The organism is Bradyrhizobium sp. 215_C5_N1_1 (assembly GCF_052075935.1).
GTDB lineage: Bacteria > Pseudomonadota > Alphaproteobacteria > Rhizobiales > Xanthobacteraceae > Bradyrhizobium > Bradyrhizobium barranii.
The window spans coordinates 6170788-6226310 of sequence record NZ_CP197228.1 but is presented as its reverse complement, the minus strand read 5'-3'; the positions used below and the strand labels follow the sequence as shown (position 1 = coordinate 6226310).

Below are 55523 nucleotides of genomic sequence, written 5' to 3'. Positions count from 1 at the left end.
GCGCGCAGCCGCTCAAGCAGTCCGTACCGTCGCGGCAGCGGGGATATTGGACCAACCGGCTTAGCGGCTACTATCTGCTGTTTTTAGGCGCCGGCGGCGACTCGCAGGACATGCTTGCATTTCATAGCGGTCCCATTGAGTCAGTTCTGCAACTCTATCTGCACGATCAGCCGGTCAGTACAATCCCGGCTCTTACACATGACGCGGTTTGCGTGGTGCAGCAGGTTGGCGCCGATGCGTTTCTGAACTGCGTAACTGTGCAGGCCTTCTATGGATACGACACGCAGAACGTTAACGGGATTATAAACGCCTCAAACACGAGCGGCGTTTGGACGTCTGATTTTGCAGGCAAAGGAATTGCCTGCCTGGCAATGTATTGCCAGAGCCAAGTTGATCCATCCGTTTTTACCAAGCGTTATCCGCAAGGGTTGCCGCTGCCGTCGGTGCTCGCGAAATGCGCGCCGGTTTGGGACCCGCGCGATCCAGCGCAGTCGCGGGACAATCGGTCGACCTGGCGCGCCTCGCCAAATCCGGTTTTGCAATTGATCGATTACCTGACCGAGCCTGACGGCGGCATGGGACTCGAGATCGACGACATCCTGCCGCCGGCGACGCTCGCGCAATGGATGGATGAGGCGGATCTTTGCGACGGCAGATATTATTCGGCTGGGTTCTATCGTTTCGACAACTCGCCGGAATCAGTGATCAACAAGATCCTGGCGAGCTGCGACGGCTGGCTGTGCGAGGCCGGCGACGGCACGCTGTCGTTGACGGTCGGCGTCTATCGTGAGCCGATCGATGCGCCGCTGACCGCAAAGCACATTCTCGGATGGAGCATCAACCGCGGCATCGCTTATGAGGAGCTGGTCAATCAGCTCGATGTTACCTTCACCAACCCGGCGGCAGGCTACGTCGCCGACCAGATCGATTCGGTGCGCGATGAAGATCTGATCTCGCGGATCGGCGAGGTGCGGGCCAAGCCGCTGGACCTCTCCTGGGTTCAGGATGCCTGGCAGGCGAATTTACTGGCCGAACGGGCAATGTTGCGCCTCAATGCCAGCGGCGGAACGTTCGTGACCGATCTTTACGGGCTGCGCTATCTCGGCCGGCGCTGGATCCCCGTGCAGTTTCCCGACGTCGCCGGCCTCGAGGATTGCGTCGTCGAAATCCAGGACAGGGCCAAGGTCGATCTTTTGGCCGGGCAAGTCACGTTCAATTGGAAACTGGTCGATCGGGAAGCGCTGGCCGCGCTCGGCGCGGCGACGCCGGCGCTGATCCGCCAGGACGGCACCTACTACCGGCGGCACGACGACACCGTTCTCGTGCGGCACAATTAGGGGGCATTGCATGGCAGGTCACATCTGGGACGATCCCGACAGGGCTGTCGACGGCACCGAAAAGGTTGCCGCGCAGACAGCGACGGGTGATTTCGGCATCCTGATCTCGTCGATCGCGTCCTACATCGCCGCGGCGACGATGACGCTGATAGGAAAGACGATCGACGCTGCGTCGAACACGATCAGTAACCTGACCACCGCGATGTTTGCGGCCAACGTCATCGATACCGACACGACGCTAGCGGCGAACAGCGACACGCGCATCGCCAGCCAGAAGGCCGTCAAAGCCTACGCCGACGCGCGGATCGCGGCGCAGGACGCGATGGTGTTCAAGGGCGTTACCGACTGTTCCGGCAATCCCAACTATCCGGCGGCCGATCGCGGCCATACCTACCGAGTATCAGTCGCCGGAAAGATCGGCGGCGCGTCGGGGGCGGTGGTCGAAGCCGGCGACATGTTCATTTGTCTGACGGACGGCACAGCCTCGGGCAACCAAGCGACTGTCGGCGCGCAATGGAGCATTATTCAGACCAACATCGACGGCGCGGTGACCGGGCCGGCGTCGTCAACGTCCGGCAACATCGCGACATTCAACGGCTCGACCGGAAAGGTGGTGCAGGATAGCGGTTTGCCGGTGTCGACGCTCACGGGCGCGTGGACCGTATCGACACCGACGGTTACCGCGTCAAGCAATACGTTCACCACCGTATCTTGCTCGTTGCGATACAAGTTGATCGGAAAAACGGCGATCTTTACCGCAACGGTCACCATTACAAACGCCGGGACTGCCGCCGGAAACATCCTGTTCGATCTGCCATTCACGCCAACCACGACGCATGCTGGCGGCGGCAAAGAAGTCGCCTCTCTTGGTCATCAGTGCAACTGGCAAACCATCGGATCGCAGGTGGCAATCGCCAAATACGACAACACGACCATCATTGCGACTGGCCGGACCGTTGTCATCACCGGAACGATTGAAACGACCTAACTTGTCGAGGGGCAACCTATGACCATTCTCAGCGCGGCCGAAATCTGGCGCGATTACGAAACCGATGGCGTTCCGTCGAGCGGGACTCATAAGCCTGTGAAGCGCGATGCGAAGCTGTGGGGTTTGATGCTGGAATCGATGCTCGCGCAGCTCGGTCTCGGCTATGCGACAAAGGCGGCGCTCGACGCCGACCTGCTGCACTCGGCGAACACCCTGGCGATGGTCTACAACGACGCGACCGCGGCCAACAACGGCGTCTACGTCAAGTCGGGCGCGTCCGGATCGGGCGCCTGGTCGCGCGTCGGCGACCTGCCAGATACTGTCATTCCGCTGACGGTGACGGGTGGCACCGGCAATGCGATCGTTGCGACCGCGCCCTCGACGCCAATGGCGCCGGGCCGGCACCTCTATCTGTTGACGCCAACGGCCAATAATACCGGGGCGACGACCATCGTCGTCAACGGTGGCTCTCCCGTCGCGATCAAGAACGCGCTGAACGCGACGCTCGCTTCTGGCTCGCTGATCATGGGCAATGGCGCGCTGATGTATTGGTCGACGGACCATTATCAGTTGCTGGTCGCCGCCGCGATCGACGGCAACGCTATTCTGGCCGATGCACAGGCGGCGGCGGTGTCAGCTGCAGCGAGTGCGTCCGCGGCGGCTAGTTCGGCGACCGCTGCCGCGGCGGCCGTCAACTACGGCATGAACTTCGCTACCCGCGCGGCCGCGATGGCGGCAACGATCCCCGGTACGGTGACGCATATCAACACGGCCGGCTACGCGGCGGTCGGTGACGGCGGCGGTAGCATTGCGACCAATGCCATTTACAAGCGCGTCGGAAGTCTGCCGGGCCATGCCGGCTATATCCAGTCGGCGGATGGCGCCTATTGGGAGCTGACTGGGGCGCGCGTCAGCGTGCGGCAGTTCGGCGCTGTGGCGGCCGTGTCCAATCTCGACACCGATCCGGACGCCGCAGCCGCCATCAATCTCTGCATGGCCTATTGCAATCTCAAGCAGGCCAACATGCGAATTCCAGCGGGGCAATGGCCGCTCGACTCTGCGATCACGTCGCCGACCTTCATCATCGAAATCAGCGGCGAGCAAGGCGGCGGTCAGCCTACCGTTCTCTACAAGCGCTATACCGAAGCGAACGCCAACAGGGGAATCATTTCACTCGGTGCTTGGGGCGCAACGATTTCCGACATTCAGATGGCGGCAAAGACCGGCTCGTCAGGTGGCTCCGGCTTGTCCGCCATCTTGCCCAACAACGCGGCGAACATCGGCATTCTCCGCATCCGCAATCTCTATGTTTCGTGCGGTGATGGGGTCAATGCATCGCTTCACATCAATGGAACCGTTAACACAGGCGGCGTGGGCGGGACTGGCGGCAAGAGCTACCGCAGCGTGTTCCTCGAAAACTGCCACTTCTTCGGCGCCGCTCAGTACACGGTGTTGCTGCTGAGTGTGCAGCACTGTTACGCAAGCAATAGTTTTGCCGATACCACGGGCGGAACGACCTCCTCCGGTGTGTGTATCAATTGCGCAGGAAACAGCACGGCACCAAATGATGATATTTTCTGGACCGGTATCAGCGGCACACTTTCTTTGGATTGGTTGACGCGCGCTGTCTTCAACTGCGTCGTCGGAGGAAATCTTTCGAACACCGCCAACGTCAACAACGTCACGGTTATGCGCGTTTACGGAACGATTGGCTCAAGCTGGGTCAGCTCGCGCGTGATCAACTAGTCAAAGCACGCCCGTGCCGCGAGCGGCCAGACTGCGCTCGACTCGCGATCAATCAGGTGGTCGGAGTTGGCAAAAGCGCTATCGTCAAACCCCCGAGGCAGCGCACTGAAATCGACGTGTCGAAGCATGTAGCGATGCGCAATACCACTGATATAAGCGTCGAATGCGCCGAAGCGGCTATCCGGTATCGATCGCGTCATCTTCAGATAGTCCTGGGTGACGGGTGTCCGGAACAGGCAAACGGTCGCCCCTCTCGAGACGAGACGCGATATGGCGTCCTCGAACGCGGCGGCCGCGGCGCTACTGGCAAAATCCGGGAGGGGATTTTGCTCGAGGACGCGAACCTCGGTCAGGTCGGCGCGCTCTTCCGGAGTGATCGACGTCCAATTGAAGTCCGGCCGGGCGAACAGTTCGACCCATTTTTTCTCCGCGGTCGCCGCTCTCGTGCGCAGGGGAGACGCTTCCTGCGCCGAGGCCGCGGAGATGACCTGGTTGGCGACATCGTAACCGGAGGCGATGAGGTTGGGGCGCAGCGTCTCCCAGTAATAGGCTGAGGAAAGAACGCTGGGAAATCGCCGGCTGATAAGGTTCCGGGCCGTGACAAATTTCTCTCGGTTCACATGATATTGGCCAAACCATTGCGGGTCGGCCTGCAGGATGATCTTGCCGGGTTTCGTCGCATCGTAGAAGTAGTGCACGAGCGTGTTGAGCTCTTCGGGCTGCTCGCCGGCCCAGCCGTAGAAGGAGAACCCCGGGATGCGCGAGGTGGCCATCACGTGGGAGTCGCCAAACACGGCGTTGGTGGGATCCGAAAAGGCTGCGTTCTTCAGGAAGTAGTAGGTCGTCGCCGCGTATCGGCTTGAGAGGTGGCAGTAAGCCTCGATGCCCAGCACGCAGGCTGGGAGTGTCAGGATCAGAACGGCGAGCCTGGCCAGGCTAGAACTGGAAATAAATGAAGGCATTTGGCGTGCCCGATACCATGATGACGAGCGAGAAGAACAGCAGGGTGCCGCCGAGCGCGATGAGCCCGAGCCTTGCCGCAGGGATTTGCCGAAGGTAGTCGCTCTCTCTGCCTTTGAGAAGGAAGGTGAAGCGAAACAGCTGCGCGGTGTTGGGGCAGGCGACGATCAACACCCAGCAGAAGGCGAGGAGGTGGATCGACCTTGGTTCGACCGTGCTCGTCGTCCAGGGCGTGAAAAGCGACGAGATCATGTTGCGTGAGGTCGCAAGGTCGACGGCCCTGAAGAACACCCAGCCGAACAGGACGGTGACCATCGTGGCAGCCCATCCAGCGAGCGACATCAGGCGAGACTTGGCCAATGCGGCGGGACGGACCGCGTTCCACGCGTGATTGAGGATCAAGGCCGCGCCGTGAAGTGCGCCCCAAATGATGAAGGCGAAGCCGGCGCCGTGCCACAGTCCACCCAGCGTCATGACGAGGAAAAGATTGACGTAGGTCCGCGAGGTCCCGCCGCGGTTTCCGCCGAGGGGAATATACAGGTAGTCGCGCAGGAAGCGGGACAGCGTGATGTGCCAGCGCCGCCAGAACTCGATGATGGATGTCGCCTTGTAGGGCGAAAAGAAATTGATCGGCAGCGTCAACCCGAGCATGCAGGCCAGACCGATGGCCATGTCGGAGTAGCCGGAGAAATCGAAATAGATCTGTGCGGCGTAGGCGGCGATTGCGAGTGCGGCATCCGCTCCAGACACGAGTTGCCCACTCGCAAGGCCGAAGATGCGATCGGCCGATGGCGAGAGCTGGTCGGCGAAGGCGACCTTCTTGAACAGCCCGACTGCGAAGATGCAGAGGCCCGTAATCATCAAGTCCAGGCTAGGCCGCTTCCCGGCGCGAAACTGGGGCAGCATCTCGGTGTACCGGATGATCGGACCGGCGATGAGCTTGGGGAAAAAACTGATGAAGGCGGCGTAGCGTAATGGAGAGCCGCGTTCGACGCGACCCGCATGCACGTCGGACAGGAATGCGATCTGTTCGAAGGTGATGAACGAGATCGCAAGGGGCAGGATGATATTCGAGGGCGTGAACGGCAGGCCCAGAACGCGATCGATATTGCGGACGGCGAAGTCCCAATATTTGAAATAGCCGAGCGGCACCAGATTGAAGGCGATGGCGGCGAGGTACAGCCAGCGGCGGCGTCCTTTCTCGATCAGCATCGCGACCGCGTAGTTCACAGCCGCCGAGAGGCCCAGCAGCCAAAGATAGGCGGGGACGTGGGCCGCGTAGAAATAGGCTGAGGCGCCGGTGAGGGTCAGCAAAAACAGCCAGTAAGGCCCGAAACTGGTGAGCCAGCTGGCTGCGAGCGCCCTCGGCAGGAAGCTGAAGAGAAAAGCAGTCGTTGAGAACAGCATGTAATCCCCGCGCGGCCGCAACCTACTGGGGCGTGCCGGTCGCGACAAGTTGCAGGGCGGGTGTTCCGCTCACTTTCCACCCTGAAAAGCCAAGTTCCCACATTCATCCGGAGACCTTGAAACATGCTCGACTTGCATGGCATTTCGCGTGCCGCGTTCGATCTCGTCGTCGCCGAGGAGGTGACGAGCCGGGAGTGGTACGAAAAGAAGTACCGCCACGTGCTGGAATATCCGGGCCAGCAGTCCGGGCCGACCGGCGGCATCGGTTACGATTTCGGCACGCAGACCAAGGCGCAGATCCGAGCCGACTGGAGCGACAAGGTCGATGCCGGCATGCTCCGGATCATGCTGGCCGCGTCCGGCGTGCGCGGCGATGCGGCGGCGGCCTATTCGCGCCAGACGCGGGGGCAGGTCGATATCCCCTGGGACGTCGCGCTCGATGTCTTCAGCAATCATGACCTGCCGCGCTACCTCGGCATCCTGGACCACTACTGCCCCGGCGCGGACCGGCTGGGTCCGGACTGCCGGGGTGTGTTGTTCTCGATCGCGCAGAACCGTGACGCCGCGGGCTTCGTCAAGGCCGGGGCGCGCTATGCCGAGATGCGCGAGATCCGCGCCTGCGTGGCGAGCGGCGATCTCGCCCGCATTCCCGGCCTGATCCGCTCGATGAAGCGGCTGTGGTCTCCGACCAATGGCGTCTACAAGCGGCGCGAGCATGAGGCCGTGCTGTTCGAGCGCGGCCTCGCCGAACATCATCCGGAGCAGCACGCAAGACTCGAGGTGACGCCGCCGGCGCCGGACCCTGACCTGGTCGTCCATGTGCAGACGCGGCTGCGCGAGCTTGGCTATTACGACACCGGCGCCGTCGACGGCCAGCTGGTGCCGAAGGGGCGGACCGAGGCTGCCATTCTCGCGTTTCGCCATGAGCATGATCTGCCGCTCGTCCCCGGCATCGACGACGATCTTCTCGCCGCGATGGCACGAGCCGAGCCGCGGCGGGTCTCGGAGATCCGCAGCAATGCGACCGCGACCGATTTGCGCGAGCAGGGCTCGGAGACGATCGCCATCACCGACCAGGTCAAGGGCTGGGGCGGCAAGCTGTTCGGCGGGTCCTCGACGCTCGGCGTCGGCGGCCTGCTCGCCTGGATCACCGACAAGGCGACGGCCTTCTCCGGCGCCAAGGACGCGGTCGGCGGCCTCGGCATTCCGCCGGCGGCGATCGCCTGGCTGCTCGCGGCCGTCGTGGTGCTCATCGTCGTCGCCGGCCTCGGCGTGCTGATCTGGTTCGTGGCGCACAAGGTCGAGGTCAAGCGCGTCGTCGACTATCGCGCGGGCAAAAACACATGAGCGGCGCCGTCATCGCCGCGATCGTGCGGCTCGCCGGGCTCGCCGGCGTCAAGCTGTCGCCATTCTGGGCCGGCGCGGCGCTCGCCGGCGCGCTCGCGCTGATCGTCGGCTGCGCGGCCACGGCCGCCGGCGTCCACCTCTACAACGCCGGTTATGCGGCAGCGGACGGCGCCTGGCGCGAGAAGGCGCTCGACGCGCAGCTCGCGGCCGCGCGCAAGGATCTCCTCGAGGCCAACCGTGCCGCGGGCGACGCCGCGCTCCGGGTGAAGGCGATGGAGCAAAAGGCAGAGCGGGAAAAAGCGGGGACTGATGCCTATGTCGACGAACTACGGAAACAGAACAGTGCGCTGGCCGCGGCCGGCAAGCCGAATGCTTGCGGTCTCACTTGCGATGATCTGCGCGGGATGCGCATCAAATCCGCTGCCTGCCCCGCTCCGGCGGGATCTGCCGGCGGCGTCGGCGCAGATCTTCGCGCCCGTGCGCGATCCCTCCGCAACCCTCAATAGCGACGCGCGCGAGCGCCTGGCGCGCACGCGCGACGCGCTGAAGGAAGCGAACGACCGGCTCGAGCAGGGGCGAGCCTGGTACGACGGCGTGCGGCAGTCCTATGGCGAGGGTGCGAAGTGAACGGTGATGTTGTCACGTGGGGTGCCGTTGCGGTCGCGATCGGCGCTGTCATCTCGATCGTCACGTTCTGGACGCGCTATTCCGATCGGCTGACGTCGGCCAAAGCGAAGGCCGACCAGGCGACCAAGGAAGCCGATGAAGCCAAGCAGGCGGCCGCGGCCGCCAGCGCGAAAGCCGACGCGCTGTCGTCCAAGCTCTACCAGATCGAGATCTGGGCGCGCGACGAGTTCGTCCGCAAGTCGAGTTTCGAGACAGTGGTTGCGCGGGTCGAGCGCGGCTTCGTCGATCTCAAGACCGAGATCTCGAACCGGCTCGACAAGATGTCAGACAAGATCGACCACATGGGGCCACGGTCATGAAAATCGAACCGCAGATCCTGCGCCACGGCCTCGACCAGGCCGTGTTTGGCGTCGCCTCGATCAAGCTGCTGGTCTCGCTCGCCATCGTCATCGCGCTGCTGTCGCTATTCGCAGCGATCGCCGAGGTGCGCCGGCAGCGCTCGACCTCGGCCGCGGGCTGGCTCGCCGGCGTTGCGCTCGTGGCGGCGATCGTGGCGGCCATCCTGGTCGGTAGCGTGACGCCGACCTACGCCTAGAGATCGACGATTGAATTCGTCCGCAGCTTCCTCCCGCGGGCGACGGTGGCCGGCTGACGGTTTTCTGAGGTGCCCACGGTATAATACGCCGGACCCCACAAGGGCAGACGCCACGGACCTATCAAAACTGCCTATGGCGTGTGCCCTTGTTGTGCTAGCTTTGGCCCGGGGGTACGCGCTGGCCAGCGAGTACCTCCCTCTTAACCTTAGATCCCGTCTCTTTGGTTCTTCCTTGGAGGCGGGATATTTTTCCGCCAGCAAACGAGGGGCCACCACGCTCTTAGTGCTCAAGACCCGCCAGCTCATGATTGTGTTTGCGAGAAATTTCGAGAGTGGCAGGGGAACACCATCTCGGCGCTCTCGTTACCGCCTCTAACGCTCTAACGAGGAGGCCAAAATGAAGCTTGCCACATTTCTGGTTCTCGGTTCCCTCGCCATTGGCTCAGCAGCGAGAGCAGACCAGCCCGGACCTGACTGGATGCCGATGGAGCAAGTGAAGGCTAAGGTCATGGAGTCGGGCTATTCGCAGGTCACTAAGCTTGAAGCCGACGACGGCCAATGGGAGGGCGAAGGCATCAAGAACGGACAGAGGATGGAATTCCATGCCGACCCTAAGACCGGCGTGATCGTGCGCGAAAAGCCAGACCACTAGCCTTGAGAAGATGCAAGGTGGGTTGCCAGTTGTGCTTCGCATTCTGAGCCGCCTCTTGGGGGTGGAGTCATTGACGCATCAGCATCTGGCCCGAAACGACGATCGGGATCGCACTGAAAATGCGCACCAAGGATGTCACCAAGGCCGCCGCGCTCTACATGCTCAAGAATGGTCTTGCGAGCTATAAGGAAGTCGCCGAGCTTTCCGGTCGATCACGGCAACTCATTCGCATTTGGGGCGGGAAAGTTGGTGCACCGGAAGCCCGAAAACGATATCTGAAGAAGGTCTGGACCCGCGCTAAACGGTCGCGCAGTTGACCGCTGGGTTCGAGGCGCAGTTGCGAGCGCGTGATCTACTTCGGAAACAACTTGTCCCGGATGTAGCGCGACGTGGGCGTGAGTCTGATGCCGCGCGGCTTGCGCCAAGCCGCTTTGTCGATCTCGTTCTTGTCGCCGATCCTCAGGGGACCGGACGCCTTCTTGGCCACAAAGATCGCGTCGCTCATCTGTCGTCCGGATTGACGGTTTTTTCCCTTTACCTCTTTCCAGAGCTTCACCGGCCCAAGTTTTAGCTTCGGCAGTTCTTCGGTGATCTCGCGGCGAAGACACTTCCTCTCACTTTCACCCGCACGCTTACGGCCGCCCGGGAACGCCCAGCGCTTATCGCGCCGTCGTCGGACCAGAAGTACTCGCCCATTCTTCGCGGCGACAAGTTTCGAGGATTTAGCCATCTTCCTGCGAATCGATTTTACAATCCGGCATCAGTTTACAGCGGAGTTCCTCCCGCAGTGAAGAGCATGGTTCCCCCATTATTACGGAGCAATCGGTTTACGTCCAATTCATCGGCGTGTCCCCATGCCGCCTGGGGCGGCGGTGATGTGTGCGCGGTGCGGGTAGCTCTCGGCCGGTTTCCAACTGTCGAATGTGGTCCCGCAGACGCAGCGCATCAGGGGGCTCCGGATCTCGCTGTCGAGCTTCTCGCCCCGAGCCCGCTTGGCCGCAACCTCGGCCCGCCAGTCGTGATCGCGGCGCCATTCGGCGAAGGCATTGTCAGGGATGCTAGGCCGTAGCTCCGACCATACGGTTTCGAAAGCCTCGCGCGCGGCTTGGAAGGTGGCGGCTATCCCACTCCGCCATGTGCCTGGCTCCATGCCGGGATAGAAGCCGATTGACCAACCCCAGTGATCGGCGTGCACAGGTACGCCGGCGCGCGCACCGATGGTCCCGATGCGGACGTCGCCGGAATAGATGTGCCAAATCTCCTCGTGCGGATTGTCGGAGCGGCGGCGGGTGAGGGCGGTCATGGCCGAATTATGTAAGCGAACGTAGCGAGCAAATGCTCTTCAAAACTGTGTATCAGAGTGTGTAACAGCCTTTTAGGCCGTCAGTTAGAGACTGATTTTGTGGATGGATTTTGGCGCACTTGGCGCGGTGGCGCTTCCTAGCGGCGCCGTGCTGCCAACGGGAAGAAATTGGGGGGAGCGCTATCATCCTGGGAGGCTTGCGCTCCCCAGGATGGTCTTCTTTGAAGCCGAAACGCTACTTCGCCGCTGGAACGTGCGGATATGCGCGCCCAAACTTTATGTCGGCAATGCGGCCTTGGTTAAGGCGGTAATCGGCGGCGATTTCCGAGTATTTTTCGCCGTCGTTGATGCGCTTTTTTATTATAGCGACTTGCTCTTCGGTCAGTTCACCAAGCGTTGTCATTGTCGCTCAACGACCGCTCTTGTGCTTCGTCGGATCGACCAGCTTGTATCCCATTCCGGGCTTCGGAGTTGGCGGGAGCGGTTCCCCTCGAGTTACAGTTCGCTCTTGGCCGCTCTCGCCGCCGCGGACTCCTACGATCTCATATTGCCCGGATCGGGGAGCTGTTTCGCCTGGCTTGAAGACTTTCGACATTACTGGACCTTTCTCGCGGACTTGAGAATTAGGCCCTTTGGCGCTATCAACCATTTGCGGACGGGTGCTTAGCGGTCTTCGCGCTTCGCGGCGCCGCTGGCCGGAAAGCACCAAGACAAAAGGGCAGCACGAACCATTCGTGCTGCCCTTATTTATTTGATCCGCAATCGCCATCGCAAGATGGCACACGATCCCAAGCGAGATATTAGCGACGTCAACGGAATTAGCAATGGGGACGCGTTGCCACCATTCAACCCCAGTTAGCAACGTGTTGCTGATGCAACACGTTGCTAACTGGGGTTGAGCGACATGTCAAGAATGCAACCCCTTGAAATACCTAGCTCCAATATTGTATGAACAGAAATCCGGTGTTGCAAAAAAGGTAAGTGCAACATGAGCTCAACCGACTCCGACAACGTGCTCGAGCGCAGATTGCTGCTCGAACTAAAAGAGATTGAGACCAAAATTGGTCTGCTGACGCAGGAAAAGGCGACGTTGGAGCGTCTTCTGCTGACGGTGCGACGAAGAAACCCGCTCACGATGCGCACGGACGTGACTAGGAAGAACAGTGTCCGGCGAGTACTGGTTGAAAGCGTTGTCGTCGAGAATTTGAGAAATTCGAAGAGCGGCTCGCGAAAGACGCACGAGTTGCTCAGAGAGATGCAGATTGTCGACCCTCAAATGAATCCGAGCACCTTCAGATCGACCCTCCACCGCATGAAAGCTCGCGGCATCGTAGCCAATCCAAGAGACGGGGCGTGGGAACTGACTAGGGCGCAATCCTGATGATCTCGAAGGAAGAAGCGTTGCCAATCGAGATGGAAAACATAATAAATTCAGTCGGGGGATAATCCACCCGTTGCCAAAAAACTCATACAAGAACAACGATGGGCGCATGCTTGGGAGACTAGGGCCGGAGATTCAAATCCCGTCCTGTGATCCACTTCTCAGCTTGGCACCCGCGTCCTTCAAGCTGCCCTCGAGCGCCGCTTTGGCCGGGTGAACCTAGCCGACGAGACGAAGCCTCGGCCGCTTAGCAGAGGACGTTTCGCCGAATGTCTTTTTCCGCGGAAGTAAATAACTTACCCAGGCTTCGAGCACTTCGCGTCGGCGATCCAGCATCTCGCTCGTCCAATAGGACAGCTCGGCCTCGTCGCCGATGCGGTGGGAGAGACAGAACTCCAGCACCTCGCGGCGGAAGTTGTGCTCGCGATTGTCGGCGCCCCAGTTGCGGAACGTGGTTCGCATTCCGTGCATGGTTGCATTGAAGCCTGCGCGCTTGATTGCGCCGACCAGCGCGTTCGCGCGGAAGGCCTTGTGATCAGCAGCATGGTCAGAGGGGAATACATAGCGCCCGACGCGCGGCATCGACTGAATGATGGCGATGGCCTGGTCGGTGAGGGGCACAAGGTGTGGCTTACCCAATTCACCCTTTACCTTCATTTTCTGCGCGGGGATCAGCCACGTCCGCTTCACGAAGTCGAGCTCCTCCCATTCCATCCAGCGGATCTCCTGGCTGCGAGAGCAGCAGAGGATGCCGACCTCGACGCACCGCGCGACGGGATAGGGATCGTAAGCCAGCGCTGCCATCAGCGCCGGCGCGCTCTCGTATTTCAGCGATGGGTGGCCCTTCTTGCGGTTCAGCTTCCTGGGAGACGGCAGAAGGTGTTTGAGATTGTCTCGCCACGCTGCCGGGTTTTCACCGGTACGATATTTCTCGACCTTGGCGGCGCTGAGAACCCTCTCCAAGCGCTCGCGCGTGCGACCGGCGCTTACCGGCTTCTCCCACCAGATCGTCTTGAGGGCCTCGACAACGTGCGTGGTGTCGATCTCGTGGAGCTTCTTCTGATGGAGCTTGGAAAGGTCGCGTAGCGATCGCGCCCAAGCCTGAACCTCCTCGTCCTGCTCGGTGCGGCCGCGCAACCATTCTGCCGTCTTTGCTCTCCAATATTCATGGAAGGCCATGTCGCCTTTCGCGGCGAGCTGCTTCTTGTGACGTGGATCGATGCTGTCTTTTTTCAATGCCAGCCGATACTCGCGTGCCTGGTCGCGCGCCTCGGTGAGGGACAGCTCACCGGGCTTGTCGCCGACAGAGGCAAATTCCATCAGGGCGCGCTTGCCGTCCGGTGCGGTAAAGCGGAAGGCCCAGGCGCGCTCTCCGCTCTCTCGGACAATCAGATAGAGCCCGCCGCCGTCGGCATACGCTCCAGGTTGCTTGGATTTAACTTGGCTGGAGTTCAGCGCCATTTTAGGTTCCTTACGGTACCACCTCCGTCACGGATCACTTGGCGGGAGAAAGACAATCGCTTACCTCTTTTTGACCGATGCTCTACCGCGCTAGGCGATAGCGGGTGATATCAGGCGGTGGCTGATACTTGCAACGGTTGAGGTTAAATGCAAATCTGGTGGTAGACGATGCTCAGCGATACCCCGCGATACACTCAGATTGGGTACCGGATCCGTGACGGCATTCGGTAAACTCGTCCGCACCACGGCATTCCGGCTGACGCTGGTCTACCTGTTCCTGTTTGCGATTTTCGCGGCCTCGCTGCTCGGCTATTTCGCCTGGAATACGCGGCGGCTGATCACCGAGGAAATCACGCAGACGGTCAATGCCGAGACCTCGGAGATCAACGAGATCTACGGCCGTCGCGGCCTGCGCGGCCTCGTGCTCGCGATCGAGTACCGGGCGCTGCGGCCGGGCGCCAACCTCTATCTCGTGACCACGCCGACCGGGCAGGCGATCGCCGGCAATGTCGGCTCGCTGGCGCCGGGCGTAATGGCGACGCGCGGCTGGTCGGAGACGGCCTACAAGCGGATCGAGGACGCCGACGAGCGCGACCATCGCGCGCTGGTGCGCGTCACCGAGCTCGAAAACGGTTTCCGCCTCCTGATCGGCCGCGACCTCGACGAGCGGCGGCGCCTGTTCGGGATCGTCGCCAAGGCCGCGCAATGGTCGATCCTGATCGTGGTCGTGCTGGGCCTCGGCGGCGGCATCTTCGTCGCGCGCCGCGTCCTCACGCGCATCGATGCGATGACCGGCACCGCGCAGCGCATCATGACCGGCGATCTCAGCGGGCGCCTGCCGGTGGGGCGCAGCGGCGACGAGCTCGATCGTCTTGCGGAAAACCTCAATGCGATGCTGGAGCGGATCGAGGCGCTGATGGCGGGGCTGAAGGAAGTCTCCGACAACATCGCCCACGACCTCAAGACGCCACTGACGCGTCTGCGCAACCGCGCCGAGGAGGCGCTGGCGAAATCGGGCAGCGAGACCGATTACCGAGCGGCGCTGGAGCGGACCATCGAGGAATCCGACGGCTTGATCCGCACCTTCAATGCGCTCTTGATGATCGCGCGCGCCGAGTCCGGCCAGGCGCGCGGCAACATGGATGATTTCGACGCCGCCGAAGTCGCGGGCGGCATCCACGAGCTCTACGAGCCGCTGGCCGAGGACGATGGCATGACCTTGAAGGTCAAGGCCGAGCCGACGCCGGTTCACGCCAACCGCGAATTGATCAGCCAGGCGCTCGCCAACCTGGTCGAGAACGCGATCAAGTACGGCAAGCCGGTCGCGCAGACCGGTGGAACCGTGGTCAGCATGGACTCCAGGCAGATCATCATCGAGGCGAAGCGCGAGGGCGACCAGGTGCTGCTCAGCGTCACCGATCGCGGCCCTGGTATCCCCGAAGCCGACCGCAAGCATGTCGTCGAGCGATTCGTGCGGCTTGAAGCCAGCCGCACGCTGCCGGGCTCCGGCCTCGGTCTCAGCCTTGCCGCCGCGGTTGCGACGTTGCATGGCGGAGAATTGCGGCTGGGTGATGCCCAGCCCGGCCTCGTCGCCACGCTGGTGCTCCCGGCGCGCGCCGGCGACAGGGTTGCTCCGCCAATGCAGGATGTGCCACAGAAGGTGGCATGAACCACTCCGCGCCGGGAAACGCGGACAAGACTGGTGAGAGCCTCGCCGCGCGCTTTGCGGAGGCTCCCCATATTGCCGCTTCCACCACCGACGAACGACGTCTTGAAAGCTGGCTGGCCGAGCTCGAGCCGGCGCAATCGGCCCGTCTTGGCGTGTCGCTGGCTCATCCCTTCGCGCGGGATATTCTGGCCGGCATCGCAGAATTCTCGCTCTATTTGTTCGATCTGGTGCGCACTGACCCGCTGCGGCTGATCCGGTTGCTGGAATGCGATCCGGATGCGCATCTCGCCCTGCTGATCGCGGAGGCGAGGGACGCGGTGCTCGCGGCAGGCGACGAAGCCGAGGTGATGCGGCTGCTTCGCAGGATGAAGGCCGAAGCGGCGCTTCTCACTGCGCTGTGCGATATCGGTGGCGTCTGGCCGGTGATGCGGGTGACGGCGGCGCTGACCGATGTCGCGGTATCCTCGGTGCAGGCGGCGCTCCAGTACCAGCTGCGGCAGGAAGCCGCACGTGGAAAGATCCTGCCGCCCAATCCCGAAGCTCCGGAAGAGGGCTGCGGCCTGATCGTGCTCGCGATGGGCAAGATGGGGGCGGGCGAGCTGAACTATTCCAGCGACATCGACCTCATCGTGTTCTTCGATCCCGATGCCACGACGCTCGCGCCCGACATCGAGCCGCAGCCGTTCTTCGTGCGGGTGACGCAGGGCGTGGCGCGCATTCTCCAGCAGCGTACCTATGACGGCTACGTCTTCCGCGTCGACCTGCGCCTGCGTCCCGATCCGTCCTCGACGCAAGTGGCGATTTCGCGAGACGCCGCGCTGAACTATTACGAGCGGGAAGGGCGCACCTGGGAGCGTGCTGCGATGATCAAGGCGCGTGCCTGCGCCGGCGATGCCAAAGCGGGCGAGGCGCTGCTCGCCGAAATCGCGCCCTTCGTCTGGCGCAAGCATCTCGACTTCGCCGCGCTTGCCGACGTCCACGACATGAAGCGGCAGATGCAGACCTATCGCGGCCAGAGCGAGATCGCGGTCGAGGGGCACAACGTCAAGGTCGGCCGCGGCGGCATTCGCGAGATCGAATTTTTCGCGCAAACGCAGCAGCTGATCGCCGGCGGTCGCCATCCGGAGTTGCGGGTGCGGCCGACGCTCGCCGCGCTCGATATTCTCGCCACCAGCAACTGGATCACCTTTGCCGCGCGTGACGAGCTGACCATTGCGTATGAATTCCTGCGCCGTGTCGAGCACCGCCTCCAGATGATCGCCGACGAGCAGACCCATGCGTTGCCCGACGACAAGGAGGCGGTCGAGCGCTTTGCGCGCTTCTTCGGCTATCCGGATCGCGAAGCCTTTGCGCGCGACCTGTTGCGGCAGCTCCAGATCGTGCAAGGACACTACGAAAAACTGTTCGAGGGCGATGACCCGACCGGCACAGCAAAGCTGCCGGCGCTCGACTACAGTGCAGGTCCTGACGATCCGCGCCTGCTGCAATATTTGACGACGCTCGGCTTCAAGAAGCCGGCCGCGCTCGCGCAGACCATACGTGACTGGATCACCGGCGACTACCGCGTGTTCCGCAACGACCAGACGCGAAGCGCTTTCGTCGAGTTCGTGCCGGCCCTGATCGACGGCCTCGCGCGGGCCGAGGAGCCGGATCGCGCCGTCGTGGCGTTCGATCAGTTCCTCCAGGCACTCCAGCTTGGCGGGCGGCTGATCACGCTGCTCGGCCAGAACCGCGATCTCGTCGCGCTCGTGGCGCTGGTGCTCGGCGCGGCGCCGCGGCTCGGCGAGATGCTGGCGCGGAAGCCGCAGCTCATGGATGGCCTGATCGATCCCAGATTCTTCGGCGCGATGCCGGACAAGCAGGAATTGTCGGCGCGATTGGCCGCGACGGTGCGCGACGCCGACTCCTATGAGGAGTTTCTCGACCGTCTCCGCCTGTTCGGGCAGGAGAGCCTGTTCCTGATCGGCACGCGCATTCTCTCCGGTACGGTCTCGGCGCAGCAGGCCAGCACGGCTTTCGCCGATGTCGCCGAAGGCATCGTCCACACCGTGCACGATCTTGTCGCCGAACGCTTCGCCGCCCAACACGGACGTATCAAGGATCAGGAGACCGCGATCATCGCGATGGGCCGGCTCGGCAGCCGCGAGATGACGGCATCGTCCGATCTCGACCTGATCCTGCTGTACGATTTCGACGGCGACAATCCGGACTCCGACGGGGCCAAATCGCTTCAGGGCGCCCACTACTTCGCGCGCTTCACCCAGCGCCTGATCAGTGCCTTCACCACACGCACCAATTACGGTGTGCTGTACGAGATCGACATGCGGCTGCGCCCGTCGGGACGCGCCGGTCCGGTGGCGTCGAGCCTCGTCTCATTCGCGGACTACCAGGCCAACGAGGCCTGGACCTGGGAGCACATGGCCCTGACCCGCGCCCGCGTGGTATCGGCCTCGGATGAATTCCGTGAGCGGATCGAGCGTATCATCCGCGATGTCCTGACCCGCCGCCGCGATCGGGCGACCATCGCCAACGACGTCGCCGACATGCGGCGCGCCATCGCGCAGGAGAAGGGCGAAAGCGACCATTGGGATCTCAAATACGCCGCAGGCGGCATGGTCGATATCGACTTCATCGCGCAATATCTCCAGCTCGTGCACGCCCATGACAAGCCTGAAATTCTCGACGTCAGCACCCTTCAGGTTCTGGACAACGCCGCCAAGCTCAACGTGCTCCCGCAATCGGAGGCGGAGATCCTTCGCGCGGCGGCGCGGCTCTATCACGACCTGACGCAGATCCTGCGTCTCTGCGTCAGCGACGGCTTCAAGCCCGAGACCGCCGGCACCGACCTTCAGCGCGTGATGGCGCGCGCCGGCGATGCGCCCGACTTCTCGTCGCTGGAGGCGCGCGTGAAGGAAACGCAGAGCGAGGTGAGGCGCGTATTTACGGCGCTGCTGGAAGGGACGTCGTCTGCTTCAGCGAGGTGAGAGCCTCGCGCACGTTCGGCTCCAGGCCGGCGCCGCCCGCGTCGAGATGGGCGAAGATCGCGCGCTTCATCCGGGGATCCCAGAACTTCTTGATGTGGTCGGCGATCCCCGGCACGGCCTTGTCGTGGCCCTGGCTCTTGAAGAAGGTACCGATCTGGTTGGCCATGTAGACGAGGCGGTCAGGCGACGACATCGATAATCTCCTGAGCACGATGAGCCGTAACGCGACTCTGGTGCGTGAATACTTCAAACCCATCGCTGCGGGCAATCGCGATCAACGTGATGCCGGCGGCCTCCGCGGTGCGAACCGCGAGCGCGGTGGGCGCCGAGACGGCGACCAGCACCGGGGCGCCGATTGCGGCCGTCTTCTGCACCATCTCGACCGAGACACGGCTCGTCAGCAGCACCATGCCCACGCTAGCGTCCGTCCGGCTGCGCGCCAGCGAACCTGCGAGCTTGTCTAGCGCGTTATGGCGGCCGACGTCCTCGCGCAGGGCCACAATGCCATTCGATGGCGACCAGAAGGCTGCAGCGTGGACCGCGCGCGTCTGCATGTTGATCGATTGCAGGGGCGCGATCGCCTGCATCGCCGTCATGATCTGTTGCGGCGTGAAGCTGGACCCTGGTGGGACGACGGCCGCGGGCCGCACGGCCTCGGCGATTGAATCGATGCCGCAAATGCCGCAGCCGGTCGGGCCGGCAATGTGCCGCCGCCGCTCGCTGATGCGCGCGGCATCTTCCGACGCCAGCCACATGCGCAGCTCGATGCCGTCGTCGAGGCGGACCACTTCGAGCGACTTGATGTCGTCGACCGACCTGATGATGCCTTCGTCCAGGCTGAAGCCGACCGCAAAATCCTCGAGGTTCTGTGGAGTCCCCATCATGACGGCATAGCTGCCGCCGTTATAGGTCAGCGCCAGCGGCGTCTCCTCCGGGATCAGGCGCGCGCCTTCGGACGCGACTCCGTCGCGCCAGATCTCGCGGTCGATGGCCTGGACCGGCACGTGCATGCCGTTACTCCGCTGCCTCGGCCGGCGCGATGCGGCGGGAGTGCTGCGCCTGCGCGTCATAGGCCTTCTGCCAGTCGGACGGGCCGTTCGACGGCGAGATCTGCACCGCGGTGACCTTGTATTCGGGGCAGTTGGTGGCCCAATCCGAATAGTCGGTGGTGATGACGTTGGCCTGCGTGTCCGGGTGATGGAAGGTGGTGTAGACGACGCCCGGTGAGACGCGGTCGGTGATCTCCGCGCGCAGCGTGGTTTCGCCCGCACGGCTCGCGAGCCGCACCCAGTCGCCGTCACGCACACCGCGCTGCTCGGCGTCGTGCGGATGAATCTCGAGCCGGTCCTCGGCATGCCAGACCACGTTCTCGGTGCGCCTTGTCTGCGCGCCGACATTGTACTGGCTGAGGATGCGGCCCGTGGTGAGCAGCAGCGGGAAGCGGGGGCCGGTACGCTCGTCGGTCGCGACATATTCGGTGACGATGAACTTGCCCTTGCCGCGGACGAAGCCGCCGATATGCATCACCGGGGTGCCCTCCGGCGCTTTCTCGTTGCAGGGCCACTGCACCGAGCCGAGTTCGTCGAGCTTGGCGTAGGAGACGCCGGTAAACGTCGGCGTCAGTGCCGCGATCTCGTCCATGATCTCGGACGGATGGCTGTAGTTCATCTCGAAACCCATGGCCTTGGCGAGGGCGATGGTGACCTCCCAGTCGGCCATGCCGTTCTTCGGCGTCATCACCTTGCGGACGCGCTGGATGCGGCGCTCGGCGTTGGTGAAGGTGCCGTCCTTCTCGAGGAAGCTCGAGCCGGGCAGGAAGACATGGGCGTAGTTTGCGGTCTCGTTCAGGAAGAGGTCGTGAACGATGACGCATTCCATCGACGACAGCGCCGCCACGACGTGCTTGGTGTTGGGATCGGACTGGAGGATGTCCTCGCCCTGCACGTAGATGCCCATGAACGTGCCTTCGATCGCGGCGTCGAACATATTGGGAATGCGCAGGCCCGGCTCCGGGTTGAGCTTGACGTTCCACAGCGCTTCGAACTGGTCGCGCACGGCGTCGCCCGAGATGTGGCGATAGCCGGGCAGCTCGTGCGGGAACGAGCCCATGTCGCAGGAACCCTGCACGTTGTTCTGGCCGCGCAGCGGGTTCACGCCGACGCCGGGGCGGCCGATATTGCCGGTCGCCATCGCGAGGTTGGCGATCGCGATCACGGTGGTCGAACCCTGGCTGTGCTCGGTGACGCCGAGGCCGTAATAGATCGCGCCATTGCCGCCGGTGGCGTAGATGCGCGCGGCTTCACGCAACACCTGCGGATCGACGCCGGTGAGGATCGCGGTGGCTTCCGGGCTGTGTTTCGGCTGGGCGACGAAGGCGGCCCATTCCTCGAACTCGGCCCAGTCGCAGCGCTCGCGCACGAAGGCTTCGTTGGCGAGGCCCTCGGTGACGATGACATGCGCCAGCGCCGTCACGACGGCAACGTTGGTGCCGGGCATCAGCGGCAGGTGCAACGCCTTTACGTGCGGCGATTCCACCATTTCGGTGCGGCGCGGATCGATCACGATCAGCTTTGCGCCCTGGCGCAGCCGCTTCTTCAGGCGCGAAGCGAACACCGGGTGAGCGGAGGCGGGATTTGCACCAATGATGACCGCGACGTCGGTATCTTCCACCGAGTCGAAGTCCTGCGTGCCGGCCGACGTGCCGAAGGTCTGCGACAGACCATAACCGGTCGGCGAATGGCAGACGCGGGCGCAGGTGTCGACATTGTTGTTGCCGAAGCCGCCGCGGATCAGCTTCTGCACCAGATAGGTTTCTTCGTTGGTGCAACGGGACGAGGTGATGCCGCCGATGGCGTCACGGCCGTATTTCTTCTGGATGCCGCGCATCTTGGCAGCGGCAAACGAGAACGCCTCATCCCAGGACACTTCGCGCCAGGGATCCTCGATCCGCTCGCGGATCATCGGGTTGAGGATGCGCTCCTTGTGGTTGGTGTAGCCCCAGGCGAAGCGGCCCTTGACGCAGGAATGGCCGCGATTGGCCTTGCCGTCCTTGTACGGCACCATGCGCACGACTTCCTCGCCGCGCATCTCGGCCTTGAAGGCGCAGCCGACGCCGCAATAGGCGCAGGTGGTGACGACGGAGTGCTCGGGCTGGCCGATCTCGATCACCGACTTTTCCGTCAGCGTCGCGGTCGGGCAAGCCTGCACGCAGGCGCCGCAGGAGACGCATTCGGAGCCGAGGAAGCTCTCGCTCATGCCGGGCGAAACGCGGCTGTCGAAGCCGCGGCCCGAGATGGTCAGTGCGAAGGTGCCTTGCACTTCCTCGCAGGCGCGGACGCAGCGCGAGCAGACGATGCACTTGGAGGGATCGTAGGTGAAGTAAGGATTGGACTCGTCCTTCGGCATCCAGGCGGCGTTGATCTCGCCATGGGATTTTGCGAAGACGTGGTTCTCGCCCTCATAGCCGTAGCGCACGTCGCGGAGGCCCACGGCGCCGGCCATGTCCTGCAATTCGCAATCGCCATTGGCGCCGCAGGTGAGGCAGTCAAGCGGATGGTCGGAGATGTAGAGCTCCATCACGCCCTTGCGCAGCTTCTTCAGCCGTTCGCTCTGGGTGTGCACGACGAGGCCGTTCATGGCAGGCGTCGTGCAGGAGGCCGGCGTGCCGGCGCGGCCCTCGATCTCGACGACGCAGAGACGGCAGGAGCCGAACGCGTCGACCATGTCGGTCGCGCAGAGTTTTGGGATCTGGTGGCCTGCATCCATCGCGGCCCGCATGATCGAGGTGCCCTCGGGCACCGTGACCTGGTTGCCGTCGATGGTCAGCGTCACCATCGTCGTCGATTTGGAGCGCGGTGTGCCGTAGTCGATTTCTTCGATCAGAGACATCGTCGTTCTCCTATTCCGCGGCCTGAAGCGTGGTCGGGGCCGGGATGAAATCTTCCCGGAAATGCTTCAACGCGCTGAGCACGGGGTAGGGCGTGAAGCCCCCGAGTGCGCAGAGCGAGCCGAATTTCATGGTGTTGCAGAGGTCTTCGACGAGCGCGAGATTTTCGCTCACGCGCTCGCCGCGGATGATCTTTTCGACGGTCTCGACGCCACGGGTCGAGCCGATCCGGCAGGGCGTGCACTTGCCGCAGGATTCGATGGCGCAGAATTCCATGGCGAAGCGCGCCTGCCTGCGCATGTCGACGCTGTCGTCGAACACGACGATGCCGCCATGGCCGATCAGGCCGTCGCGTGCGGCGAAGGCTTCGTAGTCGAACGGGGTGTCGAACAGCGCGCGCGGGAAGTAGGCGCCGAGAGGGCCGCCGACCTGCACCGCGCGAACCGGACGGCCCGTGAACGTGCCGCCGCCGATGTCGTCGACGAGCTCGCCGAGCGTCACGCCGAACGCCGTCTCGAACAGCCCGCCATGGCGGATGTTGCCGGCGAGCTGGATCGGCATCGTGCCGCGCGAGCGGCCCATGCCGAAATCAGCGTAGGCCTTGGCACCTTCGGCGAGGATGAAGGGGATGGCGGCGAATGACAGCACGTTGTTGATGACGGTCGGCTCGCCGAACAGGCCGTGATGCGCGGGCAGCGGCGGCTTGGCGCGGACCAGGCCACGGCGGCCTTCGAGGCTTTCCAGCAGCGAGGTCTCTTCGCCGCAAACGTAAGCGCCGGCGCCGACCCGCACTTCGAGATCGAAGCTGTAGGTGGAGCCGCCGATCTTGTCGCCGAGATAGCCGCCGCGCTTTGCTGCCTTGATGGCCGCGTTCATCGCTTCGACTGCGTGCGGGTATTCGCTGCGGATGTAGATGTAGCCCTTGGTCGCGCCGACGGTGATGCCGGCGGTCGTCATGCCCTCGATCACCAGGAAGGGGTCGCCTTCCATGATCATGCGGTCGGCGAAGGTGCCGCTGTCGCCTTCGTCGGCGTTGCAGACGATGAATTTGCGGTCGGCCTTCGCTTGCGCGACGGTCTTCCACTTGATGCCGGTGGGGAAGCCCGCACCGCCGCGGCCACGCAGGCCGGATGCGGTGACCTCGGCGAGGATCGCATCCGAGCCGAGCGACAGCGCGCGCTCGAGGCCCTTGTAGCCGCCATGGGCGCGGTAGTCGTCAAGCGAGCGCGGATCGATCACGCCGCAGCGGGCGAAGGTGAGACGGGTCTGGCGCTTCAGCCAGGGGATCTCGTCGGTTGCGCCCAGCCGCAGCAGATGCGGCGTGTTGCTGGCGAGGGCGTCGAGCAGGGAGGGCACATCGGCCTCGGTGACCGGGCCGAACGCGATCCGGCCCTGCGGCGTCGCAACCTCGACCAGCGGCTCCAGCCAGTACATGCCGCGCGAGCCGGTCCTGACGATCTCGACTGCAACGCCGCGCTTGGCCGCATCCTGCTCCAGCGCCAGCGCAACCTCGTCGGCGCCAACCGCAATCGCACCCGCATCGCGTGAGACGAATAGACGCATGCTCATCGCTGTGCCTCCGCGACCAGTGCATCGAGGCGCTTCTCATCGAGCCGGCCAATGAGGCGGCCGTCGAGCATGGCGGACGGTGCGGTCGCGCACAGCCCGAGGCAGTAGATCGGCTCCAGCGTGACGCGATCATCGGCGGTCGTGTTGCCGAGGGGCACGCCAAGCTTCGCCTCGGCGCGCGCAGCGAGAGCATCGCCGCCCGCAGCCTGACACGCTTCCGCGCGACAAAGCTTCAGGACATGACGTCCGGCCGGCTTGTGCCGGAAATCATGGTAGAAGGTGAACACGCCATGCACCTCGGCGCGCGACAGATTCAGCGCCTGCGCCACCATGGGGATCGCCGCCTCCGGCACATAGCCGAACGCCTTCTGAAGGGCGTGCAGGATGACCAGCGTCGCGCCCTCTTGCTTCGCATGTTCGGCGATGATCTCTGCGCCGCGCGTCTCGTCCCAAGGCTCGTAAACCGCTGTCATTCTTTGTTCTCAGATTGAGCGTCCCTTGATCGCAAACTATTTGGAATCGTTCGAAGATCAATAAAGCTGTCTCATGCTGCGATTGCGAATTCTGATCGATCTGGAAGCGCAATCGGGCGATACGGAAATGCAATTAATCGCGTTCCGCTTGCCGGTTTTTCCGTGTTGGTAATGACCTGCCGTGCTAGCTTGCATGCCACGATGGCATCCGAGGGGACGACCGGTTGATCGACAAGCTTGAACTGCTGCTGGCGCTGGCGAAGGAGCGGCATTTCGGACGCGCTGCAGAAGTCTGCGGCGTGACGCAACCGACGATGTCGACCGGGCTCAAGCAGCTCGAGGAGATCCTCGGCGTGATGCTGGTCCAGCGCGGCTCCCGCTTCCAGGGTTTTACCCCCGAGGGCGAGCGCGCGCTGGATTGGGCGCGGCGGATCGTGGGCGATGCCCGCGCCATGCGTGACGAGATCAACGGGCTGAAGCATCAGCTCTCCGGCGAAATCCGCATCGCGGCGATCCCGACCGTGCTCGGCATGGTCGCCCAGCTGACGACGCCGTTCCGCGCCAAGCATCCCGAGGTGCGATTTCGCATCCAGTCCACCACCTCATCCGAGGTGCTGGGGCTGCTCGAAAATCTCGAGGTCGATGCGGGGCTGACCTATATCGAGAACGAGCCGATCGGCAAGGTGCGCACCATTCCGCTCTACAACGAGAGCTATCGCCTGCTGACCGCGCCGGATGGAATGTTCGGCGATCGCGAGACGGTGACGTGGAAGGAGGTCGGGCAGGTGCCGCTGTGCCTGCTGACGCCCGACATGCAGAACCGCCGCATCATCGACCGCGCGCTCCGCTCGGTCGGCGCGGAGGCGACGCCAACCCTGACCTCGAACTCGCTGCTCGTGCTGTTCACGCATGTGAAGACGGGGCGCTGGGCGAGCGTGATGCCGGCCAAGCTTGCCGAGACGCTCGGCCTGTCCGATACGGTGCGTTCGATCCCGATCACCGATCCTGATGTCAATTACAGCATCGGCATGGTGATCCCGCAGCGCGATCCGATGACGCCGCTGATCGCGGCGCTGGTCAACGTCGCGCGCGAAGTGGCGCCGTCGCTGCAATTGTAGGGTCTACAGCGTTTTCGAGCGAAGTGGATACCGGTTCGGCAGGGCCCGAGCAAGCGCCTCGTCCTTCGAGACGACCGCTTCGCGGTCTCCTCAGGATGAGGCTCCGTTGTATCGGTGTTCGCTGAAACTGCTGCTGCGCACTCTGCCCTCATCCTGAGGGCCCGCCGGAGGCGGGCGTCTCGAAGGATGGCCGCAGGCGAGCTTCCCGCCATGCTCTAGGCCGCAGCCGACATCCCGGACGCCGCCTTGATCGCATCGCGCGGCAGGGTCACGCGGACGACGGTGCCCACCTCGATCTTCGAGCGCAGCCGCATCGAGCCGCCGTGGAGCTGCGCCAGCGAGCGCGCGATCGCAAGTCCAAGTCCGGAGCCGTGGTAGGTCTTGGTGAGCTGGCTCTCGACCTGCTCGAACGGGCGGCCGAGCCGTGCCAGCGAATGCGGCGCGATCCCGATGCCGGTGTCGGCGATCAACAGCACGATCTTGTCGTCGAGCTGCCGGCTGCGCACCACGATGCGTCCGCCGTCGGGCGTGAATTTCACCGCATTGGAGAGCAGGTTGACGATGATCTGCTTGGTCGCGCGGCGGTCGGCAACGACCGAGATCGATTTCTCGATCCCGGCGTCGAGCGTCAGATGCTTGTCCTGCGCGCGGCCGGAGACGACGCGGAGGGACTCCGCGAGCGTCTGTCCGAGGTCGAGCTCTTCCATGTCGAGCTTCATGCGGCCGGCTTCGATCTTGGACATGTCGAGGATGTCGTTGATGACTTCGAGCAGGTAATGGCCGCTGGTCAGGATGTCCTGGCAGTATTCCTGGTACTTCTCCGAGCCGAGCTCGCCGAACATGCCCGAGCCCATGATCTCGGAGAAGCCGATGATGGCGTTGAGCGGCGTGCGCAGCTCGTGGCTCATATTGGCGAGGAATTTCGACTTGGTCTGGTTGGCTTCCTCGGCGCGGGTCTTCTCGCGCTGATACTTCTCGGCGAGGTCGGCGAGCTCGTTGGTCTGGCGCTCCAGCGCCGCCTGGGAGCGCTTCAGGTCGATGACGGTGGCGCGCAGGCGCAGATCGTTGTCGACCAGCTTCTGCTCGTGCTCCTTGATGCGGGTGATGTCGGTGCCGACCGAGACGTAGCCGCCGTCCTTGGTGCGGCGCTCGCTGATGTGCAGCCAGCTGCCGTCGTCGAGCTGCGCCTCGAAGGTGCGTGCGCCCGGACCCTGGCTGGCCGTCTCGTTGTGGCGGGTGCGCACCTCCGGCATGCGGCCGACTTCGAGCACGGTCTCGTAGGAGGTGCCGGGGATGACGGCGCTGTCGGGCAGCTTGTGCAGGCGCTGGAAGTGCGAGTTGCAGAGCACGAGGCGGTCGCTCGCGTCCCACAGCACGAAGGCCTCCGGAATGGTCTCGATGGCGTCGCGCAGGCGGAGGTCGGCTTCGACGGTGCGTTCGGCGAGGCTCTTCTGCTCGGTGATGTCGACGGCGATCCCGATCAGGTGCACGCTGGAATCGGTCGCCCCGTGCGTCTTCTCGCAGCGGACGCGGAGCCAGATCCAGTGACCGTCGACGTGCTGCATGCGGAAGGTCTGGTCGATATGGTCGATCTTCCCGGAGATGAGCTGGTCGGCGATCTCGAACAGGTCGATGTCGTCGGACTTCACCAGCGCGTTGACCTCGCCGAAGGTGAGGAGCTCGTTACGACCGTCGAGGCCGAGCATCGAAAACATCGACTGCGACCAGAAGATCCGGCCGCGCGACAGATCCCAGTCCCACAGGCCGCAGCGGCCGCGGTTGAGCGCGGTGTCGATGCGGCCGCGCACGGCGTCGTTGATGAGGTCGCCCTCGCGGGCGCGGGTCGACTGCCAGTGGAAGGCGAAGCCGAGGATCAGGACCACGAAGCCGGTGGTCGCCGACAGCGTCACCGAGAGCGCGGCGTCCGAGCCCCAGATCGGCTCGTTGCGCTCCTGGATCACGGTGACGAGGCCCGGCAGCGACTTGATCTGCCGCGAGGTCACCATCGCGGCGTTGCCGTTCGGCAGCGTCATGTCGGAGACGTTGTTGTCGCGCGGCGGCGCCGCGACCAGTTGCGCCGTGGTGATCGCATCGAGCAGGCGGTCGTTGCCTGAGGGGTCGCGGTCGATCGGAATGCGGGCGAGGATGCGGCGGTCGACGCCGGCCGAGGTGACGACGACGTGGCGGCCGGAGGCCGTGCCCCAGGACGGGATCAGATCGGGCAGCAGCGTCGGCAGGTTCTCGATGTTCTTGAGCCGCTCCTGCCGCGACGAGGTCAGGCGATCGATCCGCTCTGCGAGCAGGTCGGCCAGCGCCGAGATGTCGTGGCGGAGCACCTGCCGCTTCTGGCGCGTCTGATCGACGACCTGCACGAACGCGCCGAGACAGATCGTGACCAGGAACGCGATGATCAGCGTCGGCACGGCGCGGCGCAGCGCCGGCTCCGCGATCAGGAGCCGATGATAGGCAGGTTTCGCGATCGATTGCGCCAATCCCTTGATCGAATCGGATTGGACGCGCACGTTCGCGGCGTCTGCACGCGACATGCCTTCTGCCCCCTGGAAAACCTGCTTGCAACTTAAGTTCGGAAGCAGCCCCACATCGCTTCCGAATCATGACCGATTTGAATCCAGTTTTCGCAGGCTGTCGAGAGTCAACGAATCGTTAACGCGAATTTATTCTTATCCAACGCGCACTTTGCGTCCGCAAACTTACGTGCGTGGCGAGTCCGAAACGAGAACATGTGACTCCCCGCACATTTCGCGTCACGCCCGCGGCGGCTCGGCGTGACTGATCACGCGCTTCACGCTCGGGAACGCGCGGCGGAGCGCGCGCTCGATCGCGTCGACATGCTCGTGCACCTTGATCACGCTCATCGAGGGCGTGGCACGGCAGTGGAAATTGACGATCTCGCCGGCGTCGGTGTTGCGGACACGCACATTGTGGATGTCGTAGATCTCGCCGCCGGCGGCATATTCCGTCAGGGCGGAGGCGATGGCCCGCACCCGTTCCGGCACGGCATCGACCCCGAACGGCAGTTCCGGTTCCAATGGTTCGATATGGACGTCCACCTCGACGTCGGCGCCGAACTCCTCCTGGATGCTGCGCTCCAGCGTGTTGGCGATGTCATGGGCGGCGTCGAGCTGCATCCCGGCGTCGACCTCGAGGTCGATGCCGACGATGAGCTTGGCGCCGAGGTCGTGCACCGTGACGTGGTGGATGGCGAGGCCGGAATTGTGTGCGATGACCATGATCCGGTCGCGCACGGTCTCGTTGTCGCGCGCGACGGGGACGGCGGTGAAGGTAAGGTCGGCGTCGCCGAATGCCTTGTCGACCGCCGCCTGCGCCTTGCGCTTGATCTCCTCGACGCGGTCGATCGGATAGGTTCGCGGCACCTTCGCGATGGTGTCGATGAACATGGTCGCGCCCACCATGCGCAGCCGCAACCGCTCGACGTCGATCACGCCGGGCACGCCAAGGATCGCGGCCGTGGCCTTCTCCTGCGCGCCCTCGGGGGCGCGATCGACCAGCGTCTGCACGGTCGAGCCGGCCATGCGCAGGCCGAGCAGGGCGATCATCACGGCGACGGCGGCAGCGGCCGCGGCGTCGCCCCACCAGAAGCCGAGGGCGGCCAGGATCAGGCCGATGATCACGGCGAACGAGCCGAGTACGTCGGAGGCGAAATGCAGCGCGTCCGCCGCGAGCGCCTGGCTGCGCGTTTCCCGTGCGGCGCGGTGCAGGGCGCGGGCACGCCACAAGTTCACGACGATGTCGATCACCAGCACCACGAACGGTACGGCCGAGATGGTCGGCGGCGGAGTTCCCTCGCGCAGGCGGCTGTAGGATTCGACCAGGATGCCCCCGGCCAGCACGTAGAGCAGGGCGGTGACACCGAGCGCGGAGATGCTCTCCAGCTTGCCGTGGCCGTAATGGTGCTCTTCGTCGGCCGGCTTGTCGGACACCCGCACCACCGCCCAGGTGATGATGGTCGCGACCAGGTCGATCGAGGAATGCAGGGCCTCCGAAATCAGCGCCAGCGAGCCGATCGCGATCCCGACCGCAAACTTGGCCGCTGCCATGCCGCCGCTGGCGAAGATCGAGATTGCGGCGACCGAGGTCTTGTTGTGCTGTGCGCTCATGGCCGGGGATTTAGCAGCCTAGGGCTGAACATCAAGCGACGATCCACAGCTGTAGTCGCGAGTGAGTTGCAGGAGCGAAACTATTGCGAATGCTTCCGAATTGAATGCTCGCTTATGCCACTGGCTCAGTCTCGTAGGGTGGGCAAAGGCGCGTAGCGCCGTGCCCACCAACAAGTGTCTCCTGATCAACCGCTGTGGTGGGCACGCTTCGCTTTGCCCACCCTACGAGACCGCGCGCTCGTCGCCCGGCCAGGCATCACAGCGTCACGACGATCTTCCCCAGATGCTTGTTCGCCTCCATGTGCTCGAACGCCTTGTCGATGTCGGCGAAGGCATAGACCTTGTCGATCGGCAGCTGCAGCTTGCGTGACTCGACCGCGCCCCAGATGTCCTTGCGGACCTCGTCGAAGATCTCGCGGACCTCCTCGATGGTGCGGGTGCGGAAGGTGACGCCGACATAGTCGATCCGGCGTGCGGCATGCAGGTCGAAGTTGAAATCGGCATGGGTGCCGCCGAGCCGGCCGACATTGACGATGCGGCCCTTGACCTTGGTGGCGGCGAGGTTCTGGCTCGCGACCTTGCCCGAGACCTGGTCGACGATGAGGTCGACGCCTTCGCCGTTCGTCGCCTTCAGCACCTCGTCCACCCATTTGGGGTCGGAGGAGTCGACGGCGAGGTCGGCGCCATACTCCCTAAGCCGGCCGCGGCGATAGGGATCGGTCGACGAGCCGATCACGAGCTTGGCGCCCTTGAGCCTCGCAATCTGCATCGCCATCAGACCGACGCCGGAGCTCGCCCCCTGGATCAGCACGGCTTGGCCGGGCTGAATGCCGCCGACGGTGACGACCGCGTTGTGCATGGTCGCGAGCGCGACGGGCAGGGTGGCGGCTTCCTCGAAGTTCATGTTCGATGGCGCGCGGAACAGCCGGCCGTGATCGGCCAGGGTGTATTCGGCGAACGCCGCGCCGCCCGAGCCCATGATGCGGTCGCCGACCTTCACGCCCTTGGCATCCGGTCCGAGCTCGGCGACCTCGCCGGCCCATTCCATGCCGAGCACGGTGCCGGCACCGCCGGCGGCGCCATGGGCGTGGCCCTTGCGCATGCCGGTGTCGGCGCGGTTCAGCCCGCAGGCGCGGACGCGGACCAGCACCTGCGTGCCCTTAGGCTTTGGTTGAGCGACGTCGGAAATCTGAGCGCCGTCAGGGCCGTAGACATAAGCCTTCATGAATTACTCTCGCTTCTTGCAGTGATTATTCAGCGGCTTGTGCGCTCGGATGAGCGATCATGCCTTCGAGCCGGCTGCGAATGATGGCTTCGGCCTCGCGCACGATGCGGGAGATCAGCTCGGCGCAGCTCGGGATGTCCTGGATCAGGCCCTGCACCTGGCCCGCCGACCAGATGCCTTCGTCCGAATTGCCGGTCGCATAGACCATCTTACCACGGGCGCCCGCAACCAGCTCGCGGATGTCCTCGAACTTCGCGCCTTCCTTCTCCATGGCGACGACCTTGGTCGAGATGTCGTTTTTGGCAACGCGCGAGGTGTTGCGCATGGTACGGAAGATCAGCTCGGTCTCGCGCTCGTCATTGGCGACGATCTTCTCCTTGATGAGCTGGTGGATCGGGCTTTCCTTGGTGGCCATGAAGCGGGTGCCCATGTTGATGCCCTCGGCGCCGAGCGCCAGGGCGGCGACGAGGCCGCGGGCATCGGCAAAGCCGCCCGAGGCGATCATCGGGATCTTGATCTTGTTGGCGGCGGCCGGGATCAGGATCAGGCCGGGGGTGTCGTCCTCGCCGGGGTGGCCGGCGCATTCGAACCCGTCGATCGAGATGGCGTCGACGCCCATGCGCTCGGCCGAGAGCGCGTGGCGGACGCTGGTGCATTTGTGCACGATCTTGACGCCATGCCTCCTGAACTCATCGACATGCTCCTGCGGCTTGTTGCCGGCGGTCTCGACCACGGTGATGCCGGCCTCGATGATGGCGGCGCGGTATTCGGCGTAGGGCGGCGGCTTGATCGCGGGCAGGATGGTGAGGTTGACGCCAAAGGGCTTGTCGGTGAGGTCGCGGCAGCGCGCGATCTCCTTGGTCAGGTCTTCCGGGGTCGGCTGGGTCAGCGCCGTGATGAAGCCGAGCGCGCCAGCGTTCGCGACCGCGGCGACCAGCTCGGCGCGTCCGACCCATTGCATGCCGCCCTGGACGATCGGGTGCTCGACGCCGACGAGCTTTGTGAACCGTGTCTGCAGCATGATCTGTTTCCCCCGCCTCGCGTGGCGCTCTGTTATCGGTTGATGGCGGCAGGATGCCGCCGGGGGTAGGAAAAGTCTATCAGCCGGGCGTGCGGGGCGTCATGCGAGCGATGAGGGTGATTCCGCAGGGCGGATAATTGGACGCCGGTTTCCGTCAGGCCGGCACCGCTGAGTCGGTTCTTAGCCCCGCTGCTTCAACACCGTCATTGCGAGCGCAGCGAAGCAATCCAGACTGTCTCCGCGGAGGGACTCTGGATTGCTTCGCTGCGCTCGCAATGACGGTAGAACTACTCCGCCGACAGCCGCACCATCTGGCGGCCGCCGTTCATTTCCTTGAGGCTGTTGACGAATTTTTCCGGGCGCTGCCAGCGGTAGGGGACCTGCAGGCCCATGAACTCGGCGATGTCGCCGATGAAGCCGGTGCAGTTGGTGGTCTCAGCGTTCCAGACCGGCGAGCTCGCCTGCAATTTCTTGATATAGGCGAAGACGCGCTTGGCGTCGGCTTCGCTCAGATAGACGCGGTAGTTCGCGGTCAGATAGTCCGGATCGAGATCGCCGTAGCTCGCGCCGGTTTCGGCTGGCACCCAGGTGAGGTGACCGAGCACATAGGCCCAAGTGTCGCCGGCGGGCGTGAGGCCCGCGACTTCGACGGCGCGCTCGCTGGTCTTGCCGTACCAGACGAACGCATGGCCCCAGCTCGCCGCCGTCCGCGCGCGGAAGTCGACGTAGTAGGGACCTTTCTCTGCGCGTGCGACGGAGCGCCGCGTCGATTGCGGCGCCGGTCGTGATGCGGCGTCGGTCGTAGCAAGCGCATTGGCGTCGGCAACGCGCTTGTTCGCTTCGTGGGCCGAGGCCGAGGGGGTGGTGCAGGCGAGCATCGCCGCGAGAGCGAATCCCGCGAGGATGCAGGATCCCGATCGATCAGATGTGTTCGTCACGTTGTGCCCCTCGACTACCGGCCGCTTACGCAGATTTCTTGCGCGTATTTCCGTTGCGCGTCAGTAGCGCGCAGCGACCGGGCCGGGCGCCTTGCCGATCGGGGCCTTTCCAATCGGGCTCTTGCCAATCGGCATCTTGCCGATCGGCGCCTGCTCCGCAGGATAGACGGGAACGGGCTGGCGACGCGGCAGATCCGCAGCGTTCGCAGCCGTCACCAGAGCAAGCGTCGCACCCAGAGCAATTACAATTTTCTTCACAGTCATACCCCTAGAAGGTTTGGTCCAAACACGGCACGGCCGTGCCCCCAGACACGCCTCATAGAAGGCGGCCGAATGCGTCCAAGTTGCGGCACCCGCGGGACATGTTGGCGGCATTGATCGGGTGCGCGGAGATATGATGTGTCTGGATGTTTCGGCGCGGCGTGATTGCGGGCTGTAGGATGGGTAGAGCGAAGCGAAACCCATCGCACCCTTTCCACGGTGATCGTGGTTATGGGTTTCGCTGCGCTCTACCCATCCTACGCAGCTCGGGCTTCTCACCCGATTCGGTTCAGGCTGTTCCTGATCGTCGAGAAGATGCCGCCGATGTCTTTGCGCAAGGCATCGAGCGCGTTGAAATTGTCGAAGATGCGGGCGAGGCGGTCTTCGACCTCGCGCTTGCTCCTGGCGAGGGCATCGACGCGCGAGGCGAGGGTGACGTCGCCGTTCGCCTCGATCTCGCCGACGGTGTTCGCAAGGAGATCGCGGGTGGCGCCGACCTCGGCGATCATGGCCTCGATGCCGAACACCGGCGCCTTCAGCGGAACGAGGTCGGCCTGCGACTTCGACAACTCCGTCTTGAAGGCGTTCAGCGTCGCCAGCGTCTCCTGCAACGCGCCGAGCCGCTGGCGCGACTGGAGGACGAAATCGTTCAGCGCGTTCTGGCGGTCGACGAGGGTCTTGCCCTCGGGGTCGGTTTCGACGTCGGCGAGCGAGCGTTCGAGCTGGGCCTGGCGCTGGCCGAGTTCCTCGAAATCGAGCCGGATCGCTTTCAGGATATTGAAGCTGTCGTCGATGCGGGCGAGGCGCTGCGCGATCTCGATCTTGTTCTTCGAGAGCGTCTCGACGCGAGTGTCGAGCGGCGCCTCGCCGCCGGTCTCGAGCTCGTCGATGCTCTTGGCCAGACGGTCATGGCTGAGGCCGAGCTCGCCGATCAGGGCATTGATGCCGGCGTCCGATGAGCGCAGCGGGACCAGTTCGGCATGGGATTTCGCCAGATCTTCCTTGTACTGGTTGAGGGTCACGAAAGTGTCCTGGACCGCGTTCACCCGTGACAGCAGCGCCGATACGTCGCGCGCCACGTCCTTCAGGCGGTCGGCGAGGTTATTCTTGCGGTCGTCGGTCTCGAGGTCGAGCAGGGAGCGTTCGAGCTGGTTCTGGCGGTCGCGGATCTCGGTGAAAACAGGCTCGACCGCGCGCCGCTGGTCGGCGACCTTGCCGACCATCTCTCGCACCCCCTGCTGGCGCCGGCGGATCTCGGCGAGCTGGTCGTGCATGTCGGTGGATTCGTTTCGGCCCTGCTGGAGTAGGGCGCGCTGCTCAGTCTCGCCCAGCTTGTCGTGGAGGGCGGAGACGGCCTCGCGGGGATCGCTTTCGATCAGGTGCTGGACGGTGGCGTCGAGGTGGTTTTGCAGGGCGTGGGCGACGACGACATCCTCGCGGGTCTTCTTGAGGCGGTCGCGCAGGGTATTGAGGCGGCGATCCTGACGCGAGAGCCGCCAGGCGGGGGCGCCGATCAGCGCCAGCCCGAGCGTCACGATCGCGCCGGTTGCGATACGCTGCGGCATAGGCAGGTCCGCAAACAGGGCAGGCAAGTGCGCGACGTCATAACCAAACGCCTGTTGGGCGAGGATCGCGATGGCGGCTAGCAGGACAAACCAGGCAACCACGAAAAACAGCCACATCGTGACTTCCCCACCCGGGACACATTCTCGCCATAGTTGCTATTGGAGAGCGGAACCGAGATCAAGGGGCGGGCGGGGTTGCCAGATGTTTCCGGTCGCGCGATCCACTGCCGGTTGCGTCAGTCGATTGGCGGAGAGCAGGGTGCCAGGTTTTCCCGGGGAGCGGGGCAAGGCCTGTAAGCCCGGATGGAGCAAAGCGCAATCCGGGGTCTGCGCGCGCAGAAACGCCCGTCCCGGATTAGGCTTCGCTCCATCCGGGCTACGGCACTGCGTGGGCCCCTTTCGGGGAGGCTAGCAGCAGGCGTCGGCGCGAGCCGGCGAGCCTCGGGCTATCATTTCCCGAGGAAGTTCGTGCGCATCTTGTCGGCGAACCAGACCACGAAGATCGCAGCGAACGAAAGAGCGAAGTACAGAGCCGCCCAGAGAAGTGCATTACTGGCGTTCGACATGACATCCTCCCTTGCATCAGAAATCGATCTGTTGCCGGGAAGGATAGCGGCAGCCGCGACCGCCGATTTGCGCAGGATCAATTTTTGCCGGGCTGCGGCGCAAATGGCCGGCGAGCCTTCATTCCGGGCCCACGATGGATTTGCGGCCTAGGAATGACGCAGCGAGTTACAGCCGAAACTCGTTGGTCAGCTCGCCGATGCCGTCGATCGCGACGGTCACGGAATTCACCGGCTCCTTCATCACCCCGACGCCGACCGAGGTGCCGACGGCGATGAGGTCGCCGGGAAGCAGGGTCATGTCGTGGGAGATTTTGCTGACCAGCTCCTGCGCGGTGAAGATCATGTCCGAGATCGGATAGTTCTGCCGCTCCGCGCCGTTGAGGATGGTGCGCACAACAAGCTTGGCCGGATCGAGGCCGGTTGCGATGACGGGGCCGAACGGGCCGTAATCATCGATGCCCTTGGCGCGGGCCCATTGCGGGAAAGTGGGATCGCTGGTCAGGATGTCGTTGGCGGTGATGTCGTTGACGCAGGTGTAGCCGAAGATGAAGCTGTCCGCTTCCGCCGGCGAGACGCGGGCGCAGGTCCGGCCGATGACGATGCCGAGCTCGCCCTCATAGGTGGTCTTGCCGTCGTAGTAAGAGGGGCGGCGGATCACGGCGCCCGGCGTCGTGATGGTGGTGGTCGCCTTCAGCAGATAGAGCGGCTCCGGCGGCTCGGGCTGGTTCAGCTTGGCGGCGAGCGCGTGGAAATTATTCCAGAGCGCGACGATCTTGCTGGGCGCGCAGGGCGCGAGCAGCTCGACCTCCGACAGCGCCAGCACCTTGCCGGTGGCTGCATGGCGGCCGAACATCTCACCCTCATACACGCTGATGCCTGATGGCGTCAGGGTGCCGAAGCCGGTCGCACCGGCATGGCGGAAGCGCAGCCATTGCTTCATCTCGCCCGCCATCACGCCACCGCCAGTGCACGGGGATCGGCGGGCGCGGAGACGCCGTCATAGAGGCCGGCGATGCGAGCACGCTGGGTCACCATCGCCAGCACCGAGTCGAGCGCGGGCGTGGCGATGCCGGTGAGGCGGCCCATCTCCTGCACCACGGTGACGAGCGGGTCGATCTCCATCGGACGGCCGCGCTCGAGATCCTGGAGCATCGAGGTCTTGTGCGCGCCGACCTTGCGGGCGCCCTCGATACGGCGCTCGACGTCGACGCGGAATTTGACGCCAAACGTCTCGGCGATGCCTTGCGTCTCCACCATGATCGCGCGCGACAGCGCACGCGTGGAGGGATCGGTGCAGATCACGTCGAGCGTTGCATGGGTCAGTGCGCTGATCGGGTTGAAGCAGACATTGCCCCAGAGTTTCAGCCAGATCTCGTCGCGGATGCGGTCGAGCACCGGCGCTTTCAGCCCGGCGGTGACGAAGAGATCGGCGAGGCGCTGCACGTCCGAGGTGATTTCGCCGGAGGGCTCGCCGAGCGGAAAATTGTTGCCGTAGACGTGGCGGATCACGCCGGGCGCTTCGATCTCGGTGGCGGGATAGACGATGCAGCCGATGGCGCGCTCGGCGCCGATCTCGCGCCACTGCCGTCCGCCGGGGTCGATGCTCTCCAGCGTCGAATTCTCGTATTGGCCGCCGTGCTTGTAGAAATACCAATAGGGGATGCCGTTGACTGCGGTGACGATGCGGGTGTGCTGCCCGAGCAGCGGCTGCATCTTCTCGATCACGCCGGTGATCGAATGCGCCTTCAGCGTGATGATGATGTAGTCCTGCACGCCGAGTTCGGCGGGATCGTCGGTGCAGCGCGGATGCACGGTGTGCTTCTCCTCGCCCGCGAGCAGGGTCAGCCCGCGCTCACGCATCGCGGCAAGGTGGGCGCCGCGCGCGACCAGGCTGACGTCGGCGCCAGCGCGTGCGAGCTGAACCCCGAGATATCCGCCGATCGCGCCGGCGCCGTAGATGCAGATCTTCATGAAATCCTCGCGGGTGTCCGGAATTTTGGGACGAAAGATCCGGTCCGGCTCGGAGAGGTCCGAGCCGGGGCCGGTAGTCGCAGGGGAAGTGTGACGCTTTAAGCTGCTGCTTGCGGCGAGCCGTTGATCGCTTCGTCAACGGCAGCAGCAATGTCGCGCATGCTGATGACGGAGACGAGGCTGTAATCGTCGATGACCGGCAGGTGACGGATGTGATTGCGGTTCATCAGATGCCGGACGTGCTCGATCGTGTCTGAGGAGCTGCAGGACACCAGCTGCTGCACCGACACGAGCTGCGAGACCTTGACGTTGATGGCGTTGGCACCATGCTCGGCGACGGCGCGCACCACGTCGCGCTCGGTGAACATGCCGACCGCGGTGTTGCCTTCGGAGCGGACCACGTCCTTGACCACCAGCGCGCTGATATTGTTGGCGCGCATCAGCTTGGCGGCGATACCCACCGTTTCGTTCATTCGCACCGTGACAACGCGCGGTGTCTTCTTGCGCAGAATGTCTCCGACCAGCATTGCAACCTCCCTAGGTGAATGACAGGGGAAGTGTGGTATACATAATGCCAATCGTCAAGCATTCGATTTGGCTGATCCGAAAATTCTTGCGGCAGCAATACTGACGTTTGTCATCGTGCCAAAAAGGAAAAGGGGCGCATCGCTGCGCCCCTTTCGACCGATTGAAAGGCGTGTGGTCGCTACGCTGTCTCGGTCTTGGCGTTGCCGGTCTTGGCGGTGTCGGTCGCGGCGTTGGCGCTCTCGGCTTCCTTGCCGAGGATGAAGGAGCGGCGCAGCGGCTTGATCACGAACAGCGCCGTCAGCGCCGCCGTCGCGTTCAGCGCCACTGCGACCACGAACACGGCCTTCCAGCCGTACGTTGCCGAGATCACGCTGGCGAGCGGGACGAGCAGGGATGCCGTGCCTTTCGCGGTGTAGAGCATGCCGTTGTTGGTGGTTGCGTATTTCGAGCCGAACGTGTCGCCGCAGGTGGCGGGGAACAGCGAGTAGATTTCGCCGAACACGCCGAAGTACACCGCGGTCGCGAGCACGAACACGATCGGGATGTTTCCATAGGCCGACAGCGTCAGCAGCATCACCGCCGCGGTGCCGAACGCGATGAACATGGTGTGCTCGCGGCCGATCGTGTCGGAGACCCAGCCGAAGAAGGGACGTCCGAAACCGTCGAAGATGCGGTCGAGCGAGATCGCGAACGTCAATGCCGCCATCTGGAAGCCCGCGAGCGTCACCGGCGTGTCGGCGATTTTGAAGTCGTGCGCGATCGGGCCGATCTGTGCCGCGGTCATCAGGCCGCCGGAGGCGACCATGACGAAAACGAGATACATCACCCAGAAAATAGGGGTGCGCAGCACCTGCGGCGGGGTGAAGTCGATCTTGGTCTGCGGCAGATTGAGCTGCTTCTTCTTCGGCGGGATGGAGATCCGCGGCGGCTGGATGAAGAAGGCGAGCACGAACACGATCAGGCCCTGGCCGATGCCGAAGGTGAGGAACGCGTGCTGGTAGCCGCTCGTTACGATCATGGTCGCGATCGGCACAATGGTGAGCGCGGCGCCCGCGCCGAAGCCGGCGGCGGTCGCACCGGCGGCGAGGCCGCGGCGATCGGGAAACCATTTCAGCGCGTTGCCGACGCAGGTGCCGTACACCGCGCCGGCGCCCATGCCGCCGACGACCGCGGCGGCGTAAAGCAGGGCGAGCGAGTCAGCGTAGGAGTTGAGCACCCAGGACAGCGCGATCATGACGCCGCCGAACATGACGACGATGCGCGGACCGTATTTGTCGACGAACCAGGCCTCGATCGGCACCAGCCAGGTCTCGGTGACGACGAAGATGGTGAAAGCGAGCTGGATCGCCGCGCGGCCCCAATGATACTTGGCGTCAATCGGATCGACGAACAACGTCCAGCCGTATTGCAGATTGGCGATCATCGCCATGCAGACGATGCCCATGGCGAGCTGGAACCAACGGAAACCGGTGCGAAGAGGCGCAGCTGTGACGGCGCCGTCCGTGCTGGAAATCATCAATAACCTCCCAACGCGCCTGATTGAATGCGACCTGGGATTGCAAGATGACCCAGTGTCGCAAATATTGTGGCTTATCGTCGCAAGCGCGGCGGGGACATTGGTATACCATATTCCAGAAGGCAAGCCCAATCTTGTGACGCAGCGCAAGAAAAGTGCGCGGTTCCCTTCACGTCAGCGGTAGCCAAGGCGGGTTCTGCAAAAACGAAAACGCCCGGCCGTGAGGCCGGGCGTCGTGCTTGAAGGAGTGGTGGAGTGCGTCAGGCGGCGGCGGTCGATTTCGCGACCACGACCTTGCGCCAGGGCTTGAGCACCATGATCGCCAGCAGCGAAGCCAGGATGTTGGCGCCGGCCGCGATGATGAACACGCTGTCCCACGTGCCCGACGATTGCTGCATGTAGTTGGCGATCGGGACAAGCAGCGCGGCGGTGCCCTTTGCGGTGTAGAGCAGGCCCGCATTGGTGGTCGCGAACTTGGCGCCGAACGTGTCGGTGCAGGTCGAGGGGAACAGCGAGTAGATCTCACCCCAGGCGAAGAACACGAAGCCCGACAGCAACACGAACCAGAGCGGGTCGTGTCCCCAGAGGTAGAGCATCCAGATGCCGAAGCCTTCCATGCCGAAGGCGATGAACATCGTGTTCTCGCGGCCGATCATGTCGGAGATCCAGCCGAAGAACGGACGCGTCAGACCGTTGAGCACGCGGTCGATCGTGGCTGCGAACGTCACCGCGGTCATCGTCACCGCCATCAGCGTCACCGGAACGCTGTCGACCTTCCAGTCGACTGCGATCGGCTTCAGGTTCGCCGTCACCATCAGGCCGCCGGCGCCGACGATCACGAACATGAAGTACATCAGCCAGAAGATCGGCTGGCGCAGCACTTCGGTCGGCTGATAGTTGCGGCGGGTCTGTTGCAACGCAGCGTTCTGCACAACGGGAGGCACCTGTCCGGCCTTCGGCGCGTAGAGGAAGAAGGCGAGGATGCAGATGATGATGCCCTGGCCGAGCCCGAAATACAGGAAGGTGGTCTGGAATCCGCTGTCCTTGATCATGGCCTGAATCGGCGCAACCGTGAGCGCGGAGCCCGCGCCGAAACCGGCCGCCGTGATGCCGGCAGCAAGACCGCGCTTGTCGGGAAACCATTTCAGCGCATTGCCGACGCAGGTGCCGTAGACGCCGCCGGCGCCGATGCCCGCGATGATCATGCCGAGATAGAAGCCGTTGAGCGTGGTGGCTTGCGCATTGATCGCCCAACCGATGGCGCAGAGCACGCCGCCGACGAGCACGACGATGCGCGGGCCGTATTTGTCGACGAACCATCCTTCGACCGGCACCAGCCATGTCTCGAACAGTACGAAGAGCGTAAAGGCCCATTGGATCGAGGCGCGATCCCAGCCGAACTTTTTCTGGATGTCGGGGACGAAGAACGTCCAGCCGTATTGATAATTGGCGATCATCACCATCGCCGCTACACCGACCGCCAATTGCGTCCAGCGATACGTGTCGCTAACCCGCGCGGCGGTTGGAACCGTTGCCTGCACCATGTCCGTCATAAAGCCTCCCGTGGCGCCTCTAATTTTTCTACGAGCGCTGGAGGGGCATTCTTGTATTCATTATGCCAAGGTTCAAGCGCTGGTCCGATCACCGTGCGCAAATGCCGCAGGACCTTCATCGGTTGCGGCTGTGACTCGGGACAACGCAAATAGAAATGGCCCCGTCCTGCGGGGCCATTCATCAAAAGTAGTATGTGGACGGTTCTGAAACCGGCGCGTCGCGCTTGCCGCGCGGGAGGCGCTGCTTACAGGCCGAAGCGGGGCAGGTCGCCGTTGTGATTCGAAATCTCGGCGCTCGCCATCAGGAAGCGATCGACTGCGGCCAGGAAGCGGGTGAACAGCGAGGCGGAGGGGGCGAGCGCGACGGAAGCGGTCTTGGACATCTGAATTCCCTTTCTCGAGACGGTCAGTGATGCTGTCTCATTTCGAAGGGCAATCTACGTATACCAGATGCCAGTGTCCATGCATGCCATTGCATAGCAGCATGCATGCTCCCGCATTGCAGCATAGTGATCCGTTAAAGGGACCGAACCGAGCTCAAAATTGCCAGCCGGGCTGCTGGAATTGCGAGATCGGCCCCAAAAGGCCCCCATTACGGAGGCAAAAGAGCGCGGACAGAGCGGCGCGCGGGTTCCAAATCCAACCGCACTGCAACATTCAAGGTCTTGGCAGGCCCAGCCAAAGCCGTTAGTGGTCTGCCCCCTTTTCCAATCAACTGTCAGAGTGGTTCATGTCGAGCGCCTCGCCCGCCGTCTCGATCGGCATCGATTTTGGGACCAGCAACACGGTCGTCGCGATCGCGGCGGACGATCGCCGGGTCGAGGCCATCCGCTTCGATCACGGCGGCCAGCGCCACAGCGTCTACGTCTCGGCGCTGTGCTTCTGGGAGGATCGGCCGGGCGCCGGCGCCCAGGCCGAAGGCGGTCCATGGGCCATCGAGACGTTCCTCGAAGGCCGCCACGTCTACCGCTTCCTGCAGTCGTTCAAGACGTTTGCGGCGAGCTCCAGCTTCAACACCACGCAAGTGTTTCGGCAGCGCTTCAAGTTCGAGGACATTCTGGCGGCGTTCCTGCGCACGCTGGCGCGCCATGGCGGCGAAAAGTTCGGCTTCGAGACGTCCAACATCACAGTCGGCCGCCCGGTGCGGTTCGCCGGCGGCAATCCCGACGAAGCGCTGGCGATGCAGCGCTATCGGGCCGCGTTCGAACGCCTCGGCGCCGGCCACGCGCGCTATGTCTACGAGCCCGTGGGCGCGGCGTTCTCCTTCGCCCGACGGCTGGAGCGTGATGCCACCCTGCTGGTTGCGGATTTCGGCGGCGGCACCAGCGATTTCTCGGTGATGCGCTTTTCGCGCGCGGGAGGAGCCTTGCGCGCCGAGCCGCTTGGACACGCCGGCATCGGCATTGCCGGCGACACCTTCGATTACCGCATCGTCGACCACGTCGTCTCGCCGCGGCTGGGAAAAGGCTCCAGCTTCCGCTCGTTCGACAAGGTGCTGCCGGTCCCCACCGGCCACTACACCAACCTCGCGCGCTGGCATCAGCTCGCGATGATGAAGAGCAATGGCGATCTGCGCGAGCTTCGGGAGCTTGCGCGCAGCGCGCTGAAGCCGAAGCTCCTTGAAGATTTCATCACCATCGTCGATCTCGACCTCGGCTTTTCGCTCTACCGCGCGGTATCCGACGCCAAGGTCGCGCTGTCGGCGCGGGACGAGGTGGACTTCCGCTTCAAGGGGGGCGGCGTCGACATCGGTGCGACCATCACACGGAAGAATTTTGAATCCTGGATTGCCGACGACATCGCCCGGCTGGGTGCCACCGTCGACAAGGTGCTAAGCGAAGCGGGCATCACCGCGCGCGAGGTGGAGAAGGTGTTCTTGACCGGCGGGACTTCCTTCGTTCCGGCCGTCAGAAAGCTGTTTGCCGAGCGGTTCGGTAACGAACGGCTGATGTCGGGCGACCAGTTCGAGTCGATCGCCTACGGCCTTGCGCTGATCGGACACAGCCCCGACCCCGATCGATGGACCGCAAGCGGTGGGATTACGCCGAAGGCGGGCGCGTAGCCCAGCAACAGCCGCCATTGCTTGGCTGCTCGCAATGACGACGGAGAGCTGTCATCAGTGCCGTAGGGTGGGCAATGGCGCGGAGCGCCGTGCCCACCATCTTTCCGAGGTTGAGAGAGCATCGGTGGGCACGCTGCGCTTTGCCCACCCTACGATACTGATTTCGCCGCTACTGATTGATCTCCGGCTCCACGAGCCTTGCGAGGCTTCGCAGCGATTCCTGCCAGCCGAGATAGCAGGCCTCGGGCGGGATGACGTCAGGGATGCCGGCCTGGGTGATGTCGACCTCGGTGCCGACCGAGACCTTCTTCAGCATCACGGTCACCTGGATTTCGCCGGGTAGATTTGGGTCGTCGAACTTGTCGGTGTAGCGGAGACGTTCGCCGGGGACGAGCTCGAGATATTCGCCGCCGAAGGCGTGGCTGTTGCCCGTCGTGAAATTCCGGAACGACATCTTGAACGTGCCCCCGACCTTGGGCTCGAGGTGATGGACGGTGCAGGTAAAGCCGTTCGGCGGAAGCCATTTCGCCAGCGCATCCGCCTCGAGGAAGGCGCGATAGACTTTCTCCGGACTGGTCGAGAGAACGCGGTGCAGACGTACAGTGCTGGGCATGTTCCTTCATCCTCTTGCATCGATGGGTCCGACCTTGGCGTCTACGGCCCATTCATGTCTCAAGGACGACCGGGATGCCGCCGATCCGACATGGCGTTGCAGATAAACGGGGGCCGCCGAAACCGGCGGCCCTTGATGCTGTTTTTGTTGTCGTCTTGGAACTTATCTTGGACGTTGTTTTGGATCGGTTTGCCGCTCACCGCGTCCAGTCTTCACCCGCGCACAACGTTCCCATGCAGCCCCGGACGTTGAGACTGCCGGATGGCAGCAAGGTGACGGTGCTCGCATAGGTCTTTCCGTCGTCGGCATTGTAGATCCTGCCCGACCATTGATTGGCGCCGGCCGCCTGCATGTCGATGAACAGGGAGATGCCGACGATCTTCCGGGCGCGCAATGCAGGATCGGCGTTATGGTCGTCGAGCTGCGCCTTGCCCGTCTTCTTATCGATCGGCTCCTTCAGCCAGACGACCCGGCCGCATAGCGCATTGCCGCAACGGCTCACCTTGATCCTCGCGTCGCCCGACTGTGTCAGCCAGACGCCGGCGGGACCGCTGGCCGTTGCGGCTTCGGCGTTTCCAAGCGGGGAGATGGACAACAGCGCTGCGAGCAGGTGCCGGACGAGGGTGGAACGCATGGGGGCTCCATATTGGATCAATTGTCATGAAATATTTCATGATAAACGATCAATATATCGCGCTTAAGGTTGAGTCAATCGCGCGGAACATGCATATTGGGGGTGGGTGGTTGCCTGGAAATTGCGGAGTGCTTGTAGATGGGTGTGGTGGAGATATCGGTACGTGAGGCCCGGCAGAGCTGGTTCCGGCGTCTCGATCTTGCGTTCTGGGCGATCTGGGCGGCACTGCCGGTGGTGGTGTGGCTCGCCTATCTCCGGAGCACGACCGCCTCCGCCTCGATCGCGGCGAGCCTTGGGCCCGACCAGGTGAAATGCGCAGGCCTTGTCGCCAATCCACTCGAGATGTCGCGCCCGGGACAGCTGTTGTTCTGGACGCTATTTGCGCTTCAGCTCTCGTTCTTCGCCGTGTTGATCGGCATCCTGCACCGTATGGTGCACCGATTCGCACGCGGCCGGATCTTCGCGTCCGAGACGCTTCAGGGCGTGTGGTGGATGGGGATCATTCTGGTGATCTGGCCGTTCATCGACCTGATCACCAGCAACGCGGTGGCTTATGCCTTGCACGAGATCGGCGACGTCAAGTTCTTCCTGCCGTCCTACAACGTCGACATCGGCACGATCGCGGGCGGGATGTTCCTGATGGCGCTGAAATTCGTCATCGAGCACGCCATCCTGCTGCAGTCCGAAAACGAGCTGACGATCTGAGGTGAATGCTTGTGCCGATCGTCGTGAACCTCGATGTCATGCTTGCGAAGCGGAAGCGCCGCCTCGGGGACCTCGCCGACGCAATCGGCATTTCCATCCAGAACCTGTCGGTCCTGAAAACGGGCAAGGCGAGGGCGATGCGCTTCTCGACCCTGGCCGCGATCTGCCGCGAGCTCGATTGTCAGCCCGGAGACATCCTCGAATATGTCGCAGGCGAGGAGGGCAGCGATGAGGATGCAGGCGAGGGGAGCTGAGCTCACACCTGGCGAGCCTTGTCCGCCTTCGTGCTGCACGCGAGAACCTGAAACACATCCCCCATGTGCAACGGTTGGCCGTTTGCGCGCTCAATTGAATCGAGCTCGCCTGGTGCGAGATCTACCTCGCGGCCGGCCGGACGACCGATCCGTCAGATCGTTGCCACATCCTGCGGCGTCATCGTGAAGGCGAGCCGGTAGCGGCCGATCGTCGGATTGTCCTGCGCGCCCAGAGCGCCAAGCGCCGCCGGCGAAAGTCGGTCGGCGGTCACCTGCTCGATCGCGTCGGCATCGTAACCCGACAGCAGCATGATCCAGTCGGCGGCGCCGTCCTTGCCGCGGATCTGCTGCTCGGTGGTGGGCGAGCTGGTCCGGGGCGTGTCGGTCAGGAGGAGGTGCGCGCCCGTCAGTCCCCGCATCTGCGCCAATGTGCCGAGCGTCTCCGAGAGATGTGTCTGCAACTCCACCTCGCGCCCGGCCTCCGGCGAAAGCCGGACGGTGGCGAGCGAGGTCGCGACGCCACCGCCAAAGCTGGCGGCGACGCGGCACTGGCTGCGCACCATGCCGAGATGGTGCGGCATCATCTTGGTCGACCACGGCGTCGGCGCGTTGAGCCGGTCGAGATATCCCTTCGACGTGAGCACCTCGTACCGCTCCAGCTCGTACAGCACGAAGAAGCCGTCAGTGTCCGTCGTGCTGGTCCAGCGCGATCCGCGCCGGAAGCCGGGAATGCTCATCCGCTCGGGAAAATGTTCGTGGGAATGCCAGTCGCCGAACTCCGCGCGCTGCTCGGGGCGGACGCTCCACCACATCGCGACGGCGGCCTTGCCAAGCAGTGACATGCTGACCTCCCTGTTTTCCAGCACTTTGCCTTGACGCCAACGGAGGAAGCAAGTCGTTCACGCTTCCAATCCGACCCCGTACTGTCAGGTGTGATCTGCTATCCCTTCGGGGCGGAGCCGGCACGTGTGGAGCTTGGCAGTCTTTCGGTGCACACAGTCGATTGGCTGGAGGGAGAGTGGTGCGGGTCTTCCGCGAGCAACTTGCCGGCGGCGTACGGTGTGCGCTCGATAGCGCGGCATCGCATCGACGCTCTCGGGCCAGCACAGTTAGCCGACACTAAATCGCGGCTGCGAACGCGCAACTCACCTTGCCTCAGGCGCCTTTCGGGCCTGAATTCGCAAAGTCCGAATTGTTCCGCCGAAGCCCATGAGGCATTAAATCCCGCCAAGCCTTGCAACTGGCGCCGATGAGGTATACGTTGGTGCTGTTCGTTCAGCCGCTGTGCCTTGTTGAATGCGCCCGCGGGCTCCTTTTCCAGAGACATCGACGAATTGAATCTGGTTCTGCGTGAGTGTCACGCGGAATGTGCGCGTATGCGCTTTGGAGAAGAATAATGACGACAGGTACCGTGAAGTGGTTCAACGGCCAAAAGGGCTTTGGATTCATTCAGCCCGACGACGGCGGCAACGATGTGTTCGTTCACATCAGCGCAGTCGAGCGGGCTGGTCTCTCAGGTCTCGCCGAGGGCCAGAAGGTCAACTTCGAGGCCAAGACCGACAAGATGCGAGGCAAGGTCAGCGCAGAGAATCTATCGCTGGCCTAAGATCCTGCGCCGTTTCACGGATGTACTGAAACGGCCACGCTGCCCGCTCGATCCCAGGGATTGAGCGGGTTTTGTCCGTTGCGGGAGTGGGTGAAGCATGAGCGGCAAGAAGTCGGCTGAACCGTCACCCCAAAGCATTGCGCGTACCAACCGTCAGCGTTTGGCTGCCGAGGAGGGAACGCGGGCAATGGCGGACGTCGAGAGACAGGCCGTCGATGTTCGCAAGAACATGGCGCGGCTTCGCGAACTGCGCGAAGCCAAGGAAGCGGCCGACGCAACTCTTCAAGCATCGCTGCCGGCACCAACCCTGACGAAGCGCAAGAGAAAGCTGACGCGATAGTCGAATTCAACTGCGTCGACGAAAATCTGGAGAGGGCCGGTCACATGCCAAAGAGTGCGGATCGTGCCTAGGATCAAGTCGGACAGCGGCGGCACAATCACCTTCTTTCTCGCGCTTGGCGCAGGCCGGCAGATGTGCCGCCTTGCGACCACGTTCCAGACGCAGAAGCAGGCCTTCAGCTATCTTCAGAAATACCGGACGGAATTCGAGCGCATCGCGCGGAGCCGATTGGCCTCCGGGGAGCTCGAAGACGGGATCGTCGTGCTTTCGATGCTCTAAAGCATGACCCGGACCCGAAGGGCCGCGTTAGCGCAAAGTGCGAAGCGGTTTTCCGAAAAGATCATGCTCAAACAATAACCTAAAGCGCGTTGACGATTCATTCCGATCTCATCGCGCTTTCGGTCAGGCGTCGATTTCGACGCGACGCGCTCAGCGCCAGCCTTCATCGCGCGGATGCAACATCGTGACCCGGCAGGGAACGCGTCCTATTCAGAGCGGTCCTTCGGCTCGGCCTCGCGGGCCAGTCGCTCCGCTTTCAGCCGCTCGCGATTCTCGTTGAAGGAGTGCTGGTCCTTCGCATAGTCATTGATCGGCTTCTGCGTTTTGACAGGCTTGAACGCCTTGTTGGCTTCACGCTTGGCCCGATCCGAGGATTGATCTCTCAACATTTCGACCTCGTTTTGATCAACAAGCTGTGACAGGACAGGTGCTGGCCGACGCCTCCCACCGCAAACGCTGTGCGTAGGCTTGCTACCTTTCGGGGCGAGAAGAAGGCCAATTCTGCAGCGTTGCGCAGATGCTTTTGCGATGTGTTTCAGTCACTCGCCTTGGCGGCTGCGTTGCTCGTACGTCGGGATAGCACGCCGGCTTAGACAACAATGGCACGCCGCCGCTTTTGTTCCAAGGACCCTGCGGACTGGCGCCAGGTTTGCGATAGTGCGATTGTCCCGCCGCAATGTCAGGAGATGTGTAATGCTCGGTGTGAACGACGGGGAGACAATCCCCGCGAAGGAAAGGCCGCAAAGGTCTCAAAGATGGACCGGTGAAGATGCATGGGCGGCTTACCAGCTTCCCTTCAACGATCTGCTCTTCCGTTCACAATCCGTACATCGGGAGCATTTTGACCCAAATCGCGTGCAGTTGAGCCGGCTGCTGAACATCAAGACAGGTGGTTGTCCGGAAGACTGCGGCTACTGCAGCCAGTCGTCGCATCATGCGACCGCTCTTGCAGCCTCCAAGTTGATGGAGGTCGGGAAGATCGTTGCCGAGGCACGCAAGGCAAAAGACAGCGGCGCGACGCGTTATTGCATGGGCGCGGCCTGGCGCAATCCGAAGCCGCGCGACATGGATGCCATTGTCGAGGTCGTCGGAGCCGTGAAGGAGCTCGGGCTCGAGACCTGTATGACGCTCGGCATGCTCGACCGGGATCAGGCCGACCGGCTGAGTGCTGCCGGGCTTGATTACTACAATCACAATATCGATACCTCGGAGCGCTTCTATCCGAGCGTTACCTCCACCCGCACGTTCGCCGATCGTCTCGATACGCTGGAGCATGTCCGCGAGGCCGGCATGAAAGTGTGCTGCGGCGGAATTCTCGGCATGGGTGAGAGCGAACAGGACCGCGTCGACATGCTGGTCACGCTCGCCAACCTCCCGGAAGCGCCGGAGAGCGTGCCGATCAACATGCTGATCCCGATTCCGGGAACGCCGATGGCGAAGGCGACGCCGATAGGTCCGATCGAGTTCGTGCGCATTGTCGCGCTGGCGCGTATCATGATGTCGGCCTCATTCGTGCGACTCTCGGCGGGGCGGTCGGCGATGACCGACGAGATGCAGGCGCTGTGCTTCTTTGCCGGCGCAAACTCGATCTTTGTCGGCGACACGCTGCTGACGGCGGGCAATCCGCAGGACGAAGCCGATCGAAAGTTGTTCCGCCGGCTCGGACTGGAGGCGCTCTGAAGCGTGATCCCTCTGGAAAGCCACTGTGCGCTTTCCGGATTAGAGCGTTTTCGAGCGAAGTGGATGCCGGTTCGCGTCAAGAAAACGCATCAAAACAAGAATCTAGAGCCCCGTTCCGATTCCATCGGAACGGGAAAGACTCTAGCCAACGCCAGACAAAGAAAGGCCGCCGAAATCGGCGGCCCTTCGTCTTCTCTGATGGTCCCGCTTACTCAGCAGCCTGCTTCTGCGGCGGGGCGAGAGAGGTCCGTTATGCGGGAGCCGGAACCGCCGGATCCTTCACCAGCGCAAAGGCTGCAGCGGCCAAAAGGCAGAGGAGCCCGGCGAGAAGAAACGCCGGCACATAAGTCCCTAGCGTATCTCTGCTGACGCCCGCGGCAAATGCCATCAGGCCAACGCCGAGCTGGTGGGCGGCAAAAATCCAGCCGAAGACCACCGGCCCCATCTCCCGCCCAAACGTACCGACCGTCAACTTCACCGTAGGCGGAACAGTCGCGATGAAATCCAGGCCGTAGAGTATCGCGAACGCGCTCATCGCTCCCAACGTTGCGTTGGACTCCACGAGCCAGATCAACGCAAGTCCGCGAAAGCCGTAATAGATCGCCAGCAGCCATCGGTTGTCGTAGCGGTCGGACAGCAATCCCGATCCGATCGTACCGATCAGATCGAACACCCCGATCATGGCGAGCAAACCTGCTGATGTCACGACCGGCAAGCCGAGATCGCCGCAGAATGGCACGAAGTGTGTCGATGTCAGCCCGTAGCTGGATACACCGCAGATGAGGAACGTCAGCGCCAGCACCCAGAACACCAGACGGGTTGATGCCAGGCGCAGGCCCCGGAAACTGATTGCCGCAAAGTTCTGCGCGGGAATTGCGGGCACCGGCGGCATCGCCGTCTCTCCGAGTGGCGCCAGCCCCAATTCCTGGGGGCGGTCCTTCCCGAGCAGCAGAAAGAGGACGAGCGAGACGAGAAGACCGAATCCGGACGGAACAAGCGCGACGCGCCAGCCCCAATTCTCGGCGATCCACGCGCCCAGCGGCATGAAGATCAAAGTGCCGGTTGCGATTGATCCGTTCGGGAGGCCGACCACCAATCCCCGATGGGTCGTGAACCAGCGTACCGAGATGACCGCGGCAAGTTGCAGGGCCGTGAGCCCCGGCGCGATGCCGAGAATAAGCCCGAGGCCGAGCCACATTTCGAACCGGTTCGTCATGACGATCGTCAGCAGCGGTCCGGCCAGCGCCAGCGTTCCGGCGATCGACAGCATCATCCGCGGACCGTAGCGGAGCATCAAGCCGCCGGCGAACGGCGCCGCCAGTCCGAACAGCGCGAAGCGAAGTCCTTGCGATGCAGACAACTCGCTCATGCTGACGCCGATGTCAGAAGCGATCTCCCGCATCAGGACGCTGGGCACGCCGAGCGCCGAGCTTGCAAATAGCGAATAGAGAAATCCCAGTGCAGCCATCACCCAGCCGTAATGGATGTTTCGCGCTGCCGCATGCCGTGCGATGAATTCAGCAAGCATGGCCAAATCCCTTCGATGAAATGAATTTTCTGAAAAAGCCGAAGGCTATGCCGGAGCTCGCCGACGAAACCGGCGGCCTTTTGTCTCGAGATAATCACCTCGATCGTGCTGCGAAGTGCTCGTCGCCGCGCAAAACATTCACTTTTCGGATGATGGCATAATACCCCTGTTTTGCCCGACGTGTCAAAAGAGGTTTCGTGAAATACGAAATCGTTTAAAGCCAACAGGTTAGCTACTGTGCATGGGGTTGTTTTTCCATTTTTTAGTCACAGCCGCGACCGCACGGTCTTCTGAAGCAAAAAGGGCCGCCCCTTCGGGCGGCCCTTTCGTCTCGTTCAACGTGGTGCGGCTTACTCAGCGGCCTGCTTCTGCGGCGGCTCGAGCGCGCCGGACTTGTGGATGTCGGCGACCTGGTGATCGCTGAAGCCGAGCACGCTGCGCAGGATCTCGTCGGTGTGCTCGCCGAGCAGCGGGGAGCGCTCCACCTCGCTCGGGCTATCCGACAGCTTGATCGGATTGCCGACCGAGATGTACTTGCCGCGGGTCGGGTGATCGACCTCGACCACGGTGCCGGTGGCGCGCAGCGACTGGTCCTCGGCGATCTCCTTCATCGACAGGATCGGGCCGCAGGGGATGTCGTCCTTGTTGAGGATTTCCATCGCCTCGAACTTGGTCTTGGTCATCGTCCACTGTTCGATGCGGGCGAAGATCTCGTTGAGGCGCGGCAGGCGGACGGCCGGCTTGGAGTAGTTCGGATCGGTCTTCCAGGTGGGCTCGCCGATCACGTCGCAGATCTTCTCCCAGACCGGGGCCTGGGTGATGAAGTAGATGTAGGCGTTAGGATCGGTCTCCCAGCCCTTGCACTTCAGGATGCGGCCGGGCTGGCCACCGCCGGAATCGTTGCCGGCGCGCGGCACGGCGTCGCCGAACGGAATGCCTTCGCCGAACTGGCTGTATTCCTTGAGCGGACCATGCGCGAGGCGCTGCTGGTCGCGCAGCTTGACGCGGGCGAGGTTGAGCACGCCGTCCTGCATCGCGGCGGTGACCTTCTGGCCCTTGCCCGAATGCGTGCGCTGATAGAGCGCGGTGACGATGCCGAGCGCCAGGTGCAGGCCGGTGCCGCTGTCGCCGATCTGCGCGCCGGTGACGAGCGGCAGGCCGTCGCGGAAGCCGGTGGTCGAGGCGGCGCCGCCGGTGCACTGCGCGACGTTCTCATAGACCTTGCAGTCTTCGTAGGGGCCAGGGCCAAAGCCCTTGATCGAGGCGACGATCATCTTCGGGTTGATCGCCTGGATCTTCTCCCAGGGGAAGCCCATGCGGTCGAGCACGCCGGGGCCGAAGTTTTCGACCAGCACGTCGCACTTCTTGATCAGCTCGGTGAGGACTTCCTTGCCCTTGGGGTTCTTGGTGTCGAGCGTGATCGAGCGCTTGTTGTGGTTGAGCATGGTGAAATACAGGCTGTCCACGTTCGGGATGTCCTGCAGCTGGCCGCGGGTGATGTCGCCCACGCCCGGACGTTCCACCTTGATCACGTCGGCGCCGAACCATGCCAGCAGCTGCGTGCAGGTCGGTCCGGACTGGACGTGGGTGAAGTCGAGAATGCGAACGCCCTTGAGCGCTTTGGTCATCGTGTTGCTCCGTATACTCTGTCTGCCCCCGCAAACCGCAGGGAATTAAGGGTTGAAGGGGAGGACTTACTTTTTCTTCTGCAGAACGCTCTGCGGATTGAGGTTGCCGATGCGGCCGCTCTCCGAGCCCGCGGCCGGATCGATCACCGCGTTGATGAGCGTCGGCTTGCCCGAGGCCATCGCCTCGTTGACGGCGCGCTTGAGCTCGTCGGGCGAGGTGGCATTCACGCCGACGCCGCCGAAGGCTTCCATCATCTTGTCGTAGCGCGCGCCCTTGACGAACACGGTCGTCGCCGGATCGGCATTGACGCTGTTGATGTCGGTGCCGCGATAGATGCCGTCATTGTTGAAGATGACGACGCAGATCGGCAGGTTGTAGCGGCAGATGGTCTCGACCTCCATGCCGGAGAAGCCGAAGGCCGAGTCGCCTTCCACCGCGAGCACGGGATGGCCGGTCTCGAGCGCAGCCGCGATCGCCTGGCCCATGCCGATGCCCATCACGCCCCAGGTGCCGACGTCGAGGCGCTTGCGCGGCCTGTACATGTCGATGACGCCGCGGGCGAGGTCGAGCGTGTTGGCACCCTCGTTGACGAGGATCGCCTCGGGATGGTCCTTGATCACGTTCTTCAGCACGCCGAGCGCACCGTGATAGTCCATCGGCGACTTGTTGTTCATGAGCTTCGGCGCCATCTTGGCGACGTTCTCGTCACGCTTGGACACGATGGCCTTGGTCCATTCGGCCGGCGGCGCGGTCCAACCCGTGCTGATCGCCTGATTGAAGGCGGAGACGACCGAGCCGATGTCGCCGACCACGGGCGCGACGATCTCGACGTTGGAGTCCATCTCGCGCGGCTCGATGTCGACCTGGATGAACTTCTTCGGGGTCTCGCCCCAGCTCTTGCCCTTGCCGTGCGAGAGCAGCCAGTTCAGCCGGGCGCCGATCAGCAGCACGACGTCGGATTCTTTCAGCACCGTGGAGCGCGCGGCGCCAGCGCATTGCGGATGCGTGTCGGGGAGGAGGCCCTTGGCCATGCTCATCGGCAGGAACGGCACGCCGCTCTTCTCGACGAACGACTTGATCTCTTCATCGGCCTGCGCGTAGGCCGCGCCCTTGCCGAGGATGATGAGCGGACGCTTCGCCGCCTTGAGCACGTCGAGCGCGCGCTTGATCGAAGCGGGCGAGGGGATCTGTGCGGGCGCGGCGTCGATCACCTTGACCAGCGACTTCTGGCCGGCATCGGCGTTCATCACCTGGCCGAACAGTTTTGCCGGCAGGTCGAGATAGACGCCGCCCGGACGGCCCGAGACCGCGGCGCGGATGGCGCGGGCGAGACCGATGCCGATGTCCTGGGCGTGCAGCACGCGATAGGCCGCCTTGCACAGCGGCTTGGCGATCGCGAGCTGGTCCATCTCTTCGTAGTCGCCCTGCTGGAGGTCGACGATCTCGCGCTCGGAGGAGCCCGAGATCAGGATCATCGGGTAGCAGTTGGTGGTGGCGTGCGCGAGCGCGGTGAGACCGTTGAGGAAGCCGGGCGCCGACACCGTGAGGCAGATGCCCGGCTTCTTGGTGAGGTAACCGGCGATGCCTGCGGCGTAACCGGCGTTCTGCTCGTGGCGGAAGGAGATCATACGAATGCCTTCGGCCTGCGCCATGCGGCCCAAATCCGTGATCGGGATGCCCGGCACATTATAGATGGTGTTGATGCCGTTCAGCTTGAGCGCGTCGATGACGAGATGAAAGCCATCCGTCAATTCCTGCTCGGTGCCCGGTGCTTCGGACTTGGTCGCGGTATTCAGCATGGGCCTTGTCTCCCTGGTCTCATATGCCGTTTTAGGCTTTGTGGGCGAATGGCTCGCCCTTCTGGTGAACGTTGCTAGGTGAACAGTTCTTGACCGTGCGCTTCGACGTAAGCGGCAAGGCCAAGGGTGTGGTCGCGGGCGCGCTTCTCGGCGAGCTCGGTGTCGCGCGCTTCCAGTGCTTCGATCATGCTGAGATGCTCGGGCAGCGAAGTGGCGGTGCGATCCTTGCGTCCGATGGTGAGCTGGCGGTAGCCGCGCACGTGCAGCAGCAGGTCGTTGGTGAGATCGACCAGCACCGGCGATTCCGACAGCGAGATCAGCGCCTGATGAAAGGCGATGTTGGCGCGCGAATATTCCTCGACGTGATCCTCGGGCAGGCGGTCCTTGCCGAAATCCTTGAAGTAGTCGCGCAGCGCCGTGATGTCTTTCTTGCGTGCGGTGGTGGTGATCAGGCGGGCCGCCATGCTCTCCAGCGCCGCCCAGGCGCGGATCATGTCGACGATCTCGCTCTTGGTTCTGCGCACCACCATGATGCCGCGGCGCGGAACCGTCTTCACGAAGCCGTCCTGCTCGAGCATCGCGATGGCTTCGCGGATCGGGGTGCGGCTGACACCCAGGCGTTCGGACAGCGCGCGCTCGTCGAGCATCACCGGCTCGGGCGTCGAGTAGATGTCCATCTTGAGGATGGCTTCCTTCAAGGCGTCATACGCCTTGTTCTTGAAGCTGCTCTCCGGGGCAATACGAACGATTGCGATATCTGCCTCGGTCATGTTCGGCAACGCCTTGGTTGGTTTCCGCAGTGACACGACGAATCTCCTCCAGTGGGAGTCGTCTTTTACAGGATTATTAACTGGAAAGTTTTTGGCATACCACATGCCAGAATGTCAAGCTGGCTATTTTTTGCGGCGTTCTAAGTCATGCAGCAGCTTGACAAGTTGGCTTCTGGCATACCAAATGCCATCGCCAGCCATTTTTGATCCAAAGCGGCGGAGTAATGTGGGCTTTATGCCACTCCGTTCCGCGACATGGAACAGAGCGCGGCGAATGGCAAGCATCACGGGCAGCCGCTACACGCGCGCGCTTTGAAAGAACGAACTGAGGTCAAGGGAGAAGCCATATGTCCAATTCCAAAGATGCCGTCCGCAAAGTGCTCGACCAGGTCAAGGCGGACAACCGCACCAGCCTGACCGCGCCGGAAGGCAAGCTGGTCTGCGACGCCTACGGCATTCCGGTGCCGAAGGAGGGCGTGGCCAGGTCGGCGGGTGAGGCCGGCAAAATGGCCTCCTCGATGGGCTTCCCAGTGGTGATGAAGATCGTCTCGCCGGACATTCTCCACAAGACCGAAGCTGGCGGCGTCATCGTCGGCCTCAAGACGGCCGAGGATGCCGAGAAGGCCTACGAGACCATTCTCTCCAACGCCAAGAAGTACAAGTCCGATGCCAAGATCGAGGGCGTCCAGGTGCAGCAGATGCTGGCCGGCGGCACCGAGGTCATCGTCGGCTCGATCACCGACGGCTCGTTCGGCAAGCTGGTCGCTTTCGGCCTCGGCGGCGTGCTGGTCGAAGTCTTGAAGGACATTACCTTCCGCCTCGCGCCCGCGACCAAGGA

Annotated in this window: 54 protein-coding genes (2 of these 54 only partly in view); 22 read left to right on the top strand and 32 right to left on the bottom strand. The window is 63.4% G+C overall.

Annotation, left to right across the window (positions count from 1 at the left end; all coding sequences use genetic code 11):
• The 3 genes in view from AB7G19_RS29940 to AB7G19_RS29930 are tightly spaced (at most 18 nt apart) and all read left to right on the top strand, a layout consistent with a single transcriptional unit that may run on beyond the window.
• Positions 1-1337 carry the 3' portion of a hypothetical protein gene (locus AB7G19_RS29940; RefSeq protein ID WP_441268673.1) on the top strand. The gene continues 205 nt to the left of window position 1, outside the view, so the window shows 1337 of its 1542 coding nt (coding positions 206-1542); its start codon lies off the left edge, out of view; the stop codon is at positions 1335-1337.
• Positions 1338-1347: 10 nt separating this feature from the next.
• Positions 1348-2325, top strand: a complete 978-nt coding sequence (locus tag AB7G19_RS29935) for a hypothetical protein (protein WP_441268672.1) — start codon at positions 1348-1350, stop codon at positions 2323-2325.
• An 18-nt stretch (positions 2326-2343) separates the two neighbouring features.
• Positions 2344-4071, top strand: a complete 1728-nt coding sequence (locus AB7G19_RS29930; RefSeq protein ID WP_441268671.1) for a hypothetical protein — start codon at positions 2344-2346, stop codon at positions 4069-4071.
• On the opposite strand, the gene AB7G19_RS29925 is transcribed toward AB7G19_RS29930, so the two are convergent.
• Entirely contained in the window at positions 4068-5033 is a 966-nt protein-coding gene (locus AB7G19_RS29925; protein ID WP_441268670.1) for a hypothetical protein, read from the bottom strand. The genes AB7G19_RS29930 and AB7G19_RS29925 overlap by 4 nt on opposite strands.
• The gene (locus AB7G19_RS29920; RefSeq protein WP_441268669.1) at positions 5008-6438 is read right to left on the bottom strand and encodes an MBOAT family O-acyltransferase; all 1431 of its coding nucleotides are present in this window, start codon (positions 6436-6438) and stop codon (positions 5008-5010) included. The genes AB7G19_RS29925 and AB7G19_RS29920 overlap by 26 nt, the downstream gene beginning before the upstream one ends.
• Positions 6439-6561: 123 nt before the next feature.
• On the opposite strand from AB7G19_RS29920, the gene AB7G19_RS29915 reads away from it, so the two are divergent.
• The 7 genes from AB7G19_RS29915 (at position 6562) to AB7G19_RS29885 (ending at position 9976) form a co-directional block, all read left to right on the top strand.
• Positions 6562-7785: a peptidoglycan-binding protein gene (locus tag AB7G19_RS29915; RefSeq protein ID WP_441268668.1), complete on the top strand. Its 1224-nt coding sequence runs from the start codon at positions 6562-6564 to the stop codon at positions 7783-7785.
• The gene (locus tag AB7G19_RS29910; RefSeq protein ID WP_441268667.1) at positions 7782-8291 is read left to right on the top strand and encodes a protease IV; all 510 of its coding nucleotides are present in this window, start codon (positions 7782-7784) and stop codon (positions 8289-8291) included. Before AB7G19_RS29915 ends, AB7G19_RS29910 begins: the two co-directional genes overlap by 4 nt.
• Positions 8263-8412: a hypothetical protein gene (locus AB7G19_RS29905; RefSeq protein ID WP_441268666.1), complete on the top strand. Its 150-nt coding sequence runs from the start codon at positions 8263-8265 to the stop codon at positions 8410-8412. The genes AB7G19_RS29910 and AB7G19_RS29905 overlap by 29 nt, the downstream gene beginning before the upstream one ends.
• Positions 8409-8771, top strand: coding sequence for a hypothetical protein (locus tag AB7G19_RS29900; RefSeq protein WP_441268665.1), 363 nt, complete (start codon positions 8409-8411; stop codon positions 8769-8771). The genes AB7G19_RS29905 and AB7G19_RS29900 overlap by 4 nt, the downstream gene beginning before the upstream one ends.
• Entirely contained in the window at positions 8768-9007 is a 240-nt protein-coding gene (locus tag AB7G19_RS29895; protein WP_439034416.1) for a hypothetical protein, read from the top strand. Before AB7G19_RS29900 ends, AB7G19_RS29895 begins: the two co-directional genes overlap by 4 nt.
• Before the next feature lie 397 nt (positions 9008-9404).
• Entirely contained in the window at positions 9405-9659 is a 255-nt protein-coding gene (locus AB7G19_RS29890) for a PepSY domain-containing protein (RefSeq protein ID WP_441268664.1), read from the top strand.
• A 119-nt stretch (positions 9660-9778) separates the two neighbouring features.
• Positions 9779-9976: a hypothetical protein gene (locus AB7G19_RS29885; RefSeq protein ID WP_441268663.1), complete on the top strand. Its 198-nt coding sequence runs from the start codon at positions 9779-9781 to the stop codon at positions 9974-9976.
• 35 nt (positions 9977-10011) lie between these two features.
• Here the strand turns inward: AB7G19_RS29885 and AB7G19_RS29880 are convergent, their stop codons facing one another.
• The 3 genes from AB7G19_RS29880 to AB7G19_RS29870 form a co-directional block, all read right to left on the bottom strand.
• Complete coding sequence (locus tag AB7G19_RS29880; protein ID WP_135217209.1) at positions 10012-10389, bottom strand: NUDIX hydrolase; 378 nt, start codon at positions 10387-10389, stop codon at positions 10012-10014.
• 108 nt (positions 10390-10497) lie between these two features.
• A complete protein-coding gene (locus tag AB7G19_RS29875; RefSeq protein ID WP_441268662.1) occupies positions 10498-10962 on the bottom strand; it encodes a hypothetical protein in 465 nt (154 codons plus the stop codon).
• A gap of 235 nt (positions 10963-11197) precedes the next feature.
• A complete protein-coding gene (locus AB7G19_RS29870) occupies positions 11198-11365 on the bottom strand; it encodes a hypothetical protein (RefSeq protein WP_439034419.1) in 168 nt (55 codons plus the stop codon).
• Positions 11366-11950: 585 nt separating this feature from the next.
• On the opposite strand from AB7G19_RS29870, the gene AB7G19_RS29865 reads away from it, so the two are divergent.
• Positions 11951-12343: a hypothetical protein gene (locus tag AB7G19_RS29865; protein ID WP_441268661.1), complete on the top strand. Its 393-nt coding sequence runs from the start codon at positions 11951-11953 to the stop codon at positions 12341-12343.
• Positions 12344-12562: 219 nt separating this feature from the next.
• Here AB7G19_RS29865 and AB7G19_RS29860 read toward each other — a convergent pair whose 3' ends face one another.
• A complete protein-coding gene (locus tag AB7G19_RS29860; RefSeq protein ID WP_439034421.1) occupies positions 12563-13804 on the bottom strand; it encodes a tyrosine-type recombinase/integrase in 1242 nt (413 codons plus the stop codon).
• 214 nt (positions 13805-14018) lie between these two features.
• Here AB7G19_RS29860 and AB7G19_RS29855 point away from each other — a divergent pair, with 214 nt between their 5' ends.
• Entirely contained in the window at positions 14019-15473 is a 1455-nt protein-coding gene (locus tag AB7G19_RS29855; protein WP_085400602.1) for a sensor histidine kinase, read from the top strand.
• Positions 15470-18457, top strand: coding sequence for a bifunctional [glutamine synthetase] adenylyltransferase/[glutamine synthetase]-adenylyl-L-tyrosine phosphorylase (locus AB7G19_RS29850; RefSeq protein ID WP_085400604.1), 2988 nt, complete (start codon positions 15470-15472; stop codon positions 18455-18457). The genes AB7G19_RS29855 and AB7G19_RS29850 overlap by 4 nt, the downstream gene beginning before the upstream one ends.
• Here the strand turns inward: AB7G19_RS29850 and AB7G19_RS29845 are convergent.
• Genes AB7G19_RS29845 through AB7G19_RS29825 form a run of 5 tightly spaced genes read right to left on the bottom strand, consistent with a single transcriptional unit; the run spans position 18414 to position 24385 of the window.
• Complete coding sequence (locus AB7G19_RS29845) at positions 18414-18650, bottom strand: formate dehydrogenase subunit delta (RefSeq protein ID WP_028151503.1); 237 nt, start codon at positions 18648-18650, stop codon at positions 18414-18416. The two genes, AB7G19_RS29850 and AB7G19_RS29845, sit on opposite strands and share 44 nt — an antisense overlap.
• Entirely contained in the window at positions 18637-19467 is an 831-nt protein-coding gene (gene fdhD, locus AB7G19_RS29840; RefSeq protein WP_085400606.1) for a formate dehydrogenase accessory sulfurtransferase FdhD, read from the bottom strand. The genes AB7G19_RS29845 and fdhD overlap by 14 nt, the downstream gene beginning before the upstream one ends.
• Positions 19468-19471: 4 nt before the next feature.
• Positions 19472-22345, bottom strand: a complete 2874-nt coding sequence (fdhF, locus tag AB7G19_RS29835) for a formate dehydrogenase subunit alpha (protein ID WP_028155556.1) — start codon at positions 22343-22345, stop codon at positions 19472-19474.
• Between the two features lie 10 nt (positions 22346-22355).
• Positions 22356-23912, bottom strand: a complete 1557-nt coding sequence (locus AB7G19_RS29830) for a formate dehydrogenase beta subunit (RefSeq protein ID WP_354075125.1) — start codon at positions 23910-23912, stop codon at positions 22356-22358.
• Positions 23909-24385, bottom strand: coding sequence for a formate dehydrogenase subunit gamma (locus AB7G19_RS29825; RefSeq protein ID WP_354112452.1), 477 nt, complete (start codon positions 24383-24385; stop codon positions 23909-23911). The genes AB7G19_RS29830 and AB7G19_RS29825 overlap by 4 nt, the downstream gene beginning before the upstream one ends.
• 224 nt (positions 24386-24609) lie before the next feature.
• On the opposite strand from AB7G19_RS29825, the gene AB7G19_RS29820 reads away from it, so the two are divergent.
• Positions 24610-25503 (top strand): LysR family transcriptional regulator, encoded by an 894-nt coding sequence (locus AB7G19_RS29820; protein ID WP_014496684.1) that lies wholly within the window; start codon positions 24610-24612, stop codon positions 25501-25503.
• Between the two features lie 215 nt (positions 25504-25718).
• On the opposite strand, the gene AB7G19_RS29815 is transcribed toward AB7G19_RS29820, so the two are convergent.
• From AB7G19_RS29815 to AB7G19_RS29755, 13 genes are all read right to left on the bottom strand, one after another.
• The gene (locus AB7G19_RS29815) at positions 25719-28049 is read right to left on the bottom strand and encodes a PAS domain-containing sensor histidine kinase (protein WP_085400611.1); all 2331 of its coding nucleotides are present in this window, start codon (positions 28047-28049) and stop codon (positions 25719-25721) included.
• 219 nt (positions 28050-28268) lie between these two features.
• Positions 28269-29642, bottom strand: coding sequence for a cation-efflux pump (locus tag AB7G19_RS29810; RefSeq protein ID WP_085400612.1), 1374 nt, complete (start codon positions 29640-29642; stop codon positions 28269-28271).
• A gap of 256 nt (positions 29643-29898) precedes the next feature.
• Positions 29899-30867 carry a quinone oxidoreductase family protein gene (locus tag AB7G19_RS29805; RefSeq protein WP_085400614.1) on the bottom strand — a complete coding sequence of 323 codons (969 nt, stop codon included), beginning with the start codon at positions 30865-30867 and terminating at the stop codon, positions 29899-29901.
• A 25-nt stretch (positions 30868-30892) separates the two neighbouring features.
• The gene (locus tag AB7G19_RS29800) at positions 30893-31888 is read right to left on the bottom strand and encodes an NAD(P)H-dependent flavin oxidoreductase (RefSeq protein ID WP_063984534.1); all 996 of its coding nucleotides are present in this window, start codon (positions 31886-31888) and stop codon (positions 30893-30895) included.
• 287 nt (positions 31889-32175) lie between these two features.
• Positions 32176-32826, bottom strand: a complete 651-nt coding sequence (locus AB7G19_RS29795) for a hypothetical protein (RefSeq protein WP_071915558.1) — start codon at positions 32824-32826, stop codon at positions 32176-32178.
• Positions 32827-32886: 60 nt separating this feature from the next.
• Positions 32887-33090 carry a hypothetical protein gene (locus AB7G19_RS29790; protein WP_063984531.1) on the bottom strand — a complete coding sequence of 68 codons (204 nt, stop codon included), beginning with the start codon at positions 33088-33090 and terminating at the stop codon, positions 32887-32889.
• A gap of 272 nt (positions 33091-33362) precedes the next feature.
• Positions 33363-34769 (bottom strand): hypothetical protein, encoded by a 1407-nt coding sequence (locus AB7G19_RS29785; RefSeq protein WP_085400616.1) that lies wholly within the window; start codon positions 34767-34769, stop codon positions 33363-33365.
• A gap of 615 nt (positions 34770-35384) precedes the next feature.
• The gene (locus AB7G19_RS29780; protein WP_085400618.1) at positions 35385-36170 is read right to left on the bottom strand and encodes a fumarylacetoacetate hydrolase family protein; all 786 of its coding nucleotides are present in this window, start codon (positions 36168-36170) and stop codon (positions 35385-35387) included.
• On the bottom strand, positions 36170-37189 hold the full coding sequence (locus tag AB7G19_RS29775) for a 2-dehydropantoate 2-reductase (protein ID WP_085400619.1): 1020 nt from the start codon (positions 37187-37189) through the stop codon (positions 36170-36172). The genes AB7G19_RS29780 and AB7G19_RS29775 overlap by 1 nt, the downstream gene beginning before the upstream one ends.
• A 98-nt stretch (positions 37190-37287) precedes the next feature.
• Positions 37288-37716, bottom strand: coding sequence for a CBS domain-containing protein (locus AB7G19_RS29770; protein WP_063984529.1), 429 nt, complete (start codon positions 37714-37716; stop codon positions 37288-37290).
• Positions 37717-37895: 179 nt separating this feature from the next.
• The gene (gene oxlT, locus AB7G19_RS29765; RefSeq protein ID WP_085400621.1) at positions 37896-39233 is read right to left on the bottom strand and encodes an oxalate/formate MFS antiporter; all 1338 of its coding nucleotides are present in this window, start codon (positions 39231-39233) and stop codon (positions 37896-37898) included.
• Between the two features lie 260 nt (positions 39234-39493).
• Entirely contained in the window at positions 39494-40786 is a 1293-nt protein-coding gene (gene oxlT / locus AB7G19_RS29760) for an oxalate/formate MFS antiporter (RefSeq protein ID WP_071915554.1), read from the bottom strand.
• Positions 40787-41031: 245 nt separating this feature from the next.
• Entirely contained in the window at positions 41032-41169 is a 138-nt protein-coding gene (locus AB7G19_RS29755; protein ID WP_166098301.1) for a hypothetical protein, read from the bottom strand.
• A 347-nt stretch (positions 41170-41516) separates the two neighbouring features.
• Here AB7G19_RS29755 and AB7G19_RS29750 point away from each other — a divergent pair, with 347 nt between their 5' ends.
• Entirely contained in the window at positions 41517-42848 is a 1332-nt protein-coding gene (locus AB7G19_RS29750) for an Hsp70 family protein (protein ID WP_135215005.1), read from the top strand.
• A gap of 169 nt (positions 42849-43017) precedes the next feature.
• Here AB7G19_RS29750 and AB7G19_RS29745 read toward each other — a convergent pair whose 3' ends face one another.
• Positions 43018-43461 (bottom strand): SRPBCC family protein, encoded by a 444-nt coding sequence (locus AB7G19_RS29745; protein WP_085400624.1) that lies wholly within the window; start codon positions 43459-43461, stop codon positions 43018-43020.
• A gap of 196 nt (positions 43462-43657) precedes the next feature.
• On the bottom strand, positions 43658-44095 hold the full coding sequence (locus AB7G19_RS29740; protein ID WP_071915551.1) for a DUF2147 domain-containing protein: 438 nt from the start codon (positions 44093-44095) through the stop codon (positions 43658-43660).
• Positions 44096-44233: 138 nt separating this feature from the next.
• Between AB7G19_RS29740 and AB7G19_RS29735 the strand changes: the two genes are divergently transcribed.
• Together AB7G19_RS29735 and AB7G19_RS29730 are read left to right on the top strand one after the other, a co-directional pair.
• A complete protein-coding gene (locus AB7G19_RS29735) occupies positions 44234-44800 on the top strand; it encodes a DUF2975 domain-containing protein (RefSeq protein WP_063984524.1) in 567 nt (188 codons plus the stop codon).
• An 11-nt stretch (positions 44801-44811) separates the two neighbouring features.
• Positions 44812-45054: a helix-turn-helix domain-containing protein gene (locus AB7G19_RS29730; protein WP_071917595.1), complete on the top strand. Its 243-nt coding sequence runs from the start codon at positions 44812-44814 to the stop codon at positions 45052-45054.
• A gap of 152 nt (positions 45055-45206) precedes the next feature.
• Here the strand turns inward: AB7G19_RS29730 and AB7G19_RS29725 are convergent, their stop codons facing one another.
• On the bottom strand, positions 45207-45896 hold the full coding sequence (locus tag AB7G19_RS29725) for a hypothetical protein (RefSeq protein ID WP_085400676.1): 690 nt from the start codon (positions 45894-45896) through the stop codon (positions 45207-45209).
• Between the two features lie 554 nt (positions 45897-46450).
• On the opposite strand from AB7G19_RS29725, the gene AB7G19_RS29720 reads away from it, so the two are divergent.
• From AB7G19_RS29720 to AB7G19_RS29710, 3 genes are all read left to right on the top strand, one after another.
• Positions 46451-46660 (top strand): cold-shock protein, encoded by a 210-nt coding sequence (locus AB7G19_RS29720; RefSeq protein WP_028151479.1) that lies wholly within the window; start codon positions 46451-46453, stop codon positions 46658-46660.
• Positions 46661-46757: 97 nt separating this feature from the next.
• The gene (locus AB7G19_RS29715; RefSeq protein ID WP_063984523.1) at positions 46758-47000 is read left to right on the top strand and encodes a hypothetical protein; all 243 of its coding nucleotides are present in this window, start codon (positions 46758-46760) and stop codon (positions 46998-47000) included.
• A 54-nt stretch (positions 47001-47054) separates the two neighbouring features.
• Positions 47055-47279 carry a hypothetical protein gene (locus tag AB7G19_RS29710; protein WP_028151477.1) on the top strand — a complete coding sequence of 75 codons (225 nt, stop codon included), beginning with the start codon at positions 47055-47057 and terminating at the stop codon, positions 47277-47279.
• 206 nt (positions 47280-47485) lie between these two features.
• Here AB7G19_RS29710 and AB7G19_RS29705 read toward each other — a convergent pair whose 3' ends face one another.
• Positions 47486-47668 (bottom strand): hypothetical protein, encoded by a 183-nt coding sequence (locus tag AB7G19_RS29705; protein ID WP_063984522.1) that lies wholly within the window; start codon positions 47666-47668, stop codon positions 47486-47488.
• Between the two features lie 304 nt (positions 47669-47972).
• On the opposite strand from AB7G19_RS29705, the gene bioB reads away from it, so the two are divergent.
• Positions 47973-48959 carry a biotin synthase BioB gene (bioB, locus tag AB7G19_RS29700; RefSeq protein ID WP_441268660.1) on the top strand — a complete coding sequence of 329 codons (987 nt, stop codon included), beginning with the start codon at positions 47973-47975 and terminating at the stop codon, positions 48957-48959.
• A gap of 250 nt (positions 48960-49209) precedes the next feature.
• Here the strand turns inward: bioB and AB7G19_RS29695 are convergent, their stop codons facing one another.
• The 4 genes from AB7G19_RS29695 to AB7G19_RS29680 all read right to left on the bottom strand — a co-directional run bounded on the left by AB7G19_RS29695 (position 49210) and on the right by AB7G19_RS29680 (position 54685).
• Positions 49210-50487, bottom strand: coding sequence for an MFS transporter (locus AB7G19_RS29695; protein ID WP_201266164.1), 1278 nt, complete (start codon positions 50485-50487; stop codon positions 49210-49212).
• 350 nt (positions 50488-50837) lie between these two features.
• Entirely contained in the window at positions 50838-52115 is a 1278-nt protein-coding gene (gene frc, locus AB7G19_RS29690) for a formyl-CoA transferase (protein WP_085400627.1), read from the bottom strand.
• A gap of 66 nt (positions 52116-52181) precedes the next feature.
• A complete protein-coding gene (gene oxc / locus AB7G19_RS29685; protein WP_085400629.1) occupies positions 52182-53915 on the bottom strand; it encodes an oxalyl-CoA decarboxylase in 1734 nt (577 codons plus the stop codon).
• A 74-nt stretch (positions 53916-53989) separates the two neighbouring features.
• On the bottom strand, positions 53990-54685 hold the full coding sequence (locus AB7G19_RS29680) for a GntR family transcriptional regulator (RefSeq protein WP_166105920.1): 696 nt from the start codon (positions 54683-54685) through the stop codon (positions 53990-53992).
• A gap of 347 nt (positions 54686-55032) precedes the next feature.
• On the opposite strand from AB7G19_RS29680, the gene AB7G19_RS29675 reads away from it, so the two are divergent.
• On the top strand, positions 55033-55523 hold the 5' end (the start) of the coding sequence (locus AB7G19_RS29675) for an acetate--CoA ligase family protein (RefSeq protein ID WP_028150267.1). It continues 1639 nt past the right edge of the window; 491 of the gene's 2130 nt are visible here — the first part of the coding sequence; it begins with the start codon at positions 55033-55035; its stop codon lies beyond the right edge, outside the window.

Coding starts and splice junctions, on each gene's coding strand:
- AB7G19_RS29875 (WP_441268662.1), bottom strand. CDS start 10,962: ATGACCGCCCTCACCCGCCGCCGCTCCGACAATCCGCACGAGGAGATT.
- AB7G19_RS29790 (WP_063984531.1), bottom strand. CDS start 33,090: ATGACTGTGAAGAAAATTGTAATTGCTCTGGGTGCGACGCTTGCTCTG.
- AB7G19_RS29780 (WP_085400618.1), bottom strand. CDS start 36,170: ATGGCGGGCGAGATGAAGCAATGGCTGCGCTTCCGCCATGCCGGTGCG.
- oxlT (WP_071915554.1), bottom strand. CDS start 40,786: ATGACGGACATGGTGCAGGCAACGGTTCCAACCGCCGCGCGGGTTAGC.
- AB7G19_RS29715 (WP_063984523.1), top strand. CDS start 46,758: ATGAGCGGCAAGAAGTCGGCTGAACCGTCACCCCAAAGCATTGCGCGT.
- AB7G19_RS29910 (WP_441268667.1), top strand. CDS start 7,782: ATGAGCGGCGCCGTCATCGCCGCGATCGTGCGGCTCGCCGGGCTCGCC.
- fdhD (WP_085400606.1), bottom strand. CDS start 19,467: ATGCACGTGCCGGTCCAGGCCATCGACCGCGAGATCTGGCGCGACGGA.
- AB7G19_RS29885 (WP_441268663.1), top strand. CDS start 9,779: ATGCGCACCAAGGATGTCACCAAGGCCGCCGCGCTCTACATGCTCAAG.
- AB7G19_RS29775 (WP_085400619.1), bottom strand. CDS start 37,189: ATGAAGATCTGCATCTACGGCGCCGGCGCGATCGGCGGATATCTCGGG.
- AB7G19_RS29680 (WP_166105920.1), bottom strand. CDS start 54,685: ATGACCGAGGCAGATATCGCAATCGTTCGTATTGCCCCGGAGAGCAGC.
- AB7G19_RS29770 (WP_063984529.1), bottom strand. CDS start 37,716: ATGCTGGTCGGAGACATTCTGCGCAAGAAGACACCGCGCGTTGTCACG.
- AB7G19_RS29935 (WP_441268672.1), top strand. CDS start 1,348: ATGGCAGGTCACATCTGGGACGATCCCGACAGGGCTGTCGACGGCACC.
- AB7G19_RS29850 (WP_085400604.1), top strand. CDS start 15,470: ATGAACCACTCCGCGCCGGGAAACGCGGACAAGACTGGTGAGAGCCTC.
- AB7G19_RS29865 (WP_441268661.1), top strand. CDS start 11,951: ATGAGCTCAACCGACTCCGACAACGTGCTCGAGCGCAGATTGCTGCTC.
- AB7G19_RS29845 (WP_028151503.1), bottom strand. CDS start 18,650: ATGTCGTCGCCTGACCGCCTCGTCTACATGGCCAACCAGATCGGTACC.
- fdhF (WP_028155556.1), bottom strand. CDS start 22,345: ATGTCTCTGATCGAAGAAATCGACTACGGCACACCGCGCTCCAAATCG.
- AB7G19_RS29745 (WP_085400624.1), bottom strand. CDS start 43,461: ATGCCCAGCACTGTACGTCTGCACCGCGTTCTCTCGACCAGTCCGGAG.
- AB7G19_RS29830 (WP_354075125.1), bottom strand. CDS start 23,912: ATGAGCATGCGTCTATTCGTCTCACGCGATGCGGGTGCGATTGCGGTT.
- AB7G19_RS29880 (WP_135217209.1), bottom strand. CDS start 10,389: ATGGCTAAATCCTCGAAACTTGTCGCCGCGAAGAATGGGCGAGTACTT.
- AB7G19_RS29805 (WP_085400614.1), bottom strand. CDS start 30,867: ATGAAGGCTTATGTCTACGGCCCTGACGGCGCTCAGATTTCCGACGTC.
- frc (WP_085400627.1), bottom strand. CDS start 52,115: ATGACCAAAGCGCTCAAGGGCGTTCGCATTCTCGACTTCACCCACGTC.
- AB7G19_RS29895 (WP_439034416.1), top strand. CDS start 8,768: ATGAAAATCGAACCGCAGATCCTGCGCCACGGCCTCGACCAGGCCGTG.
- AB7G19_RS29750 (WP_135215005.1), top strand. CDS start 41,517: ATGTCGAGCGCCTCGCCCGCCGTCTCGATCGGCATCGATTTTGGGACC.
- AB7G19_RS29810 (WP_085400612.1), bottom strand. CDS start 29,642: ATGAGCGCACAGCACAACAAGACCTCGGTCGCCGCAATCTCGATCTTC.
- AB7G19_RS29785 (WP_085400616.1), bottom strand. CDS start 34,769: ATGTGGCTGTTTTTCGTGGTTGCCTGGTTTGTCCTGCTAGCCGCCATC.
- AB7G19_RS29825 (WP_354112452.1), bottom strand. CDS start 24,385: ATGACAGCGGTTTACGAGCCTTGGGACGAGACGCGCGGCGCAGAGATC.
- AB7G19_RS29695 (WP_201266164.1), bottom strand. CDS start 50,487: ATGCTTGCTGAATTCATCGCACGGCATGCGGCAGCGCGAAACATCCAT.
- oxlT (WP_085400621.1), bottom strand. CDS start 39,233: ATGATTTCCAGCACGGACGGCGCCGTCACAGCTGCGCCTCTTCGCACC.
- AB7G19_RS29735 (WP_063984524.1), top strand. CDS start 44,234: ATGGGTGTGGTGGAGATATCGGTACGTGAGGCCCGGCAGAGCTGGTTC.
- AB7G19_RS29815 (WP_085400611.1), bottom strand. CDS start 28,049: ATGTCGCGTGCAGACGCCGCGAACGTGCGCGTCCAATCCGATTCGATC.
- AB7G19_RS29890 (WP_441268664.1), top strand. CDS start 9,405: ATGAAGCTTGCCACATTTCTGGTTCTCGGTTCCCTCGCCATTGGCTCA.
- bioB (WP_441268660.1), top strand. CDS start 47,973: ATGCTCGGTGTGAACGACGGGGAGACAATCCCCGCGAAGGAAAGGCCG.
- oxc (WP_085400629.1), bottom strand. CDS start 53,915: ATGCTGAATACCGCGACCAAGTCCGAAGCACCGGGCACCGAGCAGGAA.
- AB7G19_RS29860 (WP_439034421.1), bottom strand. CDS start 13,804: ATGGCGCTGAACTCCAGCCAAGTTAAATCCAAGCAACCTGGAGCGTAT.
- AB7G19_RS29920 (WP_441268669.1), bottom strand. CDS start 6,438: ATGCTGTTCTCAACGACTGCTTTTCTCTTCAGCTTCCTGCCGAGGGCG.
- AB7G19_RS29720 (WP_028151479.1), top strand. CDS start 46,451: ATGACGACAGGTACCGTGAAGTGGTTCAACGGCCAAAAGGGCTTTGGA.
- AB7G19_RS29915 (WP_441268668.1), top strand. CDS start 6,562: ATGCTCGACTTGCATGGCATTTCGCGTGCCGCGTTCGATCTCGTCGTC.
- AB7G19_RS29755 (WP_166098301.1), bottom strand. CDS start 41,169: ATGTCCAAGACCGCTTCCGTCGCGCTCGCCCCCTCCGCCTCGCTGTTC.
- AB7G19_RS29930 (WP_441268671.1), top strand. CDS start 2,344: ATGACCATTCTCAGCGCGGCCGAAATCTGGCGCGATTACGAAACCGAT.
- AB7G19_RS29870 (WP_439034419.1), bottom strand. CDS start 11,365: ATGACAACGCTTGGTGAACTGACCGAAGAGCAAGTCGCTATAATAAAA.
- AB7G19_RS29725 (WP_085400676.1), bottom strand. CDS start 45,896: ATGTCACTGCTTGGCAAGGCCGCCGTCGCGATGTGGTGGAGCGTCCGC.
- AB7G19_RS29740 (WP_071915551.1), bottom strand. CDS start 44,095: ATGCGTTCCACCCTCGTCCGGCACCTGCTCGCAGCGCTGTTGTCCATC.
- AB7G19_RS29800 (WP_063984534.1), bottom strand. CDS start 31,888: ATGCTGCAGACACGGTTCACAAAGCTCGTCGGCGTCGAGCACCCGATC.
- AB7G19_RS29705 (WP_063984522.1), bottom strand. CDS start 47,668: ATGTTGAGAGATCAATCCTCGGATCGGGCCAAGCGTGAAGCCAACAAG.
- AB7G19_RS29925 (WP_441268670.1), bottom strand. CDS start 5,033: ATGCCTTCATTTATTTCCAGTTCTAGCCTGGCCAGGCTCGCCGTTCTG.